This window comes from Clostridium sp. J1101437_171009_A5 (assembly GCF_015547905.1).
In the GTDB taxonomy this organism is placed as follows: domain Bacteria; phylum Bacillota; class Clostridia; order Oscillospirales; family Oscillospiraceae; genus Pseudoflavonifractor_A; species Pseudoflavonifractor_A gallinarum.
The window spans coordinates 1-56105 of sequence record NZ_JADMVY010000015.1 but is presented as its reverse complement, the minus strand read 5'-3'; the positions used below and the strand labels follow the sequence as shown (position 1 = coordinate 56105).

At 55.3% G+C, this 56105-nt stretch carries 58 protein-coding genes and 1 pseudogene; 34 read left to right on the top strand and 25 right to left on the bottom strand.

Translation table 11 applies throughout. From position 1 onward, the window contains the following. Positions 1 to 48: 48 nt before the first annotated feature. The 3 genes from I2C21_RS15830 to I2C21_RS15820 all read right to left on the bottom strand — a co-directional run bounded on the left by I2C21_RS15830 (position 49) and on the right by I2C21_RS15820 (position 4784). Positions 49 to 255 (bottom strand): helix-turn-helix domain-containing protein, encoded by a 207-nt coding sequence (locus tag I2C21_RS15830; protein WP_256439439.1) that lies wholly within the window; start codon positions 253 to 255, stop codon positions 49 to 51. Between the two features lie 332 nt (positions 256 to 587). Beyond that, complete coding sequence (locus tag I2C21_RS15825; RefSeq protein WP_286167328.1) at positions 588 to 770, bottom strand: hypothetical protein; 183 nt, start codon at positions 768 to 770, stop codon at positions 588 to 590. Between the two features lie 150 nt (positions 771 to 920). Next, complete coding sequence (locus tag I2C21_RS15820; RefSeq protein ID WP_195279728.1) at positions 921 to 4784, bottom strand: acyl-CoA dehydratase activase; 3864 nt, start codon at positions 4782 to 4784, stop codon at positions 921 to 923. A 122-nt stretch (positions 4785 to 4906) separates the two neighbouring features. Here I2C21_RS15820 and I2C21_RS15815 point away from each other — a divergent pair, with 122 nt between their 5' ends. From I2C21_RS15815 to I2C21_RS15790, 6 genes are all read left to right on the top strand, one after another. After that, positions 4907 to 5584 (top strand): Crp/Fnr family transcriptional regulator, encoded by a 678-nt coding sequence (locus I2C21_RS15815; RefSeq protein WP_195279727.1) that lies wholly within the window; start codon positions 4907 to 4909, stop codon positions 5582 to 5584. A 129-nt stretch (positions 5585 to 5713) separates the two neighbouring features. Then, positions 5714 to 6733 carry an ABC transporter substrate-binding protein gene (locus I2C21_RS15810; RefSeq protein ID WP_195279726.1) on the top strand — a complete coding sequence of 340 codons (1020 nt, stop codon included), beginning with the start codon at positions 5714 to 5716 and terminating at the stop codon, positions 6731 to 6733. Beyond that, complete coding sequence (locus I2C21_RS15805) at positions 6723 to 7472, top strand: ABC transporter permease (RefSeq protein ID WP_071432120.1); 750 nt, start codon at positions 6723 to 6725, stop codon at positions 7470 to 7472. Before I2C21_RS15810 ends, I2C21_RS15805 begins: the two co-directional genes overlap by 11 nt. Next, positions 7466 to 8152, top strand: coding sequence for an ABC transporter ATP-binding protein (locus I2C21_RS15800; protein ID WP_193537344.1), 687 nt, complete (start codon positions 7466 to 7468; stop codon positions 8150 to 8152). Before I2C21_RS15805 ends, I2C21_RS15800 begins: the two co-directional genes overlap by 7 nt. 78 nt (positions 8153 to 8230) lie before the next feature. Then, complete coding sequence (locus I2C21_RS15795; RefSeq protein ID WP_193537346.1) at positions 8231 to 8560, top strand: cupin domain-containing protein; 330 nt, start codon at positions 8231 to 8233, stop codon at positions 8558 to 8560. 20 nt (positions 8561 to 8580) lie between these two features. Further along, positions 8581 to 8925, top strand: coding sequence for a cupin domain-containing protein (locus I2C21_RS15790; RefSeq protein ID WP_195279725.1), 345 nt, complete (start codon positions 8581 to 8583; stop codon positions 8923 to 8925). A 246-nt stretch (positions 8926 to 9171) separates the two neighbouring features. On the opposite strand, the gene I2C21_RS15785 is transcribed toward I2C21_RS15790, so the two are convergent. From I2C21_RS15785 to I2C21_RS15755, 8 genes are all read right to left on the bottom strand, one after another. Beyond that, positions 9172 to 11265, bottom strand: a complete 2094-nt coding sequence (locus I2C21_RS15785) for a heavy metal translocating P-type ATPase (RefSeq protein ID WP_195279724.1) — start codon at positions 11263 to 11265, stop codon at positions 9172 to 9174. A gap of 52 nt (positions 11266 to 11317) precedes the next feature. After that, positions 11318 to 11590, bottom strand: coding sequence for a DUF6110 family protein (locus tag I2C21_RS15780; protein WP_195279723.1), 273 nt, complete (start codon positions 11588 to 11590; stop codon positions 11318 to 11320). Positions 11591 to 11608: 18 nt separating this feature from the next. After that, positions 11609 to 11689 carry a DUF6219 family protein gene (locus I2C21_RS17855; RefSeq protein WP_242964725.1) on the bottom strand — a complete coding sequence of 27 codons (81 nt, stop codon included), beginning with the start codon at positions 11687 to 11689 and terminating at the stop codon, positions 11609 to 11611. A 69-nt stretch (positions 11690 to 11758) separates the two neighbouring features. After that, the gene (locus I2C21_RS15775) at positions 11759 to 12553 is read right to left on the bottom strand and encodes a helix-turn-helix domain-containing protein (protein WP_353654828.1); all 795 of its coding nucleotides are present in this window, start codon (positions 12551 to 12553) and stop codon (positions 11759 to 11761) included. Positions 12554 to 12789: 236 nt separating this feature from the next. Beyond that, on the bottom strand, positions 12790 to 13212 hold the full coding sequence (locus I2C21_RS15770) for a flavodoxin (protein WP_087232790.1): 423 nt from the start codon (positions 13210 to 13212) through the stop codon (positions 12790 to 12792). 45 nt (positions 13213 to 13257) lie between these two features. Then, the gene (locus I2C21_RS15765; RefSeq protein ID WP_195279721.1) at positions 13258 to 13809 is read right to left on the bottom strand and encodes a DUF3793 family protein; all 552 of its coding nucleotides are present in this window, start codon (positions 13807 to 13809) and stop codon (positions 13258 to 13260) included. A gap of 388 nt (positions 13810 to 14197) precedes the next feature. Beyond that, entirely contained in the window at positions 14198 to 16204 is a 2007-nt protein-coding gene (gene feoB / locus I2C21_RS15760; protein ID WP_195279720.1) for a ferrous iron transport protein B, read from the bottom strand. 136 nt (positions 16205 to 16340) lie between these two features. Further along, entirely contained in the window at positions 16341 to 16559 is a 219-nt protein-coding gene (locus I2C21_RS15755) for a FeoA family protein (protein WP_353654829.1), read from the bottom strand. Positions 16560 to 16797: 238 nt separating this feature from the next. Between I2C21_RS15755 and I2C21_RS15750 the strand changes: the two genes are divergently transcribed. The 3 genes from I2C21_RS15750 (at position 16798) to I2C21_RS15740 (ending at position 18269) form a co-directional block, all read left to right on the top strand. Continuing rightward, positions 16798 to 17199: a metal-dependent transcriptional regulator gene (locus tag I2C21_RS15750; protein WP_193537362.1), complete on the top strand. Its 402-nt coding sequence runs from the start codon at positions 16798 to 16800 to the stop codon at positions 17197 to 17199. A gap of 260 nt (positions 17200 to 17459) precedes the next feature. Next, a complete protein-coding gene (locus tag I2C21_RS15745; protein WP_193537364.1) occupies positions 17460 to 17858 on the top strand; it encodes a metal-dependent transcriptional regulator in 399 nt (132 codons plus the stop codon). 219 nt (positions 17859 to 18077) lie between these two features. After that, the gene (locus tag I2C21_RS15740) at positions 18078 to 18269 is read left to right on the top strand and encodes a hypothetical protein (RefSeq protein WP_195279719.1); all 192 of its coding nucleotides are present in this window, start codon (positions 18078 to 18080) and stop codon (positions 18267 to 18269) included. A gap of 70 nt (positions 18270 to 18339) precedes the next feature. On the opposite strand, the gene I2C21_RS15735 is transcribed toward I2C21_RS15740, so the two are convergent. From I2C21_RS15735 to I2C21_RS15715, 5 genes are all read right to left on the bottom strand, one after another. Then, entirely contained in the window at positions 18340 to 18585 is a 246-nt protein-coding gene (locus I2C21_RS15735) for a heavy-metal-associated domain-containing protein (protein WP_195279718.1), read from the bottom strand. 6 nt (positions 18586 to 18591) lie between these two features. Beyond that, positions 18592 to 19278, bottom strand: a complete 687-nt coding sequence (locus tag I2C21_RS15730; RefSeq protein WP_195279717.1) for a class I SAM-dependent methyltransferase — start codon at positions 19276 to 19278, stop codon at positions 18592 to 18594. Between the two features lie 189 nt (positions 19279 to 19467). Next, entirely contained in the window at positions 19468 to 21207 is a 1740-nt protein-coding gene (locus I2C21_RS15725; protein ID WP_195279716.1) for an ABC transporter ATP-binding protein, read from the bottom strand. After that, positions 21204 to 22955: an ABC transporter ATP-binding protein gene (locus tag I2C21_RS15720; RefSeq protein WP_087270334.1), complete on the bottom strand. Its 1752-nt coding sequence runs from the start codon at positions 22953 to 22955 to the stop codon at positions 21204 to 21206. The genes I2C21_RS15725 and I2C21_RS15720 overlap by 4 nt, the downstream gene beginning before the upstream one ends. 68 nt (positions 22956 to 23023) lie before the next feature. After that, complete coding sequence (locus I2C21_RS15715) at positions 23024 to 23644, bottom strand: TetR/AcrR family transcriptional regulator (protein WP_193537372.1); 621 nt, start codon at positions 23642 to 23644, stop codon at positions 23024 to 23026. A 166-nt stretch (positions 23645 to 23810) separates the two neighbouring features. On the opposite strand from I2C21_RS15715, the gene I2C21_RS15710 reads away from it, so the two are divergent. From I2C21_RS15710 to I2C21_RS15640, 15 genes and pseudogenes are all read left to right on the top strand, one after another. Beyond that, complete coding sequence (locus I2C21_RS15710; protein ID WP_193537374.1) at positions 23811 to 24440, top strand: TetR/AcrR family transcriptional regulator; 630 nt, start codon at positions 23811 to 23813, stop codon at positions 24438 to 24440. 75 nt (positions 24441 to 24515) lie between these two features. Next, entirely contained in the window at positions 24516 to 26261 is a 1746-nt protein-coding gene (locus tag I2C21_RS15705; RefSeq protein WP_195279715.1) for an ABC transporter ATP-binding protein, read from the top strand. Further along, positions 26258 to 27988 carry an ABC transporter ATP-binding protein gene (locus tag I2C21_RS15700; protein WP_195279714.1) on the top strand — a complete coding sequence of 577 codons (1731 nt, stop codon included), beginning with the start codon at positions 26258 to 26260 and terminating at the stop codon, positions 27986 to 27988. The genes I2C21_RS15705 and I2C21_RS15700 overlap by 4 nt, the downstream gene beginning before the upstream one ends. 192 nt (positions 27989 to 28180) lie before the next feature. Continuing rightward, positions 28181 to 29038: a class I SAM-dependent methyltransferase gene (locus I2C21_RS15695; protein ID WP_195279713.1), complete on the top strand. Its 858-nt coding sequence runs from the start codon at positions 28181 to 28183 to the stop codon at positions 29036 to 29038. Positions 29039 to 29146: 108 nt separating this feature from the next. Continuing rightward, the gene (locus I2C21_RS15690) at positions 29147 to 29371 is read left to right on the top strand and encodes a peptidase M50 (RefSeq protein WP_193537382.1); all 225 of its coding nucleotides are present in this window, start codon (positions 29147 to 29149) and stop codon (positions 29369 to 29371) included. Between the two features lie 14 nt (positions 29372 to 29385). Next, positions 29386 to 29607, top strand: a pseudogene (locus I2C21_RS15685) (ZIP family metal transporter); the annotation flags it as partial. A gap of 141 nt (positions 29608 to 29748) precedes the next feature. Further along, positions 29749 to 30318: a class I SAM-dependent methyltransferase gene (locus tag I2C21_RS15680; RefSeq protein ID WP_286167327.1), complete on the top strand. Its 570-nt coding sequence runs from the start codon at positions 29749 to 29751 to the stop codon at positions 30316 to 30318. 42 nt (positions 30319 to 30360) lie between these two features. After that, a complete protein-coding gene (locus tag I2C21_RS15675) occupies positions 30361 to 31176 on the top strand; it encodes a class I SAM-dependent methyltransferase (protein WP_193537386.1) in 816 nt (271 codons plus the stop codon). Between the two features lie 24 nt (positions 31177 to 31200). Beyond that, positions 31201 to 32025, top strand: a complete 825-nt coding sequence (locus I2C21_RS15670; RefSeq protein WP_195279711.1) for a class I SAM-dependent methyltransferase — start codon at positions 31201 to 31203, stop codon at positions 32023 to 32025. A gap of 137 nt (positions 32026 to 32162) precedes the next feature. Beyond that, a complete protein-coding gene (locus I2C21_RS15665) occupies positions 32163 to 32762 on the top strand; it encodes an MptD family putative ECF transporter S component (protein WP_195279710.1) in 600 nt (199 codons plus the stop codon). Position 32763: 1 nt separating this feature from the next. Next, on the top strand, positions 32764 to 33459 hold the full coding sequence (locus tag I2C21_RS15660; RefSeq protein ID WP_195279709.1) for an energy-coupling factor transporter transmembrane component T: 696 nt from the start codon (positions 32764 to 32766) through the stop codon (positions 33457 to 33459). After that, positions 33453 to 34835 (top strand): ABC transporter ATP-binding protein, encoded by a 1383-nt coding sequence (locus tag I2C21_RS15655; RefSeq protein ID WP_195279708.1) that lies wholly within the window; start codon positions 33453 to 33455, stop codon positions 34833 to 34835. The genes I2C21_RS15660 and I2C21_RS15655 overlap by 7 nt, the downstream gene beginning before the upstream one ends. A gap of 18 nt (positions 34836 to 34853) precedes the next feature. Next, the gene (locus tag I2C21_RS15650) at positions 34854 to 35834 is read left to right on the top strand and encodes a helix-turn-helix domain-containing protein (protein WP_195279707.1); all 981 of its coding nucleotides are present in this window, start codon (positions 34854 to 34856) and stop codon (positions 35832 to 35834) included. 100 nt (positions 35835 to 35934) lie between these two features. Further along, positions 35935 to 37692 (top strand): ABC transporter ATP-binding protein, encoded by a 1758-nt coding sequence (locus I2C21_RS15645; protein ID WP_195279706.1) that lies wholly within the window; start codon positions 35935 to 35937, stop codon positions 37690 to 37692. 2 nt (positions 37693 to 37694) lie between these two features. Continuing rightward, positions 37695 to 39440 carry an ABC transporter ATP-binding protein gene (locus I2C21_RS15640; protein WP_195279705.1) on the top strand — a complete coding sequence of 582 codons (1746 nt, stop codon included), beginning with the start codon at positions 37695 to 37697 and terminating at the stop codon, positions 39438 to 39440. A 75-nt stretch (positions 39441 to 39515) separates the two neighbouring features. On the opposite strand, the gene I2C21_RS15635 is transcribed toward I2C21_RS15640, so the two are convergent. After that, a complete protein-coding gene (locus tag I2C21_RS15635; RefSeq protein WP_087414907.1) occupies positions 39516 to 40481 on the bottom strand; it encodes an AraC family transcriptional regulator in 966 nt (321 codons plus the stop codon). Positions 40482 to 40670: 189 nt separating this feature from the next. On the opposite strand from I2C21_RS15635, the gene I2C21_RS15630 reads away from it, so the two are divergent. Genes I2C21_RS15630 through I2C21_RS15620 form a run of 3 tightly spaced genes read left to right on the top strand, consistent with a single transcriptional unit; the run spans position 40671 to position 43521 of the window. Next, positions 40671 to 41282 carry an MptD family putative ECF transporter S component gene (locus I2C21_RS15630; protein ID WP_087414906.1) on the top strand — a complete coding sequence of 204 codons (612 nt, stop codon included), beginning with the start codon at positions 40671 to 40673 and terminating at the stop codon, positions 41280 to 41282. Then, positions 41279 to 42004 carry an energy-coupling factor transporter transmembrane component T gene (locus tag I2C21_RS15625; RefSeq protein ID WP_195279704.1) on the top strand — a complete coding sequence of 242 codons (726 nt, stop codon included), beginning with the start codon at positions 41279 to 41281 and terminating at the stop codon, positions 42002 to 42004. Before I2C21_RS15630 ends, I2C21_RS15625 begins: the two co-directional genes overlap by 4 nt. Beyond that, positions 42001 to 43521, top strand: a complete 1521-nt coding sequence (locus I2C21_RS15620; RefSeq protein ID WP_195279703.1) for an ABC transporter ATP-binding protein — start codon at positions 42001 to 42003, stop codon at positions 43519 to 43521. Before I2C21_RS15625 ends, I2C21_RS15620 begins: the two co-directional genes overlap by 4 nt. A 53-nt stretch (positions 43522 to 43574) precedes the next feature. Here the strand turns inward: I2C21_RS15620 and I2C21_RS15615 are convergent, their stop codons facing one another. Both I2C21_RS15615 and I2C21_RS15610 read right to left on the bottom strand, forming a co-directional pair. Then, positions 43575 to 44327: an alpha/beta fold hydrolase gene (locus I2C21_RS15615; protein WP_087294367.1), complete on the bottom strand. Its 753-nt coding sequence runs from the start codon at positions 44325 to 44327 to the stop codon at positions 43575 to 43577. Next, positions 44324 to 45331, bottom strand: coding sequence for an AraC family transcriptional regulator (locus I2C21_RS15610; protein ID WP_195279702.1), 1008 nt, complete (start codon positions 45329 to 45331; stop codon positions 44324 to 44326). The genes I2C21_RS15615 and I2C21_RS15610 overlap by 4 nt, the downstream gene beginning before the upstream one ends. 169 nt (positions 45332 to 45500) lie before the next feature. Here I2C21_RS15610 and I2C21_RS15605 point away from each other — a divergent pair, with 169 nt between their 5' ends. Both I2C21_RS15605 and I2C21_RS15600 read left to right on the top strand, forming a co-directional pair. Next, positions 45501 to 47264, top strand: coding sequence for an ABC transporter ATP-binding protein (locus I2C21_RS15605; protein ID WP_195279701.1), 1764 nt, complete (start codon positions 45501 to 45503; stop codon positions 47262 to 47264). Then, positions 47257 to 48966, top strand: coding sequence for an ABC transporter ATP-binding protein (locus I2C21_RS15600; RefSeq protein ID WP_195279700.1), 1710 nt, complete (start codon positions 47257 to 47259; stop codon positions 48964 to 48966). Before I2C21_RS15605 ends, I2C21_RS15600 begins: the two co-directional genes overlap by 8 nt. Before the next feature lie 174 nt (positions 48967 to 49140). Here the strand turns inward: I2C21_RS15600 and I2C21_RS15595 are convergent, their stop codons facing one another. From I2C21_RS15595 to I2C21_RS17690, 6 genes are all read right to left on the bottom strand, one after another. After that, entirely contained in the window at positions 49141 to 49608 is a 468-nt protein-coding gene (locus I2C21_RS15595; protein WP_058964288.1) for a hypothetical protein, read from the bottom strand. 16 nt (positions 49609 to 49624) lie between these two features. Then, positions 49625 to 50245 (bottom strand): DUF998 domain-containing protein, encoded by a 621-nt coding sequence (locus I2C21_RS15590; protein ID WP_195279699.1) that lies wholly within the window; start codon positions 50243 to 50245, stop codon positions 49625 to 49627. Between the two features lie 19 nt (positions 50246 to 50264). Further along, on the bottom strand, positions 50265 to 50873 hold the full coding sequence (locus I2C21_RS15585) for an L-2-amino-thiazoline-4-carboxylic acid hydrolase (protein ID WP_087294359.1): 609 nt from the start codon (positions 50871 to 50873) through the stop codon (positions 50265 to 50267). Beyond that, positions 50860 to 51093, bottom strand: coding sequence for an AbrB/MazE/SpoVT family DNA-binding domain-containing protein (locus tag I2C21_RS15580; RefSeq protein ID WP_087414899.1), 234 nt, complete (start codon positions 51091 to 51093; stop codon positions 50860 to 50862). Before I2C21_RS15580 ends, I2C21_RS15585 begins: the two co-directional genes overlap by 14 nt. 209 nt (positions 51094 to 51302) lie before the next feature. Beyond that, positions 51303 to 51989: an AraC family transcriptional regulator gene (locus I2C21_RS15575; RefSeq protein ID WP_286167326.1), complete on the bottom strand. Its 687-nt coding sequence runs from the start codon at positions 51987 to 51989 to the stop codon at positions 51303 to 51305. After that, entirely contained in the window at positions 51980 to 52276 is a 297-nt protein-coding gene (locus tag I2C21_RS17690; RefSeq protein ID WP_286167325.1) for a hypothetical protein, read from the bottom strand. The genes I2C21_RS15575 and I2C21_RS17690 overlap by 10 nt, the downstream gene beginning before the upstream one ends. 188 nt (positions 52277 to 52464) lie before the next feature. Here I2C21_RS17690 and I2C21_RS15570 point away from each other — a divergent pair, with 188 nt between their 5' ends. The 5 genes from I2C21_RS15570 to I2C21_RS15550 are packed head-to-tail and all read left to right on the top strand — an operon-like array spanning position 52465 to position 56001. Further along, positions 52465 to 53067: an MptD family putative ECF transporter S component gene (locus I2C21_RS15570; RefSeq protein ID WP_144232783.1), complete on the top strand. Its 603-nt coding sequence runs from the start codon at positions 52465 to 52467 to the stop codon at positions 53065 to 53067. Next, the gene (locus I2C21_RS15565; RefSeq protein WP_195279698.1) at positions 53064 to 53753 is read left to right on the top strand and encodes an energy-coupling factor transporter transmembrane component T; all 690 of its coding nucleotides are present in this window, start codon (positions 53064 to 53066) and stop codon (positions 53751 to 53753) included. The genes I2C21_RS15570 and I2C21_RS15565 overlap by 4 nt, the downstream gene beginning before the upstream one ends. Further along, positions 53750 to 55147, top strand: coding sequence for an ABC transporter ATP-binding protein (locus tag I2C21_RS15560; protein WP_195279697.1), 1398 nt, complete (start codon positions 53750 to 53752; stop codon positions 55145 to 55147). The genes I2C21_RS15565 and I2C21_RS15560 overlap by 4 nt, the downstream gene beginning before the upstream one ends. 45 nt (positions 55148 to 55192) lie before the next feature. Then, positions 55193 to 55588: a metal-dependent transcriptional regulator gene (locus tag I2C21_RS15555; protein WP_195279696.1), complete on the top strand. Its 396-nt coding sequence runs from the start codon at positions 55193 to 55195 to the stop codon at positions 55586 to 55588. Positions 55589 to 55590: 2 nt separating this feature from the next. After that, positions 55591 to 56001 (top strand): winged helix-turn-helix domain-containing protein, encoded by a 411-nt coding sequence (locus tag I2C21_RS15550; RefSeq protein ID WP_207730644.1) that lies wholly within the window; start codon positions 55591 to 55593, stop codon positions 55999 to 56001. Positions 56002 to 56105 lie beyond the last annotated feature (104 nt).

The following is a 56105-nucleotide window of genomic DNA, read 5'->3' as shown; positions in this document are numbered from 1 at the left end:
TTCCAATCTTGAGACATAATAGAAAACCTCCGGCGAATGTCGGAGGTTTTAGGGATCTAAATTGTCTTCCTGAAAAAGAGGTGAAACAAAAAAAGTGTCTAAACCGATCTCCATGCCCTGACATATTTCGTGAATAATTCGTAGCTTAACCGAATCATAGGAGCAGTTGATAATATTGCTTATTGTAGACTTAGGGACACCGCTTTTCATATACAGTTGATACTGTGTCATGTTGCGCTCTGCCAGTAACTGCAAAAGGCGTTCGCTGACTGCTTGATTCAGCTTCAATTCCTCTCACCGTCCCTGTCCCTGTACTAAAGGTATTATATGGGCAGGTATGAGAAAAATAGTCCCTGTAACTGTACCAACAGTGCTGTTCTGTAGTGATTAATTTCTCTGCCAAGATACAAAAATACAGCCCGTAGTCTCGTTTGGGTAATACTTTGTGTAAGATTGGCAGCCATTATTAAGTTTTTTATTATGTTGCCTTTGTGCACCGTTGCAAACTGCAGATAACATGAAAAACCGGTCGAGATATTGCTCATGAGATCTCGACCGGTTTTCTGTTATTGTGGAATTAACTTATATTACTTCGACTCTTTGCGGAAGCACATGAACCAGTCCAGGCAATACTGATTCTCGCTCTGGTTGTCCATCCGCTCCTTGGCTACGCCGCAACTAATGCCGCTTCCCCGGACCACCATGGCATCTACCGGCTGGATTGGGGCATGGGGAGCAGCACCCATCCTGAGCTGTGCTCCACCAGACACAATCCATATTCAGGGACATACATCGGGTCAAATCAACAACAGGTTTTTTCCTTCACCACTCCTCCGGTGTTTTTTCTACAGCCTCGGTCGATAAAAACAAAAGAGGCTTCTATAAACTGCCTGCACGGACAAAGGGTATGATTCTGGGGTTTATTTCAGGTAATAGAGGAAGGAGTTTAGGCGGGACCAGGCGCTCTCGTCCCAATCACTGTCCATGGCAAGATGTAAGTGGGGGATTCCACCCATTTCACCAGTCATATCCAACAGTGTTGCTGTGTTTTCATACCGGGGAGCCAGCGTCAGCACACCAGTCGATGTTCGACCAAGTTCCCGTGCCTTCGCCAAACGGTACCGACCATTGGCCCCGGCAAATCTCGGCAGCAGCTGATCCGCTGCAGTACGCATCCCCTCTGGATCTTTGGAGAAGCTGCTTCTCGCCCCCAATAGGCGCCCCAGTTCTGTCATTTGATCCGTCCAGGAAGCGGCTATGACACTTCCGGAATCTCGCCAGAGAAACCAGAGGTACTCGCTCAGGGGGGCACGATACAGAGGCCGGCCCTGCCTTTCCAGCGTTCCCAGCACCCCGTCGTTTAGAGCAAACAGCGTAAGGGGTTCTCCCACCGCGGCAAGAGGCTGGCTTTTGACAGGGATGCTTCCGATTTGCGCCGCCAACGTGCTCAGGCTGTCCCAATTTGGAATGTCGTCTGGACTTAGTGCGCTGCGCTGCTCAGGCGGGGCGCACAGTATGAGATCTCCTGCCAACACAGCTCGGAACAACAGGTCTGGATCTGGGATGTTCTCCGGCAAAGTTTCCAGTTCCGGGGAAACCAGTGTTACCCGCTCCAGTCCCCGGTTGGCAAGCACTGCCTCCACCGCCCACGGGTACTGGCCGTCGGCCTCCGCGCCTTGGGTGGAGGGAATCAGCATCTGAAAGGAATCGGATTCCTTCTCCGCTGCGTTCAGAATACCACCCAGCAAGGCGGGGAAGGGAAGGTACTCTTTGGAACTGGTCTCTGCCCGGCCCAAAACCAGAGAAGTGCCGCCCAGAGGCATGGGACGGGTTTCCACATTCCATACCATTTCCGCATATTTCCTAAGATATGTAGTAAACGGGGGCAGATCCAAAACATATAGAGGGCCGCAGCTTGGTTCCGGGGTATCAACGACTTTGGTGGAGCAGTGTTCCACAGCTGTGAGCTGAAAGTGCTCCGGCAGTGGCTGAGAGGGACGGCTTTCCAGACTTTGGAGAAATGCCTCGATGCGAGTAATAACGCCCACTGGTGAGAAGTGCTCATCCACTTCGATGTGCAGATAGGTTTTTTCGCCCATCTCCTTCCGGAACATATAGGAGAGCATCGTATCCGGTCCGCAGCCGTGATTGGTGAGATAGACGGCGTACAGATTAGGGTGATGGGCCACGAGTTTCGCCCCGGAGAGGATGTGTTGTCCGAAGGGCCAGTACAGATTGGGGTAGTCCGCTGACAGATCCAGGTCGTGAGCAGGTAAATGGGAGAGAGTAATTACCTTGTGCCCCCGTTCCAGCAGCAGACGAGGGATCCCCATATTCAGCACCGGATCGGAAAGACCGTAGTTCCGGGTGATCAGTACAAGTACTTTGTCCTCAGGATTCAGAGAGGAAAGCAGTTCACGGCCCTGCCGCTCTACTGCTGCTGTATGCCGGCGTACTGCTTGGGCACCTGCCATTAGGGCGGGGAGACAACGCAGTTTGGGGATACCAAGCTGTTTTCCAAGGCCCAGCATAGCTGAGGCCATCGCTTCCTGCCCAAAGTCCAGATCGAACACAGGATTGAGCAACTCAATGCCCTGCTCTGCCAAACGAAGGGCACGGGCGGCTAATTGGGGTGCAGTCTGCATATATACACAGCCGTAGTTGTGCTCAACCTGAGAGGTCTCATGCCTCATGGTGTGGATGGAGGGGAGAAAGATGTAGTCAACACCGTGCTCTGCCAACCAGGCCATATGACCATGGATCAGCTTTACCGGGTAACAGGTCTCCGCCTGGGCTGTCTGCTGGGAGAGGCGAATGATCTCCTCATTGGTAGGCGGTGAGAGCAGTACATTGAATCCTAGCTGCCGGAAGAAGGCATTGGCCATAGGAAAGAACTTGTGGATCATCAGGGCGAAAGGTACACCCACCGTTTTCCGTCCGGAGACGGGTGTTGGATCATAACCCTCCAACAGCAGCTGTGGGCCGCGCTGGTAAAAGGCAATGTTGCGCTGGACCTCCGCGGACAGGGCGACCTCCTCTTCCGGCTGTCTGTCGAACCCATGAAAGCGGGTAGGGCCTTTCGTGGATTCCAGTGCCAGCAGGGCGGCGCCGTATGCTCCACTGATGGAGAAGTAGGGAGAGACTGTGAGCCGATCTCCAAATTCCTGGCGGAAAGCGGCCACGATGCCGGGGTTGTAGGCCACACCGCCCTGGAGCACAATATGGTGTCCTACTGGCTTGCTCCCAACTACCTTGTGAAGATAATTTCGGACAATGGACTGGCATAAACCGGCTGCGACCTCTGCCTGGGTGGCTCCCTGTGCCTGGGCAGATTGGATAGCGGTCTCGATAAACACGGTGCATCGCTCTCCCAATTCCACAGGGGCCTTTGCAGTAAGAGCCAGGCGGCCGAAGTCCTTCAAAGGGATGTTCATGCGTGCGGCCTGCTCCTCCACAAAGGAGCCGGTTCCGGCAGCACAGATTTTGTTCATTTGAAAGTCTGCAACCTGTCCATTCTGAAGGGAGATGTATTTAGAATCTTGACCGCCGATCTCAAAGACGGTATCTGCTTTGGGCATACATTGGATGGCAGCTCTTGCCTGGGCTGTAATCTCATCTCGCACGGCATCCGCACCGATGAGCCGGCCGATCCGCTCTCGTCCGGAACCGGTGACGCCAACTGCCAGAAGGGGAATCTGTCCAAAACGGGAGCGGATATTCTCCAGGCCCTTTCGCACTGCAGCCTCTGGGTCTCCGGCGGTGCGTAGATACTGGAAGTCCACCAGTTCTCCGAATGGATCCATGAGAACCAGGTCAGTGCTGGTAGAACCTATATCAATGCCCAAAGCGCAGCCCTGAGGTGGGATATGGCCAGAAACAGGCGGATCGGATACAAAAACCTTGGGATCAGGATCCAGTGGCTGACGACGGTGCAGCCGGTCTCCCATGTTTGGATCCTGCCTGCACAGAGAGGCCAGTAGTTCCCCCATGGAACAGGTGCCTGCCTCCTGAGCAGCCAGCGCAGCCCCGGTGGCACCAACATAGAGGAAGTTTTTTGGTAAAATCAATTCTTCTTCCGTGAGGGCAAAAACATCCCGGATAGCCCGAAGAACCCCTGCATTGCAGCCAACTCCGCCACATAAAGCCACAGGTTTCTCCACAGGAAGTCCCCGCACGATGACCGCTTTATAGTTGCGGACCATTGCGTAGCAGAGCCCCAGCAGAATGTCAGGAGTAGGCACCCCCTCCTGCTGTCGGTGAATGATATCCGTTTTAGCAAAGACAGCACATCGGCCGGAGAGGCGGGGGATGGAGCGGGCCTTTGCTACCAGTTCGGAATAATCCTCGATCCGCAGGCCCAGCCGGGACATTTGGTCCTCAAAAAAGGAGCCGGTGCCCCCGGCACAGTGCTCATTCACTGCAAATCTGGGAGGAGTGCCACGATCCAGATCTGTGAGGAAACGAGCACTCTGACTGCCAATTTCGATGGCAGATTTCACTTCCGGCGCCAGCAGACGGATACCGCGATGGATGGCGGGAATATCGCCCAGAGTCGAGAGTCCGGGGCAGGCATCTGAAAGTCGATCTCCTGCGCTTCCGGTGAGCATTACCGGATAGCCGCAAGCATTGCGATCCGCCTGCAGCAGTTCGCCGAGAAGTGCCCGAACGGTTTGAACTGCGGCGCCGTGATGTGCGGAGGATTTGAACCATAAAAGCTCACCCTTCTGGGAAAGCATCACCAGTTTGACGGTAGCAGTTCCACAGTCTAAACCAATTCCATTCATAGTGACCCTCTTTTCTTACGTTGACATTTTATTGGCCAAGCAGTATAATAATGGTTAGTTATTGCTAACTATAAATGTGTTTTTCGTTTTTGTCGGTTGCCACAGCAACACGGAGGGATCTCATGGGTTCGATTTTTGCGGCGATGCGCCGTTGCCAGCTGTTCGACGGTATTCCGGAAGAAAAGTATCAGAATGTTCTTAACTGCCTACATGGAGAGGTGCGGACAGTTCTGAAGGACACGGTCCTCCTGCGGATCGGCGATTGCCAAAGGCGCCCCGGCGTTGTTATGTCCGGCACCTTGAGGATCTCACTTTACAGTGAGGACGGAAATCTGCTGACCATTGATCGCCTGAGTCGGGGGCGCGTGTTTGGGGAGACATTGGTCTGCTCCATGTCCCAAGACAGCCCCATTCAAATTGATGCCCTTAACGATACAGAGGTGCTCTATCTGGACTTTGACCCTTTATTGCTTCAGCAAGAGAACGGGTGTCCATACCGGATGCGGGTGACCGCCAATTTGTTGCAGGAGATGGGAAGGGGAGCTTTATTCCTCAATCAGAAAATGCGTATTTTGGCGCAGAACCGGCTTCGCAATCGGATCAAGGTCTATCTTCAAGGTTTGCCGGTCGCCCCCAATGGTGAGATACGCTTGGAGATGGGACGTGGTGAGATGGCGGACTATCTGTGTGTAGATCGCAGCGCCCTTTCCCGAGAACTGGGCCGAATGCAGAAAGAGGGAATCCTTACTTATCAGGGACAGGTCATTCAAATTTTGGACAGTAAGTTTTTAACCGCATAGACAGAAAAATCAGGGCTATCCGTTGCCATAGCAACGGACGGTCCTGTTGTTTTATGTAATAATCCCGCTTGTGGTTAGCTATGTCTAACCACAAGCGGGATTATATTGATTCAGATTGGAGGATCTCAAATGAAACGCACCCTTGCTTCCATCCTGGCTTCTGCCATGATGCTCTTTGCCCTGGCCGGTTGTGCCGGGGGCAATGCGCCTGCGGACAGCACCAACCAAAACGACACAGCAGAGGAATCCAGCCAGGCCGCCGAACCGATCACCATCTCTGTAGGCGTGCCCACCGCCCCGCCTGCTCTGCCGGTTCTCCACATGATGGAGGAGCAGCTGCTGGGGGAGAATGTGACCATTGACCTGAATGTGTGGAATGCCCCGGAAGAACTTCTGGCTATGGTCCAGGGCGGAGAACATGACCTGTACGCATTTCCCCTGACCGTGATATCCACCCTCTATAATAAGGGACTTGATGTACGTCTGATGAATGTGAACACCTGGGGCGTTACGTACTTCATGACCACCGATCCGAATTTCACGACCTGGAGCGATTTGGAGGGTAAGACGGTATATATCCCGCTTCAGTCCTCTCCTCCGGATGCGCTCACCCAGTATTTTATGAGTGAGGCCGGCTTGACGGTGGGTGAAAATGTCCAGGTGGTCTACGCCAGTACCGCAGAGGTAGCCGCCCTTTTGGCCTCTGGGGAGGCGGAATACGCCACTTTGATCGAGCCCCAGGTTACTTCCGCCATGGCACAGAATGAGAATGTGCGCCGGGCACTCAGCTTTGAAACCGAGTGGCAACGCTCCACCGGCACGGATACTATGATCCCTAACGCAGGCTTCGGCACCACCCAGACTTTCCTGGATGAGAACCCTGAGCTGGCCGCCCAGTTCCAGGCTGCCTATGAGGAGAGCGTGCAGTGGGTGCTGGATCACCCGACCGAGGCTGCTGCTCTGGCTGAGGAGTATCTGGATATGAACGCTGCTGTGGTAGAAGCTGCCATTCCCAATATGGGCTTGACCTTTAAGAGTGCCCAGGATGCCAAAGAGGAGCTGGATACCTTCTATAACCTTCTTTACAACTTTGAGCCCTCTATGATCGGCGGAGAGTTGCCCGATGAGGGACTGTTCTATGCAGGGTAAGACGGGACTATGGTTCCGCCGTGCCTTGGGAGTGTGCCTACTGCTGGGAGCCTGGCAGCTGGCCGCTCTCTTTTTCCCGCCGCTGGTGGTGCCCCCCATTGCCCAGGTCCTTTCCACATTGGTTCGGTTGATGACGCAGTCGGACTTCGGAGCCACCATAGGAACAACGATCCTGAGGCTGATTGCCGGATTGGCCATCGGTGTGGGCGTTGGCGCTGTTCTGGGACTGTTGTTTGGCCTGTGTCCCAAGATAGAGGACGTGGGAACCCCACTGATCCATGTGCTCCAAGCCATTCCGCCCGTATGTTGGGTGGTTCTGGCACTGGTGTGGTTCGGATTTAACGGAAAGCCCTGCGTCTTCATTGTAGCCACAGCCACAGTTCCAACTGTGGTGATCAACCTCAGTCACGGCGTCCGCAGCGTAGATCCACGGCTGTTGGAGATGGCGCGCCTTTACCAATTTTCCCGCTGGAAGACGCTGCGCCATGTAACCCTTCCGTCTATCCGCCCCTATTTCCGCTCAGCGCTGGAAATCGTGATCGGAGGCGGATGGAAGCTGGCAGTTATGGGAGAGGTTCTTACCACAAACAGCGGAATCGGAGGAGCCATCACCACAGCCCGGCTCAACATTGAGCCCGATGCCATCATTGCCTGGTCGTTGCTGTTGGTATTGGGATGCTATCTTACACAGAGATTGCTGAGGATGGCTTTTTGCGGGAAAGAAGGTGTGACATGCTGAAACTGAGCGGGATCACCAAGTCCTATGACGGATTACCTGTCCTGTCTGACTTGTCTTTGACTCTTTCTCCGGGGGAGATCGTGGCCCTGATCGGTCCCTCCGGCTGCGGAAAGACCACGCTTCTTAACCTGATTTCAGGCCTGGCAACACCTGACACGGGTACCATCGAGGGAACCGATACTCGGCTGAGCTATATGTTTCAAAGTCCCCGCCTCCTGCCGTGGCGAACGGTGGAAGAAAACATCCGTCTGGTTCGTGAGGATGCCGAGCCGGAGGCTGTGCGTACCCTCATTTCGGATGTAGGGCTGAAAGGATTTGAGGGATACTATCCTACGCAGCTCTCCGGGGGCATGGCCCGTCGCTGTGCGCTGGCACGGGCCTTCCATTTCGGCGGAGAGTTCTTCCTGATGGATGAGCCCTTTCAGGGGCTGGACTACGGCATTCGCATGGAGATGGTGAATATGCTTCTGGAGATCTGGAAGATCAAAAAGCCAGGCGTTCTGTTTGTCACCCACGAAATTGATGAGGCGTTGACCGTGGCCACCCGGATTGCTGTCCTGACACCCAGGCCAACCACCATTCAAACATGGATCACCCTGCCTGGCCGGGAAGGCCGGGATGCCTCGGCACCGGAACTGACGGAGATCCGGCGGGAAATTATTGGTCGCATCACAGCCTGATCGTTGTTGCTGTGGCAATGGAATGATCCCGTTTCCTGGGGTATCATAAGGATAAAACGACCCATGGAGGTATGAGCAATGGACTTTTTACGCAACCTGCCCACACAGCAGCCCCAGCAGCTCACCCAGCTGATTCAGATTCAACCTGGCCGCGTGGTCAGTATGGCCATGAGCCGGCAGGAACACTGCCAAATGACTCTTTTGGCCTTTGGCGACGGGGAGAGTATCAGTGAGGAATGCTATTTTGGCGATACCCTCTACTACATTCTGGAGGGGGCGCTTGATGTCTCTGCGGGGGAGGACAGCCGCTGTCTTCAAACGGGCGATTGCCTGGCTGTTCCCGCCCATACGCCCCACGCAGTAGTTGCTCCGGATGGCTGCAAGCTGCTGCAGATCACGCTTTCATAATGATTTAGGAGGAATAACTCATGGAAACCCTGATTAAGAATGTCCCTCATGCGCAGCCCTTTACCTTGAAGGGGCAAGTGGAATATGAAGCGGGTAAGGTTGTCAGCCTGACCCTGGCCCAACAGCCCGGTGCGGGGATCACCCTGTTTGCCTTTGATGCGGGTGAGGCCATCAGCACCCACGCTGCTCCCGGAGACGCTATGGCGACCATTTTGGAAGGAACGGCACAGATTACCATTGACGGTGTTCCCCACACCCTGAACGCAGGAGAAGCCATTATCATGCCCGCCGGCATCCCTCACGCGGTACAGGCGGTGACAGCGTTCAAGATGTACCTGGTGGTCGTGAAGACCCCGTCCTGCTGACAGAAAAAGAACGGGCTCCATAGAAGCGTTTTGGCTTCTATGGAGCCCGTTTTTTATTCCAATCCAGTCAGCAATTCGGTCACACCCAGCGCATCCAGCTCTGTGGGATCATGGGTGACAAGGAGCACGGTTTTTTCCATGCACAGGCGTTGGGTATATAGAGGCATGTATCAGGAAAATAATTACCCATTTAGAAAGAAGTAAAATAAGGAGAGGCGATCTCTGTAGATTGCCTCTCCTTATTCGTCATGGTGTATTCTTTTTGCTAAGTGGTAATGCACTCATACTCCGTAAGCTGACGCCCAGGGTGGAAAGATTGTGCAGCGTGGCGGAGGTGGCTGGCGGCAGGACTCCGGCTACGCCGAGAGCGATCAGGGCGCCATTGAAGCCAATGACAAAACGATAATTGGAATGGATGCGCGCCATCAGCGCCATGGCGATCCGGCGCAGCTCCACCAGTTCCCAGAGACTGTCGGCAGCAATGGTGATGTCCGCGATCTCCCGGGCGATGGCGGCGCCGTTGCTGATGGCGATGCCCGCGTCCGCCTCGGACAGGGCCGGCGAGTCGTTGATGCCGTCGCCCACCATCAGGACGGTATGCCCCTCCCGGTGTAGTCGTGCCACATACTCCGCCTTGTCCGCCGGCAGGACTCCGGCGCGGAAGTCATCCACTCCCACCTGTGCGGCGATGGCTGCGGCGGTGCGGTAACTATCGCCGGTGAGCATGACGGTACTGGTGACTCCCAGAGCACGGAGGGTGGACAGGACTTCCTTCGCCTCCTCCCGCAGCGGGTCGGAGATGCAGATCACAGCGGCCAGCTGTCCCCCCACCGCCAGATACAGGTGGGAATACTCCGGCGGCAGGGCGTCAAAGCGTTCCTGCTCGCCCTCTGGAATGACGCAGCCCTCATCCTCAAAGATAAAGTGCGCGCTGCCGATGAGGACTCGCTCCTCATCGACGGTGCTTGCGATGCCGTGAGCCACCAGATACTCCACCTTGGAGTGGTACTCCTCGTGGCGCAGGCCCCGGCGTTTGGCCTCCTCCACCACAGCGTTGGCCATGGAATGGGGGAAGTGCTCCTCCAGACAGGCAGCCAGCCGCAGCATTTCGGATTCCTCTTTGCCACCGAAGGACACCACCTGAGCCACCCGGGGGCAGGCGTGGGTCAGGGTGCCGGTCTTGTCGAAAACGATGGTGTCGGCGGCAGCCACCGCCTCCAGGAACTTGCCGCCCTTGACGGTGATATGGGCCCGTCCCGCCTCCCGCATGGCAGAGAGGACGGCCAGAGGCATGGCCAGTTTCAGGGCGCAGGAGAAGTCCACCATCAGCACCGACAAAGCCCGTGCCACATTGCGGGTAAGAGCAAAACTCAGCAGGCTCCCTACAAAGGTATAGGGCACCAGCTTGTCCGCCAGATTGGCAGCCTTGCTCTCAGCCTCCGACTTCATCTGCTCCGACTGCTCGATCATGTGAACGATTTGGTCATAGCGGCTCTGACCGGAGGCCTGCTTCACCTCCAGCACACACTCGCCCTCCTCCACCACGGTGCCGGCATAGACTGCGCCTCCGGGTCGCTTGGGCACCGGGATGGACTCACCGGTGAGGGACGCCTGATTGACGGTGACCTCCCCCTCCAGCACCAGGCCGTCCACGGGGACGATGCCGCCGGCGCGGACGACTACCGCATCCCCCGGCTGGATCTGGGACACGGGGACCAGCACTTCGCCCTGGACTGTGCGCAGCCAGACCCGGTCCACATTCAGCGACATGCACCGGGCCAGATCCGCCACAGATTTCTTTCTTGTCCACTCCTCCAGCAGTTCGCCCACCTCCAGCAGGAACATGACCATTCCGGCGGTTCCAAAGTCCCTTCTGCAGGCGGAAATGGAAATAGACAGGGCATCCAGCAGTTCCACCTTGATGCGGCGGCGCAGCAGGCAGCGCAGTCCCCGCCGTACAAAGGGGATCATGTGCCAGAGTATGCGGGCAATCCGCAATGGAGGTGGGAGAAACAGGGTACAGGCAGCTTTGCACACTACCTTAGTTACCAGTTTCTCCTGGAATTCCCGGTTCAGCGCCCGGCTGCTGTGGGCGGGCAGCGCGGTGGTCTGCTCCGCCTCCTGCCAGGAAAAATGCCGAATCTCATTCAGCACGGCTTGGCGAGTCCCATCGTAGTACAGGATGACGCAGCAGGTGCGCTCATGGACGGTGACCTGCCGGCACCAGGACTTTCCCTGAATCCATGCCTCCAGTAGATCCGCTTGAGCGAGCGTCATCTGTTTTTGCCGCAGCCGGAACCGGATGCGCCCCCGGCTCTCGTGCAATATGGTTGCGTTCATAGGTTCCTCCTTCACGAAAAGAGGGAGCCGCTGGCGGCTCCCTCTGGGTCAATCAGGCTTCTTCGCTCTCCAGATTGGCAGCGGCGGCTTCCTCCGCTTCCTTTGCAGTCCGGTCGTCGTTCAGCTCCTTGGCGGATGCCAGAATGTCCGCAGCGTTCTCCTGCACTGTAGTCACGGTTCCCATGACCGAGTCCTTCATCCGCAGACCGGCGGCCGTGACATGGACATAGGCCTTTTTGGCGTCCTTGCTGGACAGCAGCTTAACGCCAAAAGAGCCAAATAACGCACCGCCCGCAAAGCAGGCCAGTTTCGTATAAACACTCATTGCAATACTTCCTTTCCCTTATTTCCGCTTGTAGCCGGTGACCATGACCATAATCATGCAAATCACAGCGCCCCAGGCCCAAAAACGATGCTGTTTCATCGCTCTCACTCCTTTGATCACTTTGGAATGTCTGGTTATTATAGCAGGAAATGTGGGAGCTTGTCGCTGTCAAAACGGACGCAGAGTTGCGGTTTCCGACATTTTTCTGTACTGGCCGGGAGTCATGCCATACTCCCGCTTGAACGCTGCGTTGAACTGGCTCATACCCTCATACCCCACAGACTGCGCAATTTGCTGAATGGACATTCGGGTGGTGCAGATCAGCTCCTGTGCTCGCCGGAGGCGCTGCTGGATCAAATACGTGTGGATCGGTACGCCGTAGGCGCGGCGAAAACCTTCTTTCAAGAAGGTCGGGGAAACGGAAAACTGTTTGCAGAGGAGCGCAATGGTGAGCTTATCAGACAAATGCGTCTGTATGTATGCCTTGACTTCCAACAGGCTGTGGGATACTGGGCAGCCTGAGCCGGAGAGAGATTCATCCGATTCAGATACCTCGGTGCAGAGCAGATACAGCAGTTCCACCGACTTGAAAACACAGTAGCGTTCCTGCTCCTGCTCAGACAGATAGCGAACCGTTTCAAAAAATGCCTGCGTCCAAGGTGTGCCGCACAGGACCATGCAGCCGTTCCTCGCCGTCATCTTCTCCTTGACGATCCTGGTGTCCAACCTCATCCCCAGGGTGGAGCAGACCGTCACAAGGCTTTCTTTTGCGGCTTTGGCGTCTACGGCGATCAAAACGCCGCCCAGGTTTCCGCTATATTGGCACGAGCGGAGAGCAGAGCTGTCGGAGAGCAAGAAAATCCCCGGCGCCTCCACCGTGCAGGAGGTACCTTGTAACGCTCGGACAGTAAGGCGACCGGTCAGGCAGAACAGTACCTCAAACTGGAGCGGTGCGCCGCACACCGGGACAGACCGCAGAGGTTCCTGCTCCGGCTCCGGCAGGGAAAACCGGCAGATCTGCACCCCTGGCATACTGCTGCTCCAACGGCCTGTGCCGGAGTCCTGGCTCGATAAATATTCTTTCAGCATGATTTCTCACGACCTGTTTCTCTGGGTTCGGAAATGGTTTTGCCTATGCTGACTGGGGATACAGGCAGAAGGCAGGAGACGAGCGCCTCCTGCCTTCTGCGGTGTTTTTGTCAGGCCAGCGACGCGCCCAGTTCGCGGCAAGCCGCCAGAGCGTCATCGTCCGGAGTCTCGTTGCAGATCACGCTGTCACAGGCCAGATTGGCGCCGTCGTCGTTGCAGCGGGACTCCCAGCTGCGCATCCATTCGCCATCGCCCCAGCCGTAGGAGCCGAACAGGGCGATATTCTTCCCGCTCAGCCTGCCCTCACAGGCGGTGAACATGGGCTCGAACTCGCTCTCCTCCAGCTGCTCCGATCCCATGGAGGGGCAGCCGAAAGCGATGGCGGAATACTCGCTGACCTGCTCCGGGGAGAACTCTGCGGCGGTGATCACAGATACCTCGGCACCCTTGCCCTTGGCTCCTTCGGCCACCGCCATGGCCATGGCCTCGGTGTTTCCCGTGCCGCTCCAATACACAACTGCAACTTTACTCATAAGACTTTAGCGACCTTTCTTTCTGGATTTGTTATGGTAGAAACATCAACCAGCCACGGTGAGCTGCCCGATGGATTTCCCTTGCTGCCACTGCCGGGAGTAGATTTTGCTGCACATCTCGTATTTCTCAAAGAGGTTTCTGGCGGTCTGTTCGTCGCCGTAGACCTTCCAGCAGCCCACGCATTTGTGATTGCACGCCCGATTGCAAATAAAGCCCAGGACATCCTCAGGGGGATAGCTCAAAAACAGGCCGATCTCATGGGGAAATTCCCCTTCGCTCCGGAGCCGGTGGATCAGGTGAACCACGCAGCCATTGGGGTTTTCCGGCACATAGCCGTATTTGAGAAGCAAGGCTCTGGCGCGGTAATCGGTCAGATCGCTCTCCAGTGCATTGGGCCGGTAGGCGTAGATCAAAGCGCGGCCTTTGCGAACCCGAAGCGGAAGGACGCGGATGCCCTTGGGCACCAGTTTCTTGTTCAGCCGACACAAGTCTTTCGTCAGATCCTTCCGGCTGGGGCAGGCACAGGAAAAAAGATTTCCCGTCTTGATCCCGGCCAGGGTGGGAGAGCAGTGACGAATCAGCAGATCCTCTGACATAACACGCCTCCTTGTATGGTATGTCGCTTCCAAAGTAGGAAGTTAGCAAACGCTAACCTATATTCAAAAAATAATCGGGATTTCTCCCGGCAGTTAGCGATAGCTAACCCGTATTCTGATTTTAATATATCACATCGTGTTTGTCAATAGGAAAGTTCATGGATACATGAAATGATCAGCGGGGGCCATCCAAACGGAAGGCCCCCGCATCTTTTCTATTTCTCATGGGTACTGCAGCAGCAGTGATGCTGGTCTGCCTTTTTGGAACTGCAAGAGCATCCATCCGGGCAGCCGATACACTTCTTGCCGCTCTTTTTTGCCTTATAGACATAGAACGCGGCGGCTGCGATAATTACCACAAGAATGCCAATTACGATATAGTCGATCATCAGGCTCTCGCTCCATTCAGCGCATACTCCTGCTTCAGATCCTTATCCGCCTTCAGGCACAGCCACACCAGAACTGCGGCGAACACAATTACAGCGATAAGACCGGGGACAAAGCCGGCGCCAATGGAACCGGTGGTGATCAGGGTGCCGATCTGGTAGACCAGGAAGCCCACTGTATAGCCAGTACCCAGCTGGAGGCCGATGCCGCCCCACAGCCACTTGGCGCTCTTGATCTCAGAGTGCATGGCGCCGATGGCGGCGAAGCAGGGAGGTGTGTACAGGTTGAACATTAAGTAGGCCAAAGCCGCCACCTTGGTGATGGCGATGACGCCCGCCACCTCGGCGCCAGCGCCCTCCATCATCTCCAGGGCATCGGTGTCGATGAAGTTCTCAAGGCCCGCAAAGCAGACGGCCAGCGTGCCCACCACATTTTCCTTAGCAATGAAACCGGTGACGGCAGCGGCTGCCAGCTGCCAACTGAGAACGCCCACAATGGGCACCAGCAGATAGGCAAAGGGATGGGCGATGGAGGCCAGGATGGAGCTGTCGGCGGTCTCCGCCACCTGGAAGCTCCAGTTGAAGGTCTGCATGATCTGCACGACGGTGTTGCACAGCAGAATAATGGTGGCGGCCTTCACGATGTAGGCCCAGCCACGGGCACACATGGCCTTGAAGGCGAACCAGAGAGAAGGTACCTTATACTCAGGCAGCTCGATGATAAAGAAGGACTTGCGGTTCTTGTAGCCGGCGATCTTGTTGACCAGCAGGGCGCCCAGGAAAATAAGCACGATGCCGGTGAAGTACATGAGGAAGCTTACCCAGCCGGCATCGTCAAAGAAAGCACCGGCAAACAGGGCGATGACGGGGATCTTGGCGCCACAGGGCATGAAGGGGGTCAGCATGGCGGTGGCCCGGCGCTCCCGCTCGTTGCGGATGGTGCGGCTGGCCATGACGCCGGGGATGGCACAGCCGGTGCCGATGACGAAGGGGATGACGGACTTACCGGACAGGCCAACCTTTTTGAAGATGGGGTCCAGCACTACGGACACGCGGGACATATAGCCGCAGTCCTCCAGCAGGGCGATGAGGAAATACATGATCATCACCAGGGGCAGGAAACCAACCACGGCGCCCACGCCGCCGATGATGCCGTCGGCCAGCAGCGCGGTCAGCAGAGGATTGGCGTCAGCCAGCAGCACCTCGCCGACGTAGCCCTGGAAGGTCTCGATCCAGGCCACCAGCGTGTCCGCAATCAGCGGACCCACCCAGACCTGCGAGATCTGAAACACCAGGAACATGACCACGGCAAAGATGGGAATGCCCAGGAACTTGTTGGTCAGCACGGCGTCAATGGCGTCCCCCGTGCCCTTGTCCTTGGTGAGGACCTTCCGCTTCTCCACCTGGGAGACCAGGGAATTGACAAACGCGAAACGCTTACGGTCGGCTTCCTCCACAACCTTCTTGTCAGTCAGATCAATGTCGCCCTGGACATAAGGAGCTCTTTGGATTTTACCGCTTTGTGCAACAGCGGCATCCACTACGGCCTTCAGCCCTTCCGCGGCGGTGGAGACGGTCTCTACCACGGGACAGCCCAGTTTGGCGGAGAGAGACGCTACATCAATGACGGTCTGCTTTTTTGCATTGATATCGCTCTTGTTCAGGGCGACCACCACGGGGATGCCCAATTCCAGCAGCTGAGTCGTGAAGAACAGGCTGCGGCTCAGGTTGGTGGCATCCACAATGTTGATGATGGCATCGGGGTGTTCATGCTTTACATAGGAACTGGTGATGCTTTCCTCCGATGTGAACGGGGACATGGAGTAGGCGCCGGGCAGATCCACGGCGATCAGATCTTCCGTCCCACTGCAGTAGGCTTTCTTAATGGGGTGCTCCTTCTTTTCAACCGTCACTCCGGCCCAGTTGCCCACCTTCTCATTTCGCCCGGTGAGGGCGTTGTACATGGTGGTTTTGCCGGAGTTCGGGTTGCCAGTCAAGGCAATACGCATGACATTTCCTCCTTCTCTATGTGTGCGATGTACTTTATTCACAACTCAGCGGTTGCCCTACGCTAACCGTTGGGCAGAATAAACATGAATGAATACCTTATATATGGGGCTCCGGGGCGCACTAAGTCTCCAGATCTTATATCTCAACGGCTGAGGCCAGCTGGTTATCAATATTGTAGCGGCCATCCTTGATGGAAACCACGCAGCCGCCTTTGAGGTGTGACACCACGGTCACCGGCTCTCCCACATAGCAACCCAAAGAAAAAAGGAACGCATTCAGCTCCTCATCGTCCGTATTGATTTGCTTGATGATATATTCCTGACCGTCCAGAGCATCCAACAATGTCATATCCATCACCTTTTCAGAGTTGATTCAATCATTTTTCCACAGTCTGGTTAGCGATAGAAAACCAGACCGCGAAAAAATTAGGTTAGCAACATCTAACCCTCTGCTATAATATACCATGCCTAATCAATTGTCAAGCGGGAACCTATGTTCAGCAAAGAAAATCTCCGTTTCCGATAAACAGGCTGGTTCATTTTTCCGGACTGTGCTATAATAATCAAAATGCTTTATCCAATGGAGGTCTTGTATGGCAATCCATGAATCTGGTCAGATGTATTTGGAGACCATTTATATTTTAAGGCAAACAAAATCCTTTGTGCGGGCCATTGACGTGGGAGAACAGATGGGCTATACCAAGCCCAGCGTCAGCCGTGCATTGTCCATTCTAAAAAAAGACGGCTATGTGGAGGTGGACGGAGAGGGAGCGATCACCCTGACGCCAAAAGGTCTCGCCATTGCTGAGACCATGTACACCCGGCACACAGTACTGACAGAAATGCTCAAGGGTCTTGGCGTGGATGAAAAAACAGCCGCAGAGGATGCCTGCAGGATCGAGCATGTGATCAGCGAAAAATCCTTCGCCGCCATGCAGGCTCACCTGAATCAGACAAAAATATCTGATGTAGAGTCCTCAGGAGCACAGGACTGATCTTCAGAAAGCTACACCGCTGACAGGAAATCCGAACGCTCAGGGTACAGACCGCTACCTGCTGAGAGGACAAGGGGTTGCGGACGGGATACACACATTGACAACAGTATCGGTGTATGTTAGAATCCAAGTGGTTAGCAAAAGCTAACCACTTGGATTCTTTTGCTTTATTGAATTCAGACAATAGCCTTCCCATGAAAAGAAGGTCTGGACTTGGCTCAAAACCATAGTGGTTGCCGGATGGACAAGGAGTGATGGGATTGGAAGTGCGTGCGTCAGCGGAAGATTATCTGGAAGCGATCCTACTCCTTCAGAGGAGAATGGGGGTGGTACGGTCTGTGGATGTAGCACAGCATCTGGAGGTATCGAAGCCAAGTGTATGCCACGCGGTTGCCTCTCTGCGTGCGAAAGGATTTCTGCGAATGGACGAGCGTCGTTTCCTGATCTTGACCGAAGCGGGCCGTTCTGTCGCCGAAATCACACTGGAAAAGCACCAATTCTTCTCTGCGATGCTGATGGAGGCCGGTGTTGACCCGAAAACCGCAGAAAAGGAAGCCTGTCGCATTGAACACGCAATCAGCACGGAATCCTTTGAGAGATTAAAGCGACTCAAAAAAGAATATACCAACCATTCGGCTGGAGGAACCTGTGCCGATTGAATTGTGGAAAGAGCTGCTTGCCCCCCTGCGTTGAAATGACATTCGGTACCGATCATGCTTTTATCAGGAGGCTATTAAGAACAGATTGATCAAAGGCGGCTTTTTAACTTTGCGTGGTACCGTTGGAGTTACTGGAATGATAATAGTAGCAATGCAACATCCCGCAAGTGCGTGGGTAACACCACCGGGAAGGATGATAAGCAACATATAAAGCGGCGGATGCAACAGCGCATCCACCGCTTATTTTTTGATAGGGGTAAGTTAACAACTAAGCAATCTTGTGCCATAAATCAAAACTTTTGCGATAGATCGCCCTGTATGTGGCTGCTGGCTTTTCAAAACCTTGCGGGCAGTTTTTTTGATGTTATGGCACACGCCAAGAATAGCGATGCAAAACAGCAAGGCTGCTAATCCATATCCAAACGACTGTATTGCCGCGTTCATGTTCACACCTCTTTTCTGACCGCTGCCGCCAACGAACTCAACCGAATAGTCCTCTTTTTTTGTACGGCTCCTTCTGGATCGCTCCGACCTCATACCCCGTGCTGCGAATGGCATTCATAAGAGTCGCCGTGTCCAAGTCTGTTTCAGAGAGAATCACAGTCTGGTTTTTGCTGCGGGAAGAATTCACCTTTTTGACCGGGAAGGCTTTGCGTATGGCGTCATTGACATGAGCCTCGCACATCCCGCACATCATTCCATTGACTTCCACTGTGTACTTCCACATAATTTCTCATTCCTCCTTGGCTTTTGTATGATCGAGCTGCGCGGACCGGACGGTGGTCTGCCATGCCGCAGTCCGTTCATCCGGGATCTTCCTGGCCATCAGACAGCACAGCGGCGCCAACGAACTTCCGAGAAGCTGATGGCGAACGATGGAATATCTCCGCTCGGACAGGTATGCCATCAGCTCCCCGGCAGTCCAGACGTGGTACACCCGAAAGCCTGACAGCCCCATGAACCAGAGCCGGAGTCTGGCGCTTCGACTTTTGCCCCAGACAAAGGTTGGGGCGAACAGCCATCCCCCTGGCTTCAGAACCCGCCAGGCTTCCGCCAGAGCTTTTTCCGGGTGAGGCATGACATGGAGGGCGTTGGAGATCACGACTGCGTCGAAGCTCTCCGGACCGTAGGGCAGCTGGGTAGCGTCCTGGACGGAGAAATGGAGCCGGGACGAGTGCACCTGCTTTTTGGCCTGACGGATCATTTCAGCTGAAAAGTCGGTTGCCTCCCAGCTCCGGACACATGGAGACAGCGGCACGGACAGCTGGCCTGTTCCGCAGGCCAACTCCAGCACATCCATGTCCCGTTTCAGAAAAGGGCGCATTGCTTTGCATATCTGCTGATAGGTTGCCTGGGAGCGGCGCATGAAACCGGAGTAATGCCGTGAAAACCGCTCCCAAAACTGCTTGTTGTCATCCATACAATATGGTCACCTCAATGATGGTTAGCGATTGCTAACTACATCATACTCTTTGTCGCACGAAATTGCAAGATGCCGCCATATTGGTTTTGCATGTTCTCTGGGATCAATCAAGGGAAGAAGCGAGAACGAAGAATGACCGGGATACATCTCCCGGCCATTCTTTCCGTTTCGTTCGGCTCACTGTGTTTACCGGCACCAGCCGGTGGGATTGGAGCGGGCGGTGATGAAGCGGCGGTAAATGCCCTCCTCCGCCATAAGTTTGTCGTGGTCGCCGGCCTGAACGATGCGCCCCTGGTCGATAACCAGGATCTCATCGGCGTGGCGAATGGTATTGAGCCGGTGGGCAATGACCAGCAGGGTCTTGCCCCGGCACAGCTGGGTAATGGCCTCCTGGATGTAGCTCTCATTGTCGGCGTCCACGCTGGCAGTGGCCTCATCCAGAATGACGATGGGAGCATCCTTCAGAATGCAGCGGGCAATGGAGATCCGCTGCCGCTCTCCGCCGGATAGGCTGGCTCCACCTTCGCCGATGACCGTGTCAAAGCCGTCGGGCAGCTCCATGATGAAGTCATAGCATCGGGCTTTTCTGGCCGCCTCATAGACCTCCTCCCGTGTGGCGTCTGTCCGTCCCATGGCGATGTTGTTATAGACGGTATCCTGGAATAAGTAGACCCGCTGGAACACCATAGAGATCTGATCCATCAGATCAGAAAGAGGAATATCGCGGATGTCCCTGCCCCGTACCAGGATCTGTCCCTGTTTGACATCCCAAAACCGGGAGAGCAGGTTGGCTACCGTACTTTTACCGCCGCCGGAGGGACCCACCAGGGCCAGCATCCGGTTTTTCTCCAGCGTGAAGGAGACATCATGCAGCACCTCTTTCTCCCCGTATGCAAAGGTGACATTTCGGAACTCCACCTCCGGGGCACTGCCGGCTTTGGGTAAGGCCTCCCGGCCCCGGTCGGGCAGCTCCGGCTGGGCCAGTACCGCCTCGATCCGGTCCATGCAGGCGTTCATCACCGTCAGGCGGGTGGCTTGGCTGTAGAGTGCCTTCATGGGGCCGAAGAGGTCAAAGACGAAGAGCAAGACACCCAGCAGGAAGGTGATGGAGAGCTGCCCACGGCCATAGAGCCAGAGTGACAGGGGGATTATCAGCACCGAGCCCAGACCGCACACCAGATAGAGGGCCCGCATCCAGGGAGCCTGGCTCTCCTCGAACTCGATGCTGACCTTGCGGCTCCGGGCGAAATTTTCGGTGAGTTGCTCGGAACGCTCTCCCAGCAGGTTGAAGGTCTTGGCAATACCAATGCCCTCCACATAGTCCAGCACTGCCCGTGTGAGCGCCTCGCTCTGCTCCTGTCGGACATCAGAGTGAGCCAGGGTGCTCCCCAGGGAAGCGCGGCCCAGCTGCCAAATGATCCCTACCACCACCAAGGCGGCCAGTCCCAGCCAGGGATTCAGGAAGGCCAGCCACAGCACAAGAATGGCTTGGGCAAAGGTATAGCTCATCATGTTGGCAATGTCGTGCATACAGTTCTCCTCAATGAACACCATGTCGGTGGACAGAACGGAACTGATTTTGCCGATGTTGCCCTCTGTGAAATAGCCCATGGGCAGGCGGCGCAGATGCCGTCCCAGCTCCATGCGCAGATCGGCGAATACCATATAGCCCGCCGCGGCCTGGAGCCGGTCGGCGATGTTCTGGCACAGGCACTCCAGCAGAACGCAGCCCACCGTGCCCACCGCCAGCCACAGGCACAGCCGTGCCGTCATGGTTCCCTGGAGAAAAGCGCTCAGGGCCAAGAAGGACAGACCGATGGGGGCCTTGGACAGCATGGCCTTCAGGAACGCAAAGACAAAGGCCAGCTTGATCCGCCCCTGATAGGGGCCGGATACGGACAGGATTCGTTTCATCAGCGCGATCATGCCTCGTCGCCTCCTTTCTCCGCAGAGACACGCCAGGCAGCGGCTCCCTCGGCAGCCCGCCACAGTTTTTCATAGGCGGGGCAAGTCTTTCGCAATGTATCGTGGCGGCCAATCCCTGCCACATTGCCCTGATCCAGCACCACGATCTGATCGGCACCTGCAATGGACTGAAGCCGGTGGGCGATGACGATGACCGTCTTGCCCCGGATCACCTCGGCAATGGCGGCGTTCATTTTCTCCTCATTCTCCGGGTCCAAAAAAGCGGTGGCCTCATCCAGCACCACGATGGGAGCGTCCTTCAAAATCGCCCGGGCCAGGGCGATCCGCTGCCGCTCCCCGCCGGAAAGCCCTTTGCCGCCATCGCCGGCCATGGTATAGATTCCTTTTTCCAGCCGTTTCAGAAACTCTCCGCATTGAGCCCGTTCCGCCGCCGCCAGCACCTCCTCGTCGGTGGCGCCGGGTCTTCCCAGCCGGATGTTCTCCAACAGGCTGGTGTTGAACAGGAACTGCTCCTGCGCGACGAAGGAGATCTGCTCATTCAGAGAGGCGAGGGACATCTCTCGCAGGTCTTGCCCCCCCAGCGTGATGCGTCCGTCCGTCACATCGTAAAAGTGGACCAGCAGCTTGGCAAGGGTCGACTTCCCGCTGCCGGATTCTCCCACCAAAGCAGTGAGGCTCCCCTGTGGGACAGAGAAGGAGATGCCGTGGAGGACTTCGTCCTTTTCATAAGAAAACCGCACATTCTCAAAGCGGATCTGCAAATCGTTTCCGTTGAAATCCGTTTTTCCTTCTTTCAGGGGCGGAATATTGAACAGAGATTCCATTTGGTCAATCTTGTAGCTCAGCTGGGGCAGCACCGACATAAAGTTCATGGCTCGGATCAGAGGCGGTCCCACGGAAAAAGACATGCACAATACCAGCGCGTAATCCGGCAAGGTGGAGGCGCCGGTGAGTACCAGATAGCCGCCGGCTGGCAGCAGCACCAGCGCCACGCAGGGCAAAATGCTGGTGTAGAGGGCCATCCACAGCCAGCAGGCCCGGAACCAATCCAGAGTAAAATCACGGTAGTTTTTTACATCGGTCTCAAAGCGGTGATATGACTCTCCGTCCCGGTTGAAGACTTTCACGACTTCCATGCCGTTGATGTACTCCACGATGGTGTTGTTCATTTTCTGCCCGGCGGCGTAGTAGTCTCCCATCTTGCTCATGCCGGAGCGGTACATCATGCCCATGGCCAGCACGCCCAGCGGAAGGGAGCAGAGGGAAAGCAGACCCAGCTTCCAGTCCGTGAGGAACATGGCCGCAAATACCACCACCGGCACCGCCAGATTGGACAGCCCTTCCGGCAGGGCGTGGGCCAGCAGAAGTTCCATGCTCTCAATGTCGTCAATGAACATCTTCTTCCAGACTCCAACGCCCTTCTCCTGGATCGCGCCCAGGGGCTGCTTTTCCAGCTTGCTCTGGAGATGGAGCCGGAGGTTTTCCAAAGTATGATAGGCGGAGCGATGAGACAGAGCCAGCCCCTCCACATAGAGAAGGCCGTAGAGGACCATGCACAGAGCCATGGCCCCGGCGTTGAACAGGGTTTCCTCCAATGTGAGACTGCCCCCAGTCAGCAGGGGCCGCAGCAGGCGGTAGAGGAAGAAATAGGGCAGCACGCTCATGGCCACGCCGGCCACCAGTACCAGAATGGAGGCATAAGTCGTCTTCCGGTGGCGTCCAGTGTAGCGCAGGACTTTTTGAAACACAGTATCACTCCTTTTGGTTAGTTATTGCTAACTTATTAGCGAGAAAAAAGCCTCCGGAGAGGCGTTTTTCACCCCTTGGGGAATCCCAGGGCGGCGTACCAGTCAAAGAGACGGCAGACCAGAGTACAGTGGCGCTGGATCTCCGGCCAGGTGAAGTCGTGGATAAAGGGCTCGTAAATGGTGGTCCAGAAAGCGGACAGAACTACATGAAGTTCCTCTTGCGTCATATCCACCGTACATAACCCTCGGTGTCTGGCCTCAGCATAGTAGGTCCAGGTGCCTTCCGTCATTTTCTCAACCCAGTCGTGCTGAAAGTTGGCGTAGGCAGTACCCTCCGCTCCGGTAAGCAGCAGAACAAAGCCATCCCGCCGCTCATTGAGAAAGCGGAACCACCACAGCATATATTCCTCATCCATATACCACGCCCGGATCAGGTCTTCGTCGGAGAGAGCGGATGCCGGTACCGCTGTCCGCTCCTCATAAACAGCATCCAAATCCGCCACCGTATCCGCCACCACAGCGCGAAACAGTTCCTCTTTTCCGGCGTAACGCTTATAAAGGGCGCCGGTTGTCACCCCAGCCCGCTGGCAGATGGATTTCAGGGAAGCCTTCTCAAAGCCCAGCGTCCGGAACTCCTCTTTGGCGCTGTCCATGATCCGAGGGTCAATGGAAGTATCCGGTTTTGCCATAACATCCCTCCCAACGAATGATAATTTGATTACCGATAATCCGATTATCAATATAGCATCCCTTTCTATCCCTGTCAAGGGGAAATCCTCTCTTGACAAACTCGCTTTTTGGTTGTATATTCAAAACATCGTTTTGAAACACTGTTTTGAATTGCGAGGCGATACCATGGCAAAGCAGATCGAAGGGGTCTATGAAAATGTGCTTCGCTGCGCCCGTCAGGAATTTTTGGAAAAAGGTTTTGCTCTGGCATCCCTGCGGGATATCGCCAAGGCGGCGGGAACCAGCACCGGCTCCATCTATACCCGTTTTACCGACAAGGCGGGATTGTTCCGGGCCCTGGTGGAGCCTGCTGCCGGAGAGCTGAAGCGCCGTTTTTTGGAGATTCAGGAGTCTTTTCACCGGTTTGACGGCCAAACCCAGCAGGAGGAAATGGGGCGTTACACTGCCCATGCCCAGGAGGGACTGTTTGATTACATCTATGAGCACCTGCCGGAGTTTGAACTGCTGCTCCTCCGGGGCGCTGGGACGGAATATGCCCACTATATTGACGAGTTGGTGGAGATCGAAGTCAGTTACACCTACAAATACATGGAGGTCATCGGCTGTGAGAGCGTCCGCTCCGGTCAGGTCACCGAGGACTTGATCCATATCGTTACCACCGCCTACTTCAACGGAATGTTTGAGCCGGTGCGGCACCGCATGGATAAGGCCCGGGCGCTCCACTATATCCGCCAGCTCAACCGCTATCACATGGCAGGATTTGAGACGATCTTTCATCCTGAAAACTTCCGGTAGTGCAAAAGGCCGCTTTCCCGGCGGCCTTTTCATAGAACCAAAGGTTAGCAATAACTAACTAAAGGAGGCTTATTTATGCAGAAAACGCAAAGCCCGCTGCTGCGGCTGTGGCAGCTGGGCAGGGAACATCACGGCGGCCTGATTGCCGCCATCTTCTGCGCGGTGGCGGGTGTCCTGCTGGGGCTGCTGCCGTATCTCTCAGCGGGGCACATTCTGGTGGCGCTTTTGACCGGGCAGCGGGACTGGAACTTCTATCTTCTGTGGTGTATGGTGGCCCTGGGGGGCTATCTGGCCAAAACCCTGCTTTACAATCTGGCACTTTCCCTCTCCCACAAAGCCACCTTCCAGATCCTGCGGGACATCCGGAAGATGGTTCTGTCCAAAATGCCTCGCTTACCCTTGGGAGATATTCTGGATACCTCCAGCGGACGGCTCAAACAAATCGTGGTAGATCAGGTGGAGAGTATGGAGACGACGCTGGCTCACCTGCTGCCGGAGATGACCTCCAATCTGCTGGCGCCGGTATGCGTTCTCGTGTATCTGTTTACGCTGGACTGGCGTATGGCATTGCTGAGTCTGGTGTCCATTCCTGTGGGCATGGCTTTTATGATGGCCATCATGGGCAGCTATGGCAAGGACTATCAGGGTGCGGTGGAGACGACCCAGGCTATGAACGAGACCATTGTGGAGTACATCGGCGGCATTGAGGTCATCAAGGCCTTCAATCAGGGAAAGAACTCCTATGAGAAGTTCTCCTCCCGGGTACGGGCCAATGCTGCCTACTACTACAACTGGATGAAGAAATGCCAGTTCGGAATGGCGCTGGCCTATGCCATCGCTCCCACCACCCTTATCACGGTGCTGCCTGTGGGCTGGAGCTTCTACACGGACGGCAGTTTGTCCGCAGAGGTATTTCTCACCACCATCATCCTGTCCATGAGTATTGTGGGACCTCTCATTGCCGCCATGGGCTTTGTGGATAATCTTGCCAAGGTAGGTACCATCGTAGGCTCGGTGGACGAGATCCTCCTGAAGCCGGAGCAGGATCACGGAACACAGCCGGCACAGCTGGGAAAACCGGATATCGCCTTGGGTCATGTTTCCTTTGGATATGCCCAGGACAAGGAGATCCTCCACAACATCTCCCTCACCATTCCGGCCGGCAGCCTCACCGCTTTGGTTGGACCCTCCGGTTCGGGCAAGTCCACCATTGCCAAGCTCATCGCCGGTTTCTGGGATGTGACCGAGGGCCGCATTACCCTGGGCGGCGTGGAGGAAAGCCGTATCCCGCTGGAACAACTCTACGACCAAGTGGCCTTTGTTTCTCAGGACAATTACCTCTTTGACGATACCATCCGGGAAAATATCCGTATGGGACGGGTAAATGCCACGGATCAAGAAGTAGAACAAGTCGCCAAAGCCGCCGGATGCGACGGTTTCATCCGCCAGTTGGATCATGGCTATGACACCCGGGTGGGCGGCGGAGGCGCCCATCTCTCCGGAGGAGAGCGGCAGCGTATCGCTATCGCCCGGGCCATGCTGAAAAACGCCCCTGTGGTGATTCTGGACGAGGCCACCGCCTACATTGATTCGGAGAATGAAGCGGTGGTCCAGCGGGCAGTGGCAAAACTGGTGGAGGGTAAGACGGTCATCGTCATTGCCCACCGCCTGTCCACCATCACCGGCGCAGATCAGATCGTGGTGGTGAAGGATGGGAGCATCGAGGCACAGGGCAGACATGAAGAACTGTTGCGCCATTGCCCGTTGTACGCCGATCTGTGGCAGGCTCACATGGGTGTAAAGGAGGGAGAAACGGTATGATCGAGACATTCAGAGGTATCTGGCGGTTTGCCGGTGAGGAACAGCGCAACATCCGGCGCTCGGTGATCGCTTGCTTTTTCAACGCGGTGTTCCATATGTTTGAGATCGCCGCCATTTACTACACCATCCTGGCTCTGCTGGATGGAAAAACCGGCCATGCCACGGCGTGGCAGGCGCTGGGTCTGTTGGCAGTCAGTATTCTGGGCAGCGCCGTGACCAAGTATTTCTCCCAACTCCAGCAGACCCACGCCGGGTACTTCATGGCGGCCAATAAGCGCGTGGCCATCGGGCAGCGGATGAAATCCGTCCCCATGGGCTACTTCAACGACAACAGCCTGGGAGAGCTCACCGGGGTCTGCACCACTGTACTGGACAATGTGGAGACTGTGGCCCCCATGGTGTTGGTGACCATGCTGGGCGGGATGCTCAACGCTCTGGTCTTTACGGTGATGATCCTGATTTTTGACTGGCGGATCGGTCTCATTGTGGTGGCGGCCACAGCAGTTTATTTGTTCATCACCTCGGCCATGGAGCAAAAATCCGCCGCCCTCGCCCCGCACCGTCAGAAGTCCGAGGCCAAGTTGGTGGAGGCGGTGCTGGAGTATGTGCAGGGCATGAGCGTGGTGAAGTCCTTCAACCTCACCGGACGGGGTGACCGCACCTTGCAGGAAGCACTGGAATACAACTGCCGCAGCAACCTGAACATCGAAAAGATGTTCACCCCTTATATTATGGCGCAGGGGATCGCGCTCCAGCTGGGAAGCGTGGCCATGATGCTTGCGGCGGTATGGTTCTATCTCTCCGGAACGATGATCCTGGCCAACGCCCTGATGGTGGTCATCATGTCCTTCCTGGTCTTTGCTCAGATCTCCTCGGCGGGCAGCGGCATGTCCCTGCTGCGTATCGTCAGCAGCTGCATGGCCCATGCCGATGAGACGGACGCCATGCCCCAGCTGGCAGAGACCGGTCGGGCCGGCACGCCCAGGGAGCACAGCATTACCTTCAACCATGTTTCGTTCTCTTATGACCAGCGGCCTATCCTGCGGGATGTATCCTTCGCCATCCCGGACAGGACCACCACCGCCATCGTGGGCCCCAGCGGTTCCGGGAAAACCACACTGTGTAATCTCATCGCCCGGTTCTGGGATGTGGAGAGCGGCGCCGTCCTGGTGGGCGGTCAGAATGTGAAGGACTATACCCTGGAGGGCCTGATGGATCAGATCTCCATGGTATTCCAGAAGGTCTATCTCTTTGCCGACACGGTGGAAAACAACATCAAGTTTGGATGCCCCAATGCCACCCACGAGGAGGTGGTGGCCGCGGCGAAGAAGGCCTGTTGCCACGACTTCATTCTCACCCTGCCCCAAGGCTACGACACCGTCATCGGCGAGGGTGGTTCCAGCCTTTCCGGCGGCGAGAAGCAGCGCATCTCCATTGCCCGGGCGATCCTGAAGGATGCTCCCATCGTGATTCTGGATGAAGCCACCGCCAATGTAGACCCGGAGAATGAGGACCGGCTGCAAAAGGCCATCGAAGCCCTGACTCGGAACAAGACCATTCTGATGATCGCTCACCGGCTGAAGACGGTCCGCAATGCGGATCAGATCCTGGTGCTGGACGGCGGACAGATCGTTCAGCGGGGCACCCACAGCCAGCTCATGGCCCAGGAGGGCCTGTATCAAGCGTTCGTATCCGGCCGTAAAGAGTCCGGCCAGTGGAAGCTCTAAGAGGAGGAACGCCCAAACCATCATGAAAAGAGGAGTGCCGCCACCGGGTATATTCCGGCGGCGGCACTCTTGTTGTGTCCGGGAGATTGCGCTTGAAGGGGCAATTGATACTGAAAATGGAAAATCACTTGACTGGTTAGCGATTGCTAACTATAATCAAGCGTAGAGTACCGTGTCTTTTGAGGAGGGCCTATGGAGAAGTACAAGGTCGAGAAGGACTCCGTGCAGGAGACGCTCATCATCCCGCTGTATGGCCGGCGGCTCTGCTCGCGGCGGTTCCCCGGACTTTATCAGGATGCCACGGCGGCCATGCTGATGGAGAAGGTGGACTACGACTTCTCCCCTTTGGAGCGGCAGGCAAACGGTCTGATGCAGACCTTCGGCGCGCTGGAGGTCGCCATGCGCCAGAATGACCTCGCCTGGGAGGTGCGGGACTATCTGAATGCCCATCCCAGAGCGGCCGTCATCAATCTGGGCTGCGGTCTGGACAACACCGGGCGGGCCTGTGACAACGGCCGGTGCAGCATCTGGAACATCGACCTGCCGGATGTGATCGAGCTGCGGGATCGCCTACTTCCTCCCGGAGAGCGGGAGAAAAATCTGGCCTTTGATCTGAAAGACCCGCGCTGGATGGATGCTGTCCGCGCAGATCCTGGGGATGGGACGGTGCTGTTTGCCGCCGGGGTCTTCTACTACTTCACGACGGAAGAGGTCAAAGCTCTGGCCACAGGCATCGCAAGACGGTTCCCAGGAGGGCGGCTGGTCTTTGACGCGGCCGGGCAAACGGCCGTTCGGCTGATGCTGAAAACCTGGGTGAAGCAGGCGGGCATCCGGGATGTGGGTGCCTATTTTTCCGTCAAGGATGCCAAGGGGGATCTGGAGCCATGGTCGCCGCTGTTTTCTGTTTCCAGCCGGGGCTATATGCTGGGCTATCAATCGCTTCATGATCCGGCGGTTCGGCCTATCCACCGGCTACTGGCGAAGCTGGCCGACGGACTGATGCGGCTCCAGATCGTCCGGATCGACTTTGCAGAATACAGTCACGATTAGATTGGAGAAGATTATGCCCATTGAACTATGGCAAGGGCTGCTGATTCCCTTTGCGGGGACAACGCTGGGTGTGGCATGTGTCTTGTTTATAAGGAGGCGAAGATTAGTATGAAAAGATTGATTAAGGGTGGATTTTTGACATTAAGTGGTGTTATTGGAGTTATAGGAACGATGATGGTCGCAATGCAAAATCCGTCAAGTGCGTGGGAAACACCACCCGGAAGAATGGTAACAAGTATTTTGGAAAACGAGATGTTAATCCCTGCGATTTTGTTTCTTCTCCTTTTAGTTTCTGGATTATATATTCTCCTGACAGAAAACAAAGCAGATTAATAAATTTTCGTTTAATAGTAGAACCGATGGGCACAATCCTGACGGTTCTCCTGGCGGGGATTTTGGTTCCGGTACTGCCTTACGCCCTGAGCTTTGCCGCCGGAGCGATGGTCTATGTGGTAGTAGAGGAATTGATCCCGGAGATGTCAGTGGGAAAGCACTCCAATATAGGGACTATTCTGTTTGCAGTCGGTTTTACCCTCATGATGACGCTGGATGTGGCGCTGGGTGCTTGAGTGAGTGAAGGTGAAAAAATGGGACAAGAAGAGCGGATTCAAAACGCCTACCGGGGATTGGGAGGCAAACGGACATTTTATGATGGCATGATCACCTGTTCCACCCTGTCAGGCCGAGCGGTATGCCGCCTGATATGGGGAATGGATCGGGCGGAAACCCAGGACTACCTTTCCGCCGCCCTTTCCGGAATACCGGAGGGGTTTTCCGGAAGACTGCTGGAAGTCCCCGTGGGTACCGGCATACTGACCATGCCCCTCTATCGGGAAATGCCGGAGGCGGAGATCACCTGCCTGGATTACTCGCCGGAGATGCTGGAGCGGGCAAAATCCCGGGGCGAGGGACTTGCCCATGTGCGCTTTCAGCAGGGGGATGTTGGGGCGCTGCCTTTTGGGGATGGCAGTTTCGACATCGTGCTCTCGCTCAACGGGTTTCATGCGTTTCCGGATAAGGAGGCCGCCTGGCGGGAGATCTTTCGTGTACTGCGGCCAGGCGGGATCTTCTGCGGCTGCTTCTATGTGACGGGGCAAAACCGCCGCACCGACTGGATAATCCGCAGGCTGTATGTGCCAAAGGGCTATTTCACCCCGCCCTTTGAGACGGCGGAGAGCCTGCGGCATCGTCTGGAGGAAACATTCGGGCCGGCAAAGGTTCGCACCGTCCAGAGCATAGCCTCTTTTGCCTGCCGGAAGGCGAAGGAGAAACACCCGTAAACGAATTGTACACAAATATTAAATGACAGGGAGGAAAATCGAATGCAGCAAAAGCGTAATCAACAAGCAGAAATTCGTCTCGGTAGCCATGGCGAAGACTACGGAAGCTGGATGTCCAATCCCGTGTTCTATATTATTGGCGGTATCACGGCTCTGGCCGTAGTTTTGGCCGTACTCTCCTTTTCGGTGTTCCACATCACGGTTCTCGGTGTTCTGTTCTCTGTTGTTGCGGCGGCGCTGGTGGCCCTGCTGGTCTGGATCACATGGATCAGGCGTCAGTATGCCTTTGGCGGTGGCGGGATTATGGAACAGGTTCACCGGGTCGTTCTCTCTCACCTGGACTATGACGGACAGGGCAGTCTCTTGGAGGTCGGATGCGGTTCCGGGGCCCTGTCGATCCGTGCGGCCCTAACCTGGCCGGAGACAAAGGTCACTGGCATGGACTACTGGGGAGCTGTTTACAATTACAGCAAGGCCCTCTGTGAGAAAAACGCCGCAAGTGAAGGTGTGGCCTCCCGGTGTGTATTCCAGCATGGCGACGCCAATCATCTGGATTTCCCCGATGAGAGTTTTGATGCGGTCATCAGCAACTATGTCTACCATAATGTCATGGGAGCCGATATGCACAAGCTGCTGCTGGAGAGCCTGCGGGTGCTGAAAAAAGGAGGCGTCTTTGCTCTGAACGATGATATGAAGCCCAAGCTGTACGGCGATATGGATGCCTTTGCGCAAAAGCTGCGGGAGATGGGCTATCAGGATGTCCGGCTCATTGATACCGCAGAAGAAGCCTTCGGCTCCCACCGCCGGGCTGCCATGATGATGCTGGGATCTTCCCAGCTGCTTGTCGGCAGAAAGTAATTCGTCAAAACGGGAGGGCTGACCATGTCCAAGTTGGGCGTTGTGGAGGACACATTGTTTGTCCCCATGCTGGGCAGGCTCTATGCCAGCGAGCACTGCCCGCAGATCTTATACGATGGGAAGGCGCTGGAGCTGAAGGAGAAGCTGCCGCCCGAGCTGCTGTCGCAGGGCCGCCTGAGTCAGTATACCCTGCTGGCTTCCGCCGCTCGGTCTGCCAATATGGATCGGATCATCCGGACCTTTCTGGAGCACAGGTCGAACGGCGTGGTCGTTCAGCTCGGCTGCGGTCTGGAGACGACATATTCCCGCTGCGACAACGGAAGGTCGCGCTGGTATGCCGTGGATTTGCCCCATGTGGTGGAGTACCGGCGGGAGCTGTTGCCGGAGCCGGAGCGGGAGACCTATCTCGCCGGAGACGCCTTTGCCGAGGACTGGATCAAGCAGATCCGCGCTGATGTGCCGGATGCTCCTATTCTGGTCACCGCTGGCGGCCTGTTCCACTATTTTGAGGAAAGCAAGGTTGTGGGACTCCTGCGGATGCTCACGGGGTTTGGAGAGATTGAAATCGTCTTTGACTCCGTGAGTAAAAGCGGTATGGCCATGATGCGGAAAAAGTACATGAAGCAAGTGGGCCACGGAGATGCGCAGATGTTTTTCTATGTGGATTCCGCATCGGTGCTGGCCGGAAAAATCGGCAGTGGGGTCAGGGTGCTGGCTGAGGAGCCTTATTACCGCCATATCCCCCGAACCGGATTGAAGCTGTCCACCAAGATCAGCATGGCAGTTTCGGACCGATTCTGTATGGTGAAGATGGTACATCTCTGTCACAGCGCTAAATTCCATGACTAAACGGGATAAAGTCGTCCAATCGGAGCAGAAAGAACGGCGATGTGTCGCTATACTCAGTAAGGAGGGGCGCGCTGAGCGCCTTTTCTCAGAAATAACGGTTAGCATAATCTAACTATGTTGAAGGAGAGCGGTACATCATGAACACGCAGAAAAAAGGGATGACGGGAAAGGACATCATTACGGTGGGAATTTTCTCCGCCATCTACTTTGTCATCAACTTTGCTTTTATGCTTCTCAGCGGTCTGCATCCCCTGCTTTGGATCTTGATGCCTGGCCTGATCGCCGTATTTGCGGGTATCCCATTCCTGATGATGTGTACTAAGGTGCCAAAGACCGGCGCAGTGGTCCTGATGGGCTTTATTACGGCCTTGATCTACTTTGTTACTGGCCAATTTACGGTGGTGATTCTCATTGCTTTTGCGGTGAGCTGCATCCTGGCGGAGCTTTGCCGGATCTGTAGCCATTACCGGTCTTTCCGTGGTAATGCTCTGGCCTACGTGTTTTTCTCGCTGGGGATGATCGGCTCCCCGCTGCCTGTCTGGATCATGCGGGACAGTTTTCTGGCGCAGATCAGCCAGCAGGGAATGCCGGAAGCCTATGTCTCCACCTTGGCGGCATTGACTTCCCCGGGTATGATCGTGGTTCTGGTGGGGGCGTCTATCGTGGGAGCTATTCTGGGTATCCTGCTGGCCAAAGGAATGTTCCGCAAGCACTTTGAGAAGGCGGGGATTCTGTAACATGGAGGAGGCACGGCGCTGTTTGGTGTTCGACCCCAGGGTGGGTCTTGCTCTGCTGGTCTTCGCCAATCTGGCAGCCTTTAGTGAGCAACCTTTTTGGATGGAAATGATATGGATCGGTTTTCTCCTGCTCCTGATGCTGCTCCATCGCTGCTTTGCCATGGTGGGGAAAAGCCTCTTGATCTTCGGAGGAATCCTGTGCCTGCAATACTGGATTCTGCCGGCTGCGCCGGGATGGGTTGCTACCAGCTTCTCTATTTTTGCCAACTATGCCCGCCGGATGATGCCCTGCCTGATGATCGGCTTTCTGATGCTTCGCCGGACGCCTATGCCTTATTTGGTGGCTGGAATGCGGAAGATCCATTTCCCTCAGCGGCTGATCGTAGCCGTCTCGGTGACGCTGCGGTACTTTCCCGCCATTCGGGAAGAGACAGGCTATATCCGGGATGCGATGCGATTGCGGGGCATCCGGGGATTGGCAAAGCTGGAGGGGATCATGGTTCCCCTGATGATTTCCGCTACCGGCACTGCGGAGGAGCTGTCCGCAGCGGCAGTGACACGAGGGATCGAGGACCCGGCGCCTAAGACCAGTCTGGTGGAACTGCGGGTCTCGCCGGTGGACGGCGCCGCGTTCCTTGTGGGTGTGGGGCTTACCGTTGCCCTTCTGGCAGTCAAATTGGGGGTGTTTCGATGGTAGAACTGCAAGATGTGTCCTTTTCCTATACAAAAGAAGGGGGCACCCTTACCCATGTGGATCTGACCATACGACCGGGCGAGTGTGTCCTGCTCTGCGGCGCTTCCGGCTGCGGGAAGACCACAATCACTAAGTTGGTCAACGGCTTGATCCCGGCATTTACGGAGGACTGCATACTGACCGGGCAAGTCCTGCTCCACGGCGCGCCGGTGCGGGAACAGCCTCTTTACCAACTGGCCCGGCAGGTAGGGTCTGTTTTCCAGAACCCCAAAAGTCAGTTTTTCAATATGGATTCCGACAGTGAGCTGGCCTTTGGCCTGGAAAATCAGGGCATGACCCGGGGTGAGATCCTCCGCCGGCTGGATGATACCACCGACCGCCTGCACCTGAAGCGGCTGAGGGGCCGGAACATCTTCGCCATGTCGGGCGGAGAAAAGCAGCTGCTGGCCTTTGCCTCGGTCTATGCCATGAGGCCGGAACTCTACATTCTGGATGAGCCTACGGCCAATTTGGATCTGGATACCATTGACAGACTCCATGATCAAATCGCATACCTGAAAAGTCGGGGACACACCATTCTCATTGCGGAGCATCGGTTGTACTTTCTGGCGGATCTCATAGATCGGGCTGTCTATCTGCGGGACGGGATCGTGGAGCGGATCTGGAGCGGAGCAGAATTCCGGCGGCTGGCTGAGACAGAACGGATCGCTCTGGGCCTTCGCACACTCACGCCTACTCAGGTGACTCTGCCGCCCTCCCGCGCTGCGGGGGAACAGAATGGACTGTCTGTGGAGGGACTGTGCTGCCGGTACAAGCGGGAGCCGCCGGTATTTCAAAACCTTTCCTTCTCCGCCCGCCCGGGAGAGGTGCTGGCCGTCACGGGTGACAATGGCGTGGGAAAAAGCACCCTTTCCCGCTGCTTGTGCGGCCTGACGCGGGAGAGTGCCGGAACGATCCGCCTCAACGGCCGCATCCTTGGTGCGAAGCAGCGGCAGCGGATTGCCTACTGCGTCATGCAGGATGTGAACCATCAGCTCTTTTCCGACAGCGTATGGGGAGAGTGTCAGTTGGCTATGGAAGGACTCTCTGACCAGCGCATCCAGGAGGTGTTGGAGCGGCTCCATTTGCTTGCGTTCCGGGAAAAGCACCCTATGTCTCTCTCCGGCGGCCAGAAACAGCGTTTGGCGGTGGCTACCGCCATGCTGTCCCAAAAGCCGCTGCTGGTATTCGACGAGCCCACCAGTGGTCTGGACTATGCAAGAATGCAGGAAGTGGCTCGCTGCGCACGGGAACTGGCGGACGAGGGCCGGGTGGTTCTGGTGGTGACACATGACCGCGAATTTCTCCAGTGCGCCTGTGATCGAGTCCTGGAACTTTGAGAAAGGAGCTGAGCCGCAGTGGCATTTTTACAGGACAGCCAACCGGATCTGTGCCTCTTGGCCAAGAGTGGTGGGTGCAGCGTTTATCAGCTGCGAAATGAGAGCGGCGAGGGAACCATGACCGTCTATGAGGTGTTCCCCGGCGCTACCATCCTGTATAACGATTTCCACATGGCCTATTGCGACTCCTCTTTTGAAACCCGACAGGATCTCCTCTGCATCGACTATTGCCGGGAGGGCCGGATGGAATACGCTGTGGGCAACGATGCGTTCTCCTATGTGGAGGCAGGTGACCTGAAAGTGGATCGCCGCCTGAAGCACAAAGGATACTTTTCTCTCCCGTTGTCCCACTATCATGGCATCTCCATGTGCTTTGACCTGTCCATGGCACCCGTGGAACTGGCTCGTTTGGCGGGAGACTATCCTTTGGATCTGGCCGCCATTCAGCGGAAATTCTGCCCGGATGCCCGGCCGCAGGTCATTCACGGAGCACCCTCGGTGGATCACATTTTTCAGGAGCTTTGTGCCGTACCGGAGCGGATCAAAATGCCCTACTTCCGGGTAAAGATCCTGGAGCTGCTGCTGTATCTCGACGCCCTGGAATTGGGAAGTGGAACGGAAAAGCCATATTTTTACCGTTCTCAGGTGGAGACAGTCAAGGCTATCCGCTCCTACCTGGCAGAGCATCTGGATCAGCATATCACATTGGAGGCTCTGTCCAGACAGTACCAGATCCCTTTAACCACTCTGAAGGCCTGCTTCAAAAGCATATATGGCAGTCCGGTGAACACCTATATGCGGGCACTGCGGATGGATCGGGCGGCTCTGCTGCTTCGGAAAGAACCGGAGGCCAGCGTTACAGAGATCGCCGGAGCGGTGGGCTATGACAGCTCCAGCAAATTTGCCGCGGCTTTTCGGGCGGTGAAGGGACAAACTCCGCTGGAATACCGGCGAGGCGGCGGGAACCCCGTTCTCTCTTTTCCTGACGAAACGGAGTGATGCCGGCCGGGCGGAGCGGCAAGCATGGGCAAGAACCGATACAATAGGGCATGGTGAGAGACATCTCACCATGCCAATTTTTTTTGAGAGGAGTGGTTTTGTGAAACAACGCAGCTGGCTGGCCATCCTGCTCTCTTTTGCCGGTCCCTGCCGGGGAAAGCTGGTCTTGTCTGTCTTGTGTGCTGTTATCAGCGTAGCAGGGGGCTTTGTGCCGTATCTGGGGGTCTATGAGATCCTTCGCCTGTTTATCCATCAGTCGGCCTCCGGCATGGAGCTTCTCCGATGGGCTGGAGTGTGTCTTGCGGGATATGCGGTCAAGGTAGCTTTTTACGCCTTTTCAACCATGCTGGCCCATGTGTCCGCCTACACCATTCTGGAGGGCCTGCGCCGTCAAGTGGCCCAAAAACTGATGCACGCTCCCTTGGGGAGTGTGTTGTCAAAGCCCATCGGTTCCCTCAAGAGTACCATTGTGGATCGGATCGAGGACATTGAGCCGCCGCTGGCCCACATGATACCGGAATTGAGTTCCAATGTGCTGCTGCCCATCGTGGTGGTGATCGCCCTCTTTGCCATGGATTGGCGGATGGGCCTTGCCTCCCTTGCCACGATTCCGGCCGCGCTGATCCCCATGGCGGCGGGCCTGCGGACTTACAACGAAAAATATGCCGCCTATATGTCGGCCAATGCTCAGGTCAACAGCATTATTGTCGAGTATGTGGAGGGCATCGAGGTGGTAAAGGCCTTCAACCAGAGCGGCGCCTCCTATGAGAAATTCGTCCGGGCGGTGACCAGCTTCCGTGACTTCACACTGGATTGGTTTCGCTGCACCTGGAAATCCATGAACCTGTGCCTGTCCATCCTGCCTACCACGCTGCTGGCTACCCTGCCGGTTGGGATCGCCCTGTATCAGACCGGCGTCCTGGACCCGGCCCGGCTGGCTCTGTGCCTGATGCTGGTGCTGGGTATCGTGTCCCCGCTGGTGCAGGCTGCAGCCTTTCTCAATTCCATGAAGAGCATGGAATTTGCCGTCCGGGACACTCGGCATCTGCTGGATCTGGAGGAGCTGCCCGAGGCGTCCGAGCCCGCCCACCTCTCCGGCAGCGGTATCACTTTGCGGGATGTGTCCTTCTCGTATAGCGGGAAAGAAGAGAACACTGTGCTGCGTCACATTGATCTGGAACTTCCCGCCGGCACCTTCACCGCTCTGGTGGGTCCCTCCGGTGGCGGCAAATCTACGGCAGCCCGGCTTATCGCTCGGTTCTGGGATGTGACGGATGGCTGCATTGCCATAGGCGGTGTGGATATTCGGAATCTCACACTGAAGCAGCTGGCGGATCAGGTCAGTTTCGTGACACAGGACAATTTCCTCTTTGACTGCTCTCTGAAAGAAAACATTCGATTGGGGAAGCCGGACGCCACGGAGGAGGAAGTTTGGGCGGCTGCCCGGGCCGCTCAGTGTGAGGAGTTTTTAGGACGGCTGGAGCATGGATGGGATACCCCAGCGGGTGAAGCGGGCAAGCAGCTCTCCGGTGGGGAGCGGCAGCGGATCGCCATCGCCCGCGCGATTCTGAAGGACGCCCCCATTGTCATTCTGGACGAGGCCACCGCCTTTACCGATCCGGAGAATGAGGACAAGATCCAGCGTTCCCTGATGGCGCTCTCCCAGGGGAAAACGCTGCTGGTTATTGCCCACCGGCTGAGCACGATTCAGAACGCCGACCAGATCGTGGTGCTGGAGAAAGGCCGTATTGTGGACAAAGGCACACAGCCGGAGCTGCTCAGCCGATGCCCGCTATATCAAAAGCTATGGCAGGCCCATGTGGGTGCCCAGAATTGGGCAGTTGGAAAGGAGGCTTGACGATGTTTCAGAGTATGAATCGGATTCTGCGTTGGACAAAGGGGTACCACAGACGGCTGTATCTCGGAAGCCTCTGTTCTTTTCTTGCCACCTGGGCCGCCGCCGGGCCGGTGATGCTGGCGGCCTGGGCCCTTGGGCTGGTCATCGAGAGTGCCCAGGAGGGGACGGCGCTGGACGCCAGGCTCCCCTGGCTGTGCCTGGGCGGGATCATCCTGCTGATCGTTTTGCGCTTCGTGTGTGCTTACTGGAAAAACCGGCTCCAGGAGAGTATCGGAACAGAGCGGGCGGCGCAGCAGAGACTGGAACTTGGTGACCTGCTCAAACGGGTTTCCTTGGGGTATTTCTCCAAGAATAACCTGGGCGACATTCTGGCTGCTCTGACTACGGAACTGAGTACCCTGGAGCTGCAAAGCATGAAGATGGTGGATGCAGTCATCAACGGCTATCTGCAGGTACTGGTCATCGTTTTGTGCATGGCGTTCTTCTGCCTGGAGGCGGCGCTGGTGGCAGTGGTGGGCGTGCTGCTGTCCGCCTTTGCCCTCCGCGGCATCGGGCGGCAGAGTGCCCGCACCGCTCCGGTGGGACATCGGGCCCAAGAGGCATTGTCCGGGGCGGCCATTGAGTACATCCACGGCCTGCCCGTGGTCAAATCCTTTGGCCAGGAGGGGGTGTCCTCCCAGCGGTTTTTTGAGGCGTGCCGGGCCAATAAGGACATCCGTATCAAAAACGAGTTTGGCTTTGTGCCTTGGAACTGCCTGCACCTGTTTTCTCTGAAGGCCGCAGCTGTTGGCCTGGTGCTCACCGCCGGCTGGCAGACTATGAACGGAACCTTGGAGCTGCCGGTGCTCCTGATGGCTGCCATGTTTTCCTTCACGATCTTCGGCAGTGTGGAGTCCATCAACGACGCCGCCCACATCCTTTCTGTCACGGACTCGGTGCTGGACCGTCTGGAAGAACTGGAGGGAACGGAACTGCCGGATCAGGATGGGAAAGACATCTCTTTGGAGCATTACGACATCTGCTTCGACCATGTCTCCTTCGGTTACGGAACACGGGAGGTGATCCACGATGTTTCCTTCCAGCTGCCGCAAAACAGCGCCACCGCCATTGTAGGGCCGTCCGGCAGCGGGAAGAGCACCCTCTGCGCGCTGCTGGCCCGGTTTTATGACGTGGATCAGGGACGCATCACCGTGGGCGGCTATGACATCCGGAAGATGACCTGCGACAGCCTTTTGCGCAACATTGCTATGGTATTTCAGAATGTGTATCTGTTCCACGACACCATCCGCAATAACATCCGTTTTGGCCGTCCGGATGCTGCCGAGGAGGATGTGATCGCCGCAGCTAAAGCGGCCCGTTGCCATGACTTTATCATGGCGCTGCCCCAAGGGTATGACACCATAGTGGGAGAGGGCGGTTCCAACCTTTCCGGCGGAGAAAAGCAGCGGATTTCCATTGCCCGGTGCCTGCTGAAGGATGCCCCCATCATCATTCTCGATGAGGCCACCGCCAACGTGGACCCGGAGAATGAGCATGAGATCCAGGCGGCGCTCTCTGCTCTGGTGCGGGGGAAGACCATCATCACCATCGCTCACCGTCTGGCTACGATCCAAAACGCAGACCGGATTTTAGTGGTGGAGGATGGGCGCATTGCTCAGCATGGTACCCATCAGGAGCTGATGAGCCAGGAGGGAACTTACCGGAACTTTATCGAGATCCGACAGCGGGCCGAGGGCTGGCGGATATAAAAACAGTATGTGGGGAGGCAGATTTGCCTCTCCACATACTATTTTGGGATGATTCTTTGAATTTTTGCATTGGTATCATTTCCGATTTGCCATTTTCCTGTACTCCAACGGGAGCAGGCCGGTGCTTCTTCGAAACAGTTCCGCAAACCGGCTGGATGTAGAATATCCTATCGTTTGAGCAATCTGACCAATTTGCAGATCGGTATGAGCCAGCAGATATTCTGCCTGACTCATGCGGCGCTGCTGTATATACTCTGTGATCGTGCAGCCATAGACCTTCTTGAAGCTGCTTTTGAGTTTTGTCGTACCCATGCAGGCGATTTGTGCCAGACGTTCTATGGGTACTTCACCAGCATAATGATCACTCAAATAGGCCGCGACGGTTTGAATCCGTTCCAAATCCTGAGGAACCAGTTTATGATCAGAAACTGAACGCTTTTTTTGATATTCAACCACCAGAGAGAGCGCCTCGGCTACCTTGCTCTCATAATAGAGTTTAGCTGCAATTCCGGTTCCACGGTAGCTCTGTAGTTCTGATAGAAGCCGGTACATTTCCGGGAAATCTGTTGTTTGGTCGATTTCCCGAAAAGCCTCGATGGGATTCCGATATTCTTCCGGATACTGTTTTTTCAGATAGTCTTCATAATATGCGGGGGTGATCTCGATGCCTATGGATCGAACCGGTATATTTTTGTGGACGATTACTTGATATGGCTTGTATCCGCCCACATAGGTCTTGATACATCCGGCTGACAACCGGCGATACGGAGACAACTCTTCACCGGAGATGGAATCGTAACGGGTAATACTGAGACATTCCGGGAGATCAAATTCCAGCATAAAATCCTTATTGAAAGAGAAGTTGTGTATCTTGATGTCGAACAGATCCCTTTGCCCGTAGGTCCAATAGGAACCTTCGCCAACTTCCGGAGATAGCTTCCAGCAAAGCCCCAGAGGACCATACTGATCATTATCTGGTTCCGGTACAAAACCGTGCTTTTTCAGTAATGGGGCATAGTATTGCTCGATGATACCGGTCATTACAATAGATACGCCTCCCTTGTTTTGCAATGATTAGACGAATTTTTGAAATGATAGGACGAACCTCGCTCCAAACGATTGAAAGCAGGTTGTGCATGGTGTAATTATATATAACGGTTAGCCATCTCTAACCAAAGGATAGCATACCTATCCCATAAAGTCAACGCATTGCAAAATAGGAGGATCAACATGAGCAACCAAATCAATCCCGCAAAAAAGAGTCTCACTATCAAAGATCTTGTGACAACCGGCATTTTCAGCGCAATTTTCTTGGTGTTTACCATGATTGGCGGTATTTTCTTTGCACCAAACCCAGTTTTGACATTCTATATGCCGATGGGTGCAGCATTGCTGTGCGGCCCTGTATATCTTCTGATGATCGCCAAGGTTCAGAAGCGGTGGAGCGTCACCATTCTTGGCATCATTATGGGGATCATCTGGTTCGTTACCGGAATGCACTGGGCTTTTTCTTTAGGCTATATTGGAATGGGAATGATCGCCGATCTGGTAGCTGGTGCGGGACATTACCGCAACAAGGCGGTCAATCTGCTGTCCTATATGCTGATGTCGCTGGGCGGCGTTTACACCTATGTGGTGTTTTTTATTGATCCGCAAGGCTGGGCCAGTACAATGCTGGAAAACGGCACGGAACAGTCCTATATTGACACAATGAGCGCATCTGCGCCTTCCTGGCTGTTGGCTGTCATCATGATCGGAACGCTGGCGATTGCTGCGTTCAGTGGTTGGATTGGTGGGAAGCTGCTGAAAAAGCAGTTTGAAAAGGCTGGGATCACCGCATGATTGGCGGAGCGTTATCCAGGCGTGGACTGTGGCTGGACCCCAGAACGAAGATATTATTGCTCCTGTTGTGTATCCTTTCTGCCATGATGGCTCCATCCTTATTCTATGAACTGGGTCTTGTGGTGCTGATCGGGCTGCTCGGCATTTGCTTTGGAAAGTGGAAGTATGCCTGGAAGGGAGTACTGTTCTATGCGCTGATCGTTCTGCTCACCTTCTGGATTATGGATACCATGACCGGAACTTGGCGCACCATGTTTATCGCTTTTTTAGGGTTGTTCCATAAGGTCTACCCCTGCGGGATGCTGTCCGGCATTGTCATCTCCACTACAAAGGTCAGCGAATTTCTCTCGGCGATGAATCGCATCTATGCACCCCAAAAGCTGGTAATCCCCTTGGCGGTCATGCTGCGTTATATCCCTACCATTCAGGAGGATTGGCGGTTTATCAAGGATGCGATGCGGATGCGGGACGTCTCGCCTTCGCTTAAGGGGCTCCTGACACATCCCGGAATAACGGTGGAGTGTATCTATGTTCCGTTGATGATGGCAGCATCCAAAGCGGCGGATGAACTGTCCATCGCTTCTATCACCCGCGGCATTGAAAACCCAAAGCCTCGAACTTGTCTGGTGCAGATCCATATTGGTTTGATGGACATTGCGGCAGTCTTTTGCTTTGCAGGCGCGTTGGTTGTCGGGCTTTATGGAAAGGGGGTGCTGGGATGATTGAGTTAAAGCATGTGTCATTTACTTATCAAGGACAAAAAGGAGACGGGCTGCATGACATCAACCTGACCGTAGAGGACGGAGAATGTGTTCTGTTCTGTGGTCGGAGCGGCTGCGGAAAGACCACCATCACGAGGCTTGTAAACGGCTTGATCCCACAATTTTACGCAGGAGAGCTGGCGGGCAGCGTACTGGTGGATGGTCAGGAAGTCAGTGATCTTCCCATGCATCAGCTTGCCGCAAAGGTTGGATCGGTGTTTCAAAACCCAAGGACACAGTTTTTCAATGTGGATACAGACAGCGAGATCGCTTTTGGTATTGAAAATCAAGCACTCCCAGCTCACCAGCTGAGAGAACGCGTGGATCGGGCATCGGCAGAACTGCACATTGAAAACCTCCGTAATTGCAATATCTTCGAGTTATCCGGTGGAGAAAAGCAAAAGATAGCATTTGCCTCGGTCTATGCGATGAATCCTCAAATATATCTTTTGGATGAACCGTCCTCCAATTTAGATATGCGTTCCATTCAAGAATTGGGAGAACATCTCAAGCTGATCAAATCGCAGGGAAAAACCATATTGATTGCAGAACATAGGTTGTACTATTTGATGGATCTGGTGGACCGGATTGTGTATTTGGAACATGGGAAAATCACACAGGTCTTTACGCCGGAAGCATTTCGGCAGCTGTCGGAGGATACCCGGGAACAAATGGGCCTTCGAGCGATTGATTTGCATCGTGTTCTCCCACCACGGAATCATTCCCTTGCGCCTGTTTCAGATCCTATCTTGGAACTTAACAATGTAGCCCTTCACTATAAGAAGAGGACCATTTTGCACGACATCAGCCTTACAGCAGCAAAGGGAGAGGTAATTGGCGTCGTTGGCCACAATGGGGCCGGAAAAACGACCTTTTCCCGTGCTTTGTGCGGGCTTCACAAGGCCTGTGATGGTCAATTCTTTTGGAACGGTCTGTCCATGGATCACAAAGATCGCCTGCGGCATTCCTATATGGTCATGCAGGATGTGAACTACGAGCTTTTTGCGGATAGTGTGGAGTCAGAATGTACATTCGGTATCCGCAATCCGAAACAGACGCTCGTTGACGCAACACTGGAAGAGTTGGCCCTGGCCCCATTCAGAGACCGCCACCCCAATACCCTGTCCGGAGGTCAAAAGCAGCGGGTGGCGGTAGCGGTCAGCATGATTTGTGGGAAAGACCTGCTGGTGTTTGACGAGCCGACCAGCGGGCTGGATTTTGATAGCATGACACAGGTTGCGGGTCTGATCCGGCGGCTGTCTGATATGGGAAAAGTCATTTTTATTGTCACTCATGATTTTGAATTTGTCAGTCGTACCTGTTCCCGCATCCTCCACTTTGATGAAGGAGAAATGCCCGACGATGTGCCTGTTACCATGGACGCTCTCCCTACATTGAGAGAATTGTTCTCCATTTCAGAAAGCAGGCCGGGACGGATAGAACACCGGAAAAGCCGAATCTGTTCTGCCGATTGCTGACGATTGAAAAAGCCGCATGGTGGAATGTTCCCCATGCGGCCTCTTGGGTTCTATTAGTGAAGTTCCCTGGCGAGGTATTCCTCCAATACCTTGGAATACTGCTCTCCCAGAACGGCGGGATATTGGCAGTGAACATAGCCTTCCCGAATTGTAAAGGAAGCAGACGGATAGTGCTTTGAGACAACCCTGCGCGCGGTCTTGGCGCTGATGTCCTCACTGCCATACTCAAAAAACAGGTGAGCTTCCAACTCCTTTGGATAGTTGGGAAAGGTGCAGTCCGAACAGGCGGCAGCGATGGCTTGCAAAGTTTCCGGACGAATTTGTTCAAAGGTGTGCCCCATGATAAGGCCGAGCGTCTCCCCATAGATTTTTGTCATCCGCTGTGCAGACAAACCGGGATGTTGCTGTGCTTTCCGATGTTTTGACAGAAACATACGGGTCGCCATCATCCGTAGAAAAGCAGCATTGGAATGGAGGGGGCATCCCTCTAAGACTGCGGTGTGAACTTTGAATGTGGGCATGGCAATCAACTGCATCGCCACCACGGCACCGATGGATGCACCAAACACTAACTTCAGATCAATCCATCCCTGCGTTGTCAGCCAGCCGGCCAGCGTTGCTGCCTCTTGTTGGGCGCTTTGAAAGATCCCAGTATCTGTTCCATGGCCTGTCAGATCCGGCGCGATCACACAATGACTGTTCCGCAGTTCGCCCAGCAGAGGCAGCATACTTTTCCCGTCCAGAAGCATGGGGTGCAGAACAACGATTTTGGGATTAGATGGATCTCCAAAATACTGTATTTTCATAAAGAATCTTTCCTTTCCATATCGTTTACCTCCGTGAAGGAACTCCAGCATGCTCTGCGGTATTCCGCAGGGGAGCGTCCGGTGTTTCGCCGGAAGATCTCCGCGAAACGGCTGGGATTCTGATACCCAACAATGGCCGCCACCTGGCTCACCGGCAGGTCGGTTTCCCGCAGCAGCCGCCCAGCCTGCTCCGTGCGCTGCCCCTGAATGTACTGGGTAATCGTGCAGCCATACCGGACATGGAAGGCATCCTTCAGCTTGGAAATACTCATGCAGCCAATACGGCTGAGACGTTCCAGCGGCAGTTCATCCGCACAGTGGGCCGTGATGAAGGCTGCCACATCGGCCAGCCGTACCATATCCTCCGCACTGACAGAACGGCGGTTCTTGCGCTTCAGGTGCCGCTCTGCCACCAGCGCCACCGCCTCCGCCACCTTCCCATCATAAAACAAACGGGCGGGAAGCCCCTCCCCCCGGTAGTCGCGCACCTGTTTCAAGAGCTGCACCATTTCCGGGAAGTGTTCTGTCTGATCCAGCGTTTGAAAAGACTCCAGCAGGCTTTGATACTCCTGGGGAAACTGGCGGCGCAGATAATCCCGGTAGTAAGCCGGGGTGATTTCCACGCCAATGGAAACGATGGGGATCTGCCTGTGGATGAGCGCCCGGTATGGTTCCCGACCTCCGATAAAACTTTTGACACAGCCTGGAACAAGACGGCGGCAGGGGGAGAACTCCTCCCCGGAAATGGATTCATACCAGGTGACACTGAGACTCTCCGGCCAATGGAACTCCAGCAGCTGATCCTCATGGAAAAAGAAATCATGGATCTTGATGGTATAGAGATTCTGCTGCCCGTAGGTCCAGAAAAAACCGCCGCCCTGCTGGGAGGTGTGCCGCCAGCACAGCCCCATGGAGCCGTAACGCCGGTTCTCCGGATCTGGAAGAAACCCGTGTTCCTCCATCGCCTGGCCATATTGTTGCTCTAAGTCTTTATTTGCCGCCATAATCTGTCACCACCTCGATCAGCCACATCTCCACCCCAATCAGCCGGAACCGCGCCCAAAGCCTTGCGATACCGCTGTTTTGCCGGTAGGATGGATGTTGGTTAGTATCTGCTAACTAAAATATCACTTCCCGGCGCTCTCGTCAAGCCGGGGGAAGGAGGAACAGACGATGAAAGAAAAACGGCCATCACCGGTGATGCGGCTGCTGCAGTGGGCCGGGCCGGAACGGAAATGGCTGATCCTGTCCGTTTTGTGTGCCTTTGGCAGCGGTATTCTGGTCATCACATCGTATATCGGCATTTACCGGCTGATGGATGCGGTGCTCTCCGGTGCCTGTACCAAAGCAGTGATCGCCGACTGCGCTTTGCTGGTCACGGCGGGCACCGTGGGAAGGCTGGTGCTGCTGGGTACTTCGGGCGTGCTGTCTCACAAGGGAGCCTATGGGGCGCTGTTTCGAGTGCGGTGCATGGTAACGGAGCATCTTGCCAAAGTGTCTCTTGGAGCCTTGGACGAACGGAGCACAGGCGCGGTCAAGACCGTTCTCAATGAGGACATCGAGAAGTTGGAACTGTTTCTGGCCCACAACCTGCCGGAATTTGTGGCCTATCTCACAGGACCGGTTGTGATTTTCCTGTATCTGCTCTCCGTCAATGCCCCTCTGGCCCTGGTCTCTCTGATCCCGCTGCCCCTGGCCGGCATTGTGATGGCGGTCATCTTCCAAAGAATGAAGGGGGTCTTGTCCGATGTCAACCGCTCCCTGGTAGGCTTTAATTCCGTGATGATTGAGTACATCTCCGGTATGCGGCTGATCAAAGCGTATAACATGGGCAGCCGCTCCTTCCAGAAATTTTCCCATGCCATTGAGGAGGAGAACCGGATCTGGAACCTGGTCACACACAAGACGGCTCCGCCCTATGCCGCCTTTCTGCTGCTGGTGGAGTGCGGGATGGTGCTGATGGTTCCAGTAGGCGGCCTGCTTTTCCTCCGGGGAAGCGTTACCGGCAGCGTATTTCTGCTCTTTGCCTATGTGGGCGGGATGTATCTCACCGAGATCCTGCCCCTGCAAAAACTGGCCACCACCTTTGCTCAGGCGCTTTCCGGCGTGAAAAAGGTGGAGGAGATCCTGGAACTGCCCACCTTTTCCGGTGGCGCGGCCTTTCCGGAGACCTGCGGCATTACCCTGGATCATGTCTCCTTTTCCTACGATGGAAAGACCGATGTGCTCAGGGATTGCTCCCTCACTGTGGCGCAGGGGGAAAAGGTTGCGCTGGTGGGGGTGTCCGGTGCAGGCAAAAGCACCGTGATCCAGCTGATGGTCCGCTTTTACGATGCGACCCAGGGAACGGTCCGCATCGGCGGCAGAGATGTGCGGGAGCTGGACTACGAGGACCTGCTGGACCATATCTCCCTGGTGTTCCAGAAGACCTTTCTGACCCGGGGAAGCGTGCTGGAAAACATTCGCATGAACTCGGGAGCAACACTGGAGCAGGTGCGCGAGGCTGCCAGACTGGCGCAGATCGATGATTTCATCCAATCGCTGCCCCAGGGCTATGAAACCAAGGTGGGTACTTTCGGCTCCCGTTTCTCCGGTGGGGAGCGGCAGCGCATTGCCATTGCCCGAGCAATTTTGAAAAACGCTCCCATTCTGATCCTGGATGAAGCCACCTCAGCGGCTGATCCGGAAAACCAGGTGGAGATCGACCGGGCCATTGAAAACCTGTGCCGGGGCAAGACAGTCGTGATCGTGGCCCACCGGCTGGGCGCCATCAAGTTGTGCGACAAGGTGGCAGTGGTGGAGAACAACACCATTACCTGCTGTGGTACCCATGAAGAGGTGCTGGAGAAAAATGAATACTATCGCAGGGCTTGGGCGGATTATCGGGCTGCCCGTGCCATTGCCTATTCCGTGGAAGGGGGTGTGCAGCATGCGTGAGGCAAATGTGTTCCGTAAAAATCGGGCCTTCTATTCCGGTGTGATCCTCACGGTAGTGGAAGGGCTGCTGTCCGGGTGCAGCTACTTGTCCATTTATATGGTTCTGTCCGGGCTGTCTGAGGGCAGCCTGAGCGCACAGCGGCTCGGGCTGCTGACTGCGTTTCTTGCGGGCATCTTCCTGATTCGACTGGTCATTTACGCCGCCGGTTACACGCAGGTTCAGCTGGGCGGAGCTGCTGTTTCCAAAGGACTGCGGCTTCGGCTGGGTGACAAACTCAAACAGATCCCTCTTTCCCGCTTCACCCAGGGACAGGTGGGAGAGTATGTGAATACCATGACCAGCGATGTGGGCAGCTACGAGAAGATCCTGACCCACTCCAGCGGCAACATCACCAAAAACGCGGTGCTGGCCGCCATGCTGGTAGGCTTTGTATGCAAAGTGTATTTGCCGGCGGGGTTGATTCTTTTCTTGGTCGTAGCGGGATTGATCCCAAATCTGTGGCTCTCCTTCCGCGTTGTGGCCAAATACGGCGCGGCCAAGCATGAGGTCAGCGCCGAGACGGTCAGCAGCATCGTGGAGTACATCGACGGCATCCAGACCTTCCGTGCCTATCATATGGGTGGCGTCCAGAATCAGGCCACGACCGAGGCGATGCGGAGGTTCAGCCGGGTGTGTTATCTGTACGAGGCAAAGGGCATCCCTATTGGCTTCGGGTATAACATTCTCAGCTGGTGCAGTGTGCCGGCCATCATGGCGCTGGCAGCCGGTCCCTGGGCAGCCGGTACGCTGAGCAATGTGGATTATCTCATGGTCTCCATGCTGCCCATTCTGCTGACCAAGCTTACCACTGCCATTTCCATCGATCTCTTTGAATGGAAGCACCTGATGGTCTCCAAGAACAATATCCTCCAGGTGATGGCGGAACCGGAGGAGAGAGGTTCCATGGCGCCCTTCCATCCTGCTGAGCAGAACATCACCTTCCGCTCGGTCTCCTTCTCCTATGTGCCGGGTGAGCCGGTGCTGAAGGAACTGTCCTTTACGGCGCCGGCAGGAAAGCTCACCGCCATTGTAGGAGACTCCGGTTCCGGAAAATCCACCATTCTCAATCTGATCGCCAAATACTACCAGCCGCAGAGCGGCGAGATCTCCATCGGCGGGCAGTCCATTGAGACCGTGGCGGCAGAACGGGTGCTGGAGCAGATCTCCATGGTGGATCAGCAGGTGTTCCTCTTTGACGATACCGTTCGGGAGAATATCCGCCATGCCCGCCCCTCGGCCACAGACCGTGAGGTGGAGGCCGCCTGCCGTGCGGCTGGATGTGACGGCTTTATACAGAAGCTGGAGCATGGCTATGACACCCCTATTGGGGAAAACGGAGCCTTTCTCTCCGGCGGGGAGCGTCAGCGTCTGTCCATCGCCCGGGCTATTTTGAAAAACAGCCCCATCCTGCTGCTGGATGAGGCAACTGCCTCACTGGACATTGAAAACGAGCTGGCGGTCAAGCGGGCGATCCTGGGGCTTTTGTCAGAGCGGAAGACAGTAATCATGATTGCACATACCCTGTCTATCGTCCGAAATGCGGATCAGATTCTGGTGGTAGCAGACGGGAACATTGCAGAGTCCGGCACTCATGAGGAGCTCCTGGCCAGAGGCGGAAAATATGCCGCTATGTGGGCAACTGAGCAAAGACTGTCCAATTAAGTGGAGATGCTTCCCCGGCACTGCCAACGATTCTTTCTCCTTCTATCCCAATAAAGAAATCAACCGGAGTGCAAATTGCTACCCAGTTGATTTCCTTGCCAGAATGTTCATGGCTGCAGACAGAGAAGCGGCCGCTGACAGAATATCCTGTCAACGGCCGCTTTTTGTCATAATTCAGAATTCCGGAATCACGCCATTATAGCGATCCGCCTTTTCCAGAAGCGGCCCTCTGGCGCCCATGGTAAAGGCAATGTCGCTGCTGCGGATGGATAAGAGCCGCATCCCTGGGGTAATGCGAAGAAAATCCATCATTGGCTTCGTCAGACGGATCAGCCCGTCTGCTGTCACAGAGAGCCAGCAGTAGGAGCGGCCCTTATAAGGAAGAAATGCACCTTCTTCGGCGGTATAGTCCCGCAGCTCGGGCAGAGCGGCCAGAATATGGCCCAGCTTGGATGGCAGGAGCAGCCCTTTTCTGGTCACGCAGAATCCACCGGTCACCTTGCTTCCGGTAAAGAGATAGACCTTGCCTTCGGCGGTGATCTGGTATTCCGCCATAGCCTGGATGGGAAACTGAACTTTGCCGGATTCTTGAATGTTGGATTTCCCAAAAACAAACTTTCCGCCTTTGTTCATCTGCGGCATTGGAATCGCTCCTTTCTTATTGTGCGCCTCTGACACAGAGCAGCGCCAGGGGAAGATACATAAACAGCAGGGTCAGCCGCTGCCACAGCCCCTCCCATGCGATCACGGTGTGGGCAAACCGGGGCTTGTCCGCCATGACGAACAGCACGAAGAATACCAACGCCAGGAGAAAGCACGCCAGCGCACACAGGGCAAGGCCGGTCTGCCTGCCCTTGAAATAAAACAGTGCAACGACCAGCGGAGCGAAGGTCAGCGCCAGAAAACCAAACACCGACCCGAAACCGTGAATCTTTGCGGACAAGGTCTCCATCGCCTTGGTTTCTGACACAGGAAACAATCCTGACAAAATGCAGTCGCCCAGAGCGTAGATGATCAAGATTGCCGCCAGAGCCAGACTGAGACCGCCGGACCGACTCCGAAGGAGAGGACACAGCTGGGTGGAGGCCAGCAGGATGGCTGTCCCCAGGAGGAGCAGCCATAGAGTATAGACTGTGTGGAAGGGGGCGCTTCGGTTTCCCAGTACACTCATGACCTGCCGGGTGTGGCGGTAGCCCGGACAGGTGGTCGCCAGCAGAAAAGGAATGACCAGGTCCAGCAGCAAAAACAGGGGCAGAAGGGAGTAAAAGGTATGTTTCATAGGTAGTTTTCCCAATTCCTCATTGCGCCTTGATGAAATGGAAGTCACAGCAGTCCGCTCCGCTGCCCAGCGTTCCGTTGCGCAGGAAGTTTATTTTGGGAGCCAGTCCGGAGAAGGAGATGTCATCACTTTCGCAGAATACACAGCACAGCTCCGGGCACCCGAATTGTTTCGTAACATCCCAGTAGAGGCAGCGGTGCAAATTGAAATGGATCTCTTGGCAGTCACAGCGCACCCACTCTGTTTGCCATCCCTCTGGAGGAAAGTGGTTTTTCATGTGTCGTTTGACGCCCATCCGGAAAATGAGATAAGCAAAAGGAAGCGAACCTAATTTTTGCATTTCGGCTTTTTTATCTATGGCAGCTTTGTGTGCTGTTTCTCGTACCAACAACAATGCCTGATCTTCTTGAATACCATGTTTCAAAAGCGCTTTGTAATATGACATCAAAGGAAACAGCCTGCTCTGAAGATGCTCCTCGATCACATGATTGCCCCGGTCATTCCCGTGCTGGCACAAATCCTGGTAAAGTTCCTCCGCCTGTTGAAGTAAGGTACAGCCTGTTTCCTGACCAAAGGCACGGATGCAATCGTCTTCCAAAAAGAAAAGAGCTGTGTTACTGGTCTGCATCCATCTGTCCCTCCGAGATTTTTTTGAATACATCATAAGCGTGCTTCTCCAGCACATCTGCCTTTGTGACGGCAATGCCCCATTTCTCGTCGCCCAACACAATCAAAGTGTCTCCGGCTTTAATATCAAAGACCTGTCGAGCCTCCTTGGGGATAATGATCTGCCCACGCTCCCCAACCTTCACCGTTCCGAAAATATAGTGTCCCTTTGTGGTTTCCATGCGTATACCTCCCATGATACATACAAATATGAAATACATACTTGTATGTATTTTAGCGTTATCAAGGAAAAATGTCAAGGGGCGGAAGTGTGCGGTGACTGGATTTTGGGAACAGGAACTCAAGCCTTCCGTTTTCAAAATAAGAGATACCCGCAGTTCCTTATGTTTTAGAACTGTGGGTATCTCAGAAAGGGCAAAGTATATGGATGTTAATTGTCATCAGCAATCGAAAGGTGTGCCCTGCGGCGATACTCCAGCGGCGGGCAGCTGAAGTGCCGAACAAAAACTGCGGCAAATTTGCTCTGATTTTCGTAGCCTACCTGTGCTGCGATCTCCGCCACTCGTAATTCACTGCTCTGCAGCAATTCTGCTGCCCGGTGCATCCTCGCCTCCCGCAAAAATGTGGAGAGGTTTTCTCCAAACACACCGCGGAAGTAATTCTTGAGACTGGTTTCGGCCACCTGGAACCGATCCGCCAACTCCCGCGCCGTGTGGTTCTGGCTCAGGTCTGCGCACAGGATGTTCCGTGTCTCTCTGGCGATGGACACTTGGGAGCTGGTAAAATAGCGGACTGTGGGACTGGTTTCAAGAGGCTGGCGTTCTACCTTCCAAAGCAGCTGGGCGGAGAGAAGTTTCAGCAGTCCCACTTCCTCCGAATCTCGAAGCTGCCACAGGTCATCCAGCAATGTCTGTACACAGGCAGGCGTGGGTCCCAAATAGAGTCGGCGGGAGGTATGCAGGTGCTCCATGATCCCCTCTGGGCTTACTTCCCCCTCCTGAAACAGTGGATAAGGACGATGGGCCAACATATCCAGATCCAAAAACAACTCGACACCCTCATAGAGACCGCTGGGGTAGCGATACTCCTCCTGAGCCTGCTGGGTTCCTACGGCCATGTGTCCTTGAGAGAGGAAGGCAAACTGTCCATCCTCCAGGCCACTTCACAGCGCCCCTTCCGGCAGAAGTTCAGCAGCAGAATGTTGGCCGCTTCATTCTGTGCCAAGGGCCAGACCTGAGTATAGATCCGGTTGAAGGAAAGAATTGCGCCTTCCCACAAAGAAAACAGTCGCAGGCTTCCGTTCTCTGAACCATAGAGGGTCATCACCGTAGCCTTGCCGTTGGCTCGAACCTTCACATTGCTTGGGAAACGGCTGGCATCAAAAAGTTGCGACATATTGGACATGGGCAGTGCCTCCGTTGTTGATTTGGTTTGATTGTAACTGACTGGAGAGGAGTCGTCAATGATTGCTCAAAAATTGCAAGCTATTTGGAGCTAAAATGCCTGTATGGAGTTGCCGGCAGGCAGTCAGCTATGCTATTCTGTTTTTTAGTTAGCCAAGGCTAACGATTATAGACAGGAGGGATTTCAATATGTCTCAATCATTGGAACAGGGAAAACGCAAACTGACTGCCAAAGATGCCATCACCGCCGGCGCACTGGGGGCGGTGTGCATTGCCATTCGCTTCCTTTTTATGCTGGTGGGCGGTGTCAGCCCCTATGTATGGTTTGCTACCCACTTTATTGATGCCATTCTGATCGGGCCAGTGTTCATGCTGATGGTAGCCAAGGTGCAGAAAAACGGCCCCTTCCTGCTCACCAGCCTGATTACCGGCGTGGTGCTGGTGGCCGCTACCTGGATGTTCCCCATCACGGGACTGGTGGGAGGAATTCTGTGTGAGCTGTGCCTGCGGGCTGGACAGTTTCGGCAGAAAGGCTGGCTGATGCTGGGCTTCTTCTGCTTCAATCTGGGCTTTATCGGGGACTTTCTGCCCCTCTGGTTTACCAAAGAAAGCTATTTGGAGTATGCCGCCCAGATGATGGACGCTGGCTATATGGCCACCATGGAGGGCCTGCTGACCTGGCCGGTGTTCGGGGTCATTGTACTGAGCATTCTGGTAGGCTCTGTTCTGGGCTCCTTGCTGGGTATGAAGCTCATGCGTAAGCATTTTGTCAAGGCCGGGCTGGCCCAATGAGGAAGAATATTCGCCCTTCTTTTCTTGATCCTCGAACCAAGATTCTGATCGGGCTGTTGGCCAATGTGGTGGTGTTCACTTGGAGCCCTGCGGTTTTCCAGCTCAGTGTTATGATAGCCTATTTGATTCTCTTTCTGGTAGAGCGGAAAGGAACCATGCTGGCAGGGCTGCTGGCGACATATCTGGCTATCCTGGCGATACAGTACTGGCTGTTGCCGTTGCTGCCCGGTTCTTTGGCTACGGTCTTTGCTACGGTAACCTACTTCATTCTGGTGTTCCCCTGCATTGCCGGCGGCGCCTATCTGATTGCCACCACCAGCGTCAGCCAGTTCATGGCTGCTTTGGAGGGGATGGGCGCTCCCCGGAGTTTTTCTATTACCCTTGCGGTGACGCTGCGCTTTCTGCCTTCACTTCGGCAAGATTTGCGTCATATCCGGGATGCCATGGCCCTTCGGAATATCCGTGGTTTTGAGGAGAAACTGGAGTGCATTTATGTACCAATGCTTATGGGGGCAGCCCAGACAGCAGAAGAACTCAGCGAGTCCGCCACCGCTCGGGGCATCGAGTCCCCAGGGAAGATGTCCTCCTGGCGGCCTATCGGATTTCACATTCAGGATGTGGTGGTCACACTGCTGTTTCTGGCTCTCTGTGTGGGCGGGATCTGCTGCAAGGGGGTGCTGCCATGATTATCTTTGACCATGTGACCTATGCTTATGAGGGCAAGGAGACGCCAAGCCTTCGGGACTGCACCTTTTCTGTGAAACCGGGGGAACTTATCCTGCTCACCGGTGAGAGCGGCTGCGGCAAGACCACGATCATCAAGCTCGTCAATGGTCTGCTCCAGCATACTGGAGGTGGGACGCTGGCGGGAACTGTTATGGTCGGTGGCCAGGATGTGGCACAGACCCCGCTGTGGGAATTGGCGCGGACGGTGGGCTCGGTGTTTCAGAACCCCAAGTCCCAGTTCTTCAATCTGGACACCACCAGCGAGGTACTTTTTGGGCTGGAGAGTCGTGGAGCGTCCCACGATGAAATGGCACAGGCTCTGGAATCCGCCGTCCAAGCCTGCGGAGTGGGGCCACTGCTGGAGCGGAGCATTTTTGCGCTGTCCGGTGGAGAGAAACAGCGCATTGCCTGCGCCAGCGCCTGGGCCATGGGGCCGGAGCTGTTTGTACTGGACGAGCCTTCCTCCAATCTGGATGGGGAGGGTATCCGCCAGCTCCGGGAGATCCTGAAACAGCTGAAAAAGGCCGGGAAGACCGTGCTGATGGCAGAGCACCGCCTTTGGTACGCTGCGGATCTTGCTGATCGGGTGCTCTATCTGCGGGGTGGGCAGCTGCAACGGGAATATTCCGGGCAGAATTTCCTCACTCTGACCGAGAAGGAACGCCGCTCCATGGGACTGCGGAGCATTGCGGAGGTACCGGTGTCCTCGCCTGAGCCAAGCCCAACGACGGGAGCAGACGGTTTGATGGTTCGGGAGTTGCGGGCGACCTATAACGGTGCGGCTGTATGGGAGGGCGTATCCTTCCGTGCGCCCAGGGGACAAATTACCGCCATTACCGGCCAAAACGGGGCAGGCAAGACCACCCTGGCCCGGTGTCTGTGCGGTTTGATGAAGGAACAAAGCGGTACAATTTTTTGGGATGGAAAGCCTCTGCGCCGAACGGAAAGAAGGCGGAAGGCGTTCCTAATCATGCAGGATGTGAACCTCCAGCTTTTTGGAGACAGCGTGCTGGCAGAGATCCGGCTGGGAAATACGGCCACAGAGCAGGAGGCTTTGACAACCTTGGGCCGAATGGATCTGGCTCAGTATGCGGATACTCACCCCATGGCTCTATCCGGCGGGCAGAAGCAGAGGCTGACCGTTGCAGATGGCTATCTCAGCGGAAAGGAGCTGCTGATCTTTGATGAGCCTACCAGCGGACTTGACTATGGCCACATGCTGGAGGTGAGCCGACGCCTCCGGGAGTTAGCGGAGCAGGGGCTATGTGTGGTGGTTATCACCCATGACGGAGAATTCCTGCGGGAGAGTGGGGCTTGGACGGCGGATTGGCTGCCAAATGACAAGCAGCCATGAAGTGTCCAGGAAATAGCCGCCTACATAACGGAAGGGGGACTGTCTATGCCTTTGCGCAAATCGGGTGAAGATTATCTGGAGGCCATCCTTGTCCTCAAAAAGAAAAAGGGCATGGTGAGGTCTGCGGATGTGGCCCGACACTTGAAGGTGTCCAAACCCAGTGTGTGCCATGCGGTGGCTACACTAAAAAAGGGCGGCTTCCTACTCATGGATGGAGATCACTTCCTGCACCTGACTGATCTCGGCCGTGAGGTTGCCGAGGATACCTACGAAAAGCATCTCTTTTTTACAGAGATACTTGTGGCAGCTGGTGTCGATCCTGTTACTGCCGAACGGGATGCCTGCCGGATTGAGCATGTAGTCAGCAAGGAAACCTTTGAGCGACTGAAAGCAACTCGTAAACTGAGTGGAAAAGCGGTGATATCATCGGACGAGTCATAATTTTGGATCTGCACGAAAGAGATACGGAAGTTTTGGAGCAGATTCTGTCTATCCTCAAAAACCACCCTGAGATAGAAAAAATCGAGGTCGACGAGGAGCCGATGGTATCGCTCCCTGGTCTTGAGATCTTTCCAAGCAGACGAAAGGTTTTTCGGGATCGACAGGAGATTCAGCTTACCGCAAAAGAATATCGGATTCTCCTGCTGCTGGCCGCCAACAAAGGCCGTGTGCTGACCTACGCACAGATTTACGAACAGGTCTGGGGCGATTTCACTACAGGAAACGAAAACAATACGATAGGATTTCATATCTGCAACCTGCGCGAGAAGCTGTATCGGGCTAATCCAGATGCCCCGTTCTACATTCGCTCCGTGCGGGAAGTCGGATACTGTCTGGATGTCGATGAACCGTAATTCCACCACTATTTTCTTTCGCATGGATGTCTAAACTGGTTCCAATGTCAAGGACAATTTTTTGACAGTAACAGATACAAAATAACCACCGTTACTGGTGAAAA

Excerpts from the sequence above, each read along its gene's own strand:
- I2C21_RS15690 (WP_193537382.1), top strand. The coding sequence starts at position 29,147 with ATGAAAAGATTGATTAAGGGTGGATTTTTGACATTAAGTGGTGTTATT.
- I2C21_RS15725 (WP_195279716.1), bottom strand. The coding sequence starts at position 21,207 with ATGATCGCGCTGATGAAACGAATCCTGTCCGTATCCGGCCCCTATCAG.
- I2C21_RS15615 (WP_087294367.1), bottom strand. The coding sequence starts at position 44,327 with ATGAAAATACAGTATTTTGGAGATCCATCTAATCCCAAAATCGTTGTT.
- I2C21_RS15700 (WP_195279714.1), top strand. The coding sequence starts at position 26,258 with ATGATCGAGACATTCAGAGGTATCTGGCGGTTTGCCGGTGAGGAACAG.
- I2C21_RS15785 (WP_195279724.1), bottom strand. The coding sequence starts at position 11,265 with ATGAACGCAACCATATTGCACGAGAGCCGGGGGCGCATCCGGTTCCGG.
- I2C21_RS15605 (WP_195279701.1), top strand. The coding sequence starts at position 45,501 with ATGAAAGAAAAACGGCCATCACCGGTGATGCGGCTGCTGCAGTGGGCC.
- I2C21_RS15800 (WP_193537344.1), top strand. The coding sequence starts at position 7,466 with ATGCTGAAACTGAGCGGGATCACCAAGTCCTATGACGGATTACCTGTC.
- I2C21_RS15620 (WP_195279703.1), top strand. The coding sequence starts at position 42,001 with ATGATTGAGTTAAAGCATGTGTCATTTACTTATCAAGGACAAAAAGGA.
- I2C21_RS15735 (WP_195279718.1), bottom strand. The coding sequence starts at position 18,585 with ATGTGGAAGTACACAGTGGAAGTCAATGGAATGATGTGCGGGATGTGC.
- I2C21_RS15730 (WP_195279717.1), bottom strand. The coding sequence starts at position 19,278 with ATGGATGACAACAAGCAGTTTTGGGAGCGGTTTTCACGGCATTACTCC.
- I2C21_RS15780 (WP_195279723.1), bottom strand. The coding sequence starts at position 11,590 with ATGAGTGTTTATACGAAACTGGCCTGCTTTGCGGGCGGTGCGTTATTT.
- I2C21_RS15595 (WP_058964288.1), bottom strand. The coding sequence starts at position 49,608 with ATGCCGCAGATGAACAAAGGCGGAAAGTTTGTTTTTGGGAAATCCAAC.
- I2C21_RS15660 (WP_195279709.1), top strand. The coding sequence starts at position 32,764 with ATGGAGGAGGCACGGCGCTGTTTGGTGTTCGACCCCAGGGTGGGTCTT.
- I2C21_RS15695 (WP_195279713.1), top strand. The coding sequence starts at position 28,181 with ATGGAGAAGTACAAGGTCGAGAAGGACTCCGTGCAGGAGACGCTCATC.
- I2C21_RS15710 (WP_193537374.1), top strand. The coding sequence starts at position 23,811 with ATGGCAAAGCAGATCGAAGGGGTCTATGAAAATGTGCTTCGCTGCGCC.
- I2C21_RS17690 (WP_286167325.1), bottom strand. The coding sequence starts at position 52,276 with ATGTCCAATATGTCGCAACTTTTTGATGCCAGCCGTTTCCCAAGCAAT.
- I2C21_RS15675 (WP_193537386.1), top strand. The coding sequence starts at position 30,361 with ATGCAGCAAAAGCGTAATCAACAAGCAGAAATTCGTCTCGGTAGCCAT.
- I2C21_RS15715 (WP_193537372.1), bottom strand. The coding sequence starts at position 23,644 with ATGGCAAAACCGGATACTTCCATTGACCCTCGGATCATGGACAGCGCC.
- I2C21_RS15600 (WP_195279700.1), top strand. The coding sequence starts at position 47,257 with ATGCGTGAGGCAAATGTGTTCCGTAAAAATCGGGCCTTCTATTCCGGT.
- I2C21_RS15805 (WP_071432120.1), top strand. The coding sequence starts at position 6,723 with ATGCAGGGTAAGACGGGACTATGGTTCCGCCGTGCCTTGGGAGTGTGC.
- I2C21_RS15680 (WP_286167327.1), top strand. The coding sequence starts at position 29,749 with ATGGATCGGGCGGAAACCCAGGACTACCTTTCCGCCGCCCTTTCCGGA.
- I2C21_RS15590 (WP_195279699.1), bottom strand. The coding sequence starts at position 50,245 with ATGAAACATACCTTTTACTCCCTTCTGCCCCTGTTTTTGCTGCTGGAC.
- I2C21_RS15810 (WP_195279726.1), top strand. The coding sequence starts at position 5,714 with ATGAAACGCACCCTTGCTTCCATCCTGGCTTCTGCCATGATGCTCTTT.
- I2C21_RS15585 (WP_087294359.1), bottom strand. The coding sequence starts at position 50,873 with ATGCAGACCAGTAACACAGCTCTTTTCTTTTTGGAAGACGATTGCATC.
- feoB (WP_195279720.1), bottom strand. The coding sequence starts at position 16,204 with ATGCGTATTGCCTTGACTGGCAACCCGAACTCCGGCAAAACCACCATG.
- I2C21_RS15555 (WP_195279696.1), top strand. The coding sequence starts at position 55,193 with ATGCCTTTGCGCAAATCGGGTGAAGATTATCTGGAGGCCATCCTTGTC.
- I2C21_RS15665 (WP_195279710.1), top strand. The coding sequence starts at position 32,163 with ATGAACACGCAGAAAAAAGGGATGACGGGAAAGGACATCATTACGGTG.
- I2C21_RS15575 (WP_286167326.1), bottom strand. The coding sequence starts at position 51,989 with ATGGCCGTAGGAACCCAGCAGGCTCAGGAGGAGTATCGCTACCCCAGC.
- I2C21_RS15755 (WP_353654829.1), bottom strand. The coding sequence starts at position 16,559 with ATGGATATGACATTGTTGGATGCTCTGGACGGTCAGGAATATATCATC.
- I2C21_RS15790 (WP_195279725.1), top strand. The coding sequence starts at position 8,581 with ATGGAAACCCTGATTAAGAATGTCCCTCATGCGCAGCCCTTTACCTTG.
- I2C21_RS15565 (WP_195279698.1), top strand. The coding sequence starts at position 53,064 with ATGAGGAAGAATATTCGCCCTTCTTTTCTTGATCCTCGAACCAAGATT.
- I2C21_RS15750 (WP_193537362.1), top strand. The coding sequence starts at position 16,798 with ATGGCAATCCATGAATCTGGTCAGATGTATTTGGAGACCATTTATATT.
- I2C21_RS15795 (WP_193537346.1), top strand. The coding sequence starts at position 8,231 with ATGGACTTTTTACGCAACCTGCCCACACAGCAGCCCCAGCAGCTCACC.
- I2C21_RS15570 (WP_144232783.1), top strand. The coding sequence starts at position 52,465 with ATGTCTCAATCATTGGAACAGGGAAAACGCAAACTGACTGCCAAAGAT.
- I2C21_RS15815 (WP_195279727.1), top strand. The coding sequence starts at position 4,907 with ATGGGTTCGATTTTTGCGGCGATGCGCCGTTGCCAGCTGTTCGACGGT.
- I2C21_RS15820 (WP_195279728.1), bottom strand. The coding sequence starts at position 4,784 with ATGAATGGAATTGGTTTAGACTGTGGAACTGCTACCGTCAAACTGGTG.
- I2C21_RS15765 (WP_195279721.1), bottom strand. The coding sequence starts at position 13,809 with ATGTCAGAGGATCTGCTGATTCGTCACTGCTCTCCCACCCTGGCCGGG.
- I2C21_RS15625 (WP_195279704.1), top strand. The coding sequence starts at position 41,279 with ATGATTGGCGGAGCGTTATCCAGGCGTGGACTGTGGCTGGACCCCAGA.
- I2C21_RS15670 (WP_195279711.1), top strand. The coding sequence starts at position 31,201 with ATGTCCAAGTTGGGCGTTGTGGAGGACACATTGTTTGTCCCCATGCTG.
- I2C21_RS15770 (WP_087232790.1), bottom strand. The coding sequence starts at position 13,212 with ATGAGTAAAGTTGCAGTTGTGTATTGGAGCGGCACGGGAAACACCGAG.
- I2C21_RS15635 (WP_087414907.1), bottom strand. The coding sequence starts at position 40,481 with ATGACCGGTATCATCGAGCAATACTATGCCCCATTACTGAAAAAGCAC.
- I2C21_RS15740 (WP_195279719.1), top strand. The coding sequence starts at position 18,078 with ATGCAACAGCGCATCCACCGCTTATTTTTTGATAGGGGTAAGTTAACA.
- I2C21_RS15630 (WP_087414906.1), top strand. The coding sequence starts at position 40,671 with ATGAGCAACCAAATCAATCCCGCAAAAAAGAGTCTCACTATCAAAGAT.
- I2C21_RS17855 (WP_242964725.1), bottom strand. The coding sequence starts at position 11,689 with ATGAAACAGCATCGTTTTTGGGCCTGGGGCGCTGTGATTTGCATGATT.
- I2C21_RS15610 (WP_195279702.1), bottom strand. The coding sequence starts at position 45,331 with ATGGCGGCAAATAAAGACTTAGAGCAACAATATGGCCAGGCGATGGAG.
- I2C21_RS15655 (WP_195279708.1), top strand. The coding sequence starts at position 33,453 with ATGGTAGAACTGCAAGATGTGTCCTTTTCCTATACAAAAGAAGGGGGC.
- I2C21_RS15580 (WP_087414899.1), bottom strand. The coding sequence starts at position 51,093 with ATGGAAACCACAAAGGGACACTATATTTTCGGAACGGTGAAGGTTGGG.
- I2C21_RS15560 (WP_195279697.1), top strand. The coding sequence starts at position 53,750 with ATGATTATCTTTGACCATGTGACCTATGCTTATGAGGGCAAGGAGACG.
- I2C21_RS15640 (WP_195279705.1), top strand. The coding sequence starts at position 37,695 with ATGTTTCAGAGTATGAATCGGATTCTGCGTTGGACAAAGGGGTACCAC.
- I2C21_RS15705 (WP_195279715.1), top strand. The coding sequence starts at position 24,516 with ATGCAGAAAACGCAAAGCCCGCTGCTGCGGCTGTGGCAGCTGGGCAGG.